This window comes from Pseudomonas sp. YQ_5 (assembly GCF_043103305.1).
Lineage (GTDB): Bacteria > Pseudomonadota > Gammaproteobacteria > Pseudomonadales > Pseudomonadaceae > Aquipseudomonas > Aquipseudomonas putida_Y.
In genome coordinates this window covers 1-45,105 of sequence record NZ_JBICJS010000031.1, presented here as the reverse complement: position 1 = coordinate 45,105, position 45,105 = coordinate 1, and the positions used below count along the sequence as shown (strand labels likewise).

At 62.9% G+C, this 45,105-nt stretch carries 38 protein-coding genes and 1 pseudogene; 23 read left to right on the top strand and 16 right to left on the bottom strand.

The window, feature by feature from the left end:
- Positions 1 to 174: 174 nt before the first annotated feature.
- Positions 175 to 1,668 carry a CoA-acylating methylmalonate-semialdehyde dehydrogenase gene (locus ACF8EA_RS05735; RefSeq protein ID WP_003255276.1) on the bottom strand — a complete coding sequence of 498 codons (1,494 nt, stop codon included), beginning with the start codon at positions 1,666 to 1,668 and terminating at the stop codon, positions 175 to 177.
- Between the two features lie 73 nt (positions 1,669 to 1,741).
- On the bottom strand, positions 1,742 to 3,088 hold the full coding sequence (locus ACF8EA_RS05730) for an aspartate aminotransferase family protein (protein WP_021783990.1): 1,347 nt from the start codon (positions 3,086 to 3,088) through the stop codon (positions 1,742 to 1,744).
- Positions 3,089 to 3,206: 118 nt separating this feature from the next.
- On the opposite strand from ACF8EA_RS05730, the gene ACF8EA_RS05725 reads away from it, so the two are divergent.
- The 5 genes from ACF8EA_RS05725 to ACF8EA_RS05705 all read left to right on the top strand — a co-directional run bounded on the left by ACF8EA_RS05725 (position 3,207) and on the right by ACF8EA_RS05705 (position 7,560).
- A complete protein-coding gene (locus ACF8EA_RS05725) occupies positions 3,207 to 4,124 on the top strand; it encodes a LysR family transcriptional regulator (protein ID WP_021783989.1) in 918 nt (305 codons plus the stop codon).
- A gap of 90 nt (positions 4,125 to 4,214) precedes the next feature.
- The gene (locus ACF8EA_RS05720; RefSeq protein ID WP_003255279.1) at positions 4,215 to 4,877 is read left to right on the top strand and encodes a TetR/AcrR family transcriptional regulator; all 663 of its coding nucleotides are present in this window, start codon (positions 4,215 to 4,217) and stop codon (positions 4,875 to 4,877) included.
- 9 nt (positions 4,878 to 4,886) lie between these two features.
- A complete protein-coding gene (locus ACF8EA_RS05715; RefSeq protein WP_103443431.1) occupies positions 4,887 to 5,471 on the top strand; it encodes a YigZ family protein in 585 nt (194 codons plus the stop codon).
- 368 nt (positions 5,472 to 5,839) lie between these two features.
- A complete protein-coding gene (locus ACF8EA_RS05710) occupies positions 5,840 to 6,526 on the top strand; it encodes an SDR family oxidoreductase (protein WP_392521262.1) in 687 nt (228 codons plus the stop codon).
- An 86-nt stretch (positions 6,527 to 6,612) separates the two neighbouring features.
- A complete protein-coding gene (locus ACF8EA_RS05705; protein ID WP_392521261.1) occupies positions 6,613 to 7,560 on the top strand; it encodes an adenosine deaminase in 948 nt (315 codons plus the stop codon).
- Positions 7,561 to 7,580: 20 nt separating this feature from the next.
- On the opposite strand, the gene ACF8EA_RS05700 is transcribed toward ACF8EA_RS05705, so the two are convergent.
- Positions 7,581 to 8,294, bottom strand: a complete 714-nt coding sequence (locus ACF8EA_RS05700; protein WP_021783985.1) for a helix-turn-helix transcriptional regulator — start codon at positions 8,292 to 8,294, stop codon at positions 7,581 to 7,583.
- Between the two features lie 490 nt (positions 8,295 to 8,784).
- On the opposite strand from ACF8EA_RS05700, the gene ACF8EA_RS05695 reads away from it, so the two are divergent.
- Positions 8,785 to 8,982 (top strand): hypothetical protein, encoded by a 198-nt coding sequence (locus tag ACF8EA_RS05695; RefSeq protein ID WP_103463468.1) that lies wholly within the window; start codon positions 8,785 to 8,787, stop codon positions 8,980 to 8,982.
- Here the strand turns inward: ACF8EA_RS05695 and ACF8EA_RS05690 are convergent.
- Together ACF8EA_RS05690 and ACF8EA_RS05685 are read right to left on the bottom strand one after the other, a co-directional pair.
- On the bottom strand, positions 8,933 to 10,114 hold the full coding sequence (locus ACF8EA_RS05690) for a multidrug effflux MFS transporter (RefSeq protein ID WP_392521260.1): 1,182 nt from the start codon (positions 10,112 to 10,114) through the stop codon (positions 8,933 to 8,935). The genes ACF8EA_RS05695 and ACF8EA_RS05690 overlap by 50 nt on opposite strands.
- Before the next feature lie 107 nt (positions 10,115 to 10,221).
- The gene (locus tag ACF8EA_RS05685) at positions 10,222 to 10,419 is read right to left on the bottom strand and encodes a heavy-metal-associated domain-containing protein (RefSeq protein WP_014589568.1); all 198 of its coding nucleotides are present in this window, start codon (positions 10,417 to 10,419) and stop codon (positions 10,222 to 10,224) included.
- 145 nt (positions 10,420 to 10,564) lie between these two features.
- Between ACF8EA_RS05685 and ACF8EA_RS05680 the strand changes: the two genes are divergently transcribed.
- The 5 genes and pseudogenes from ACF8EA_RS05680 (at position 10,565) to ACF8EA_RS05660 (ending at position 15,921) form a co-directional block, all read left to right on the top strand.
- Positions 10,565 to 10,951 carry a hypothetical protein gene (locus ACF8EA_RS05680; protein ID WP_021783984.1) on the top strand — a complete coding sequence of 129 codons (387 nt, stop codon included), beginning with the start codon at positions 10,565 to 10,567 and terminating at the stop codon, positions 10,949 to 10,951.
- A 52-nt stretch (positions 10,952 to 11,003) separates the two neighbouring features.
- On the top strand, positions 11,004 to 13,403 hold the full coding sequence (locus ACF8EA_RS05675) for a heavy metal translocating P-type ATPase (protein WP_392521259.1): 2,400 nt from the start codon (positions 11,004 to 11,006) through the stop codon (positions 13,401 to 13,403).
- Positions 13,400 to 13,810, top strand: coding sequence for a Cu(I)-responsive transcriptional regulator (gene cueR / locus ACF8EA_RS05670; RefSeq protein ID WP_021783982.1), 411 nt, complete (start codon positions 13,400 to 13,402; stop codon positions 13,808 to 13,810). The genes ACF8EA_RS05675 and cueR overlap by 4 nt, the downstream gene beginning before the upstream one ends.
- A 167-nt stretch (positions 13,811 to 13,977) precedes the next feature.
- Positions 13,978 to 15,063: pseudogene (locus ACF8EA_RS05665) on the top strand (cache domain-containing protein); the annotation flags it as partial.
- 90 nt (positions 15,064 to 15,153) lie between these two features.
- Positions 15,154 to 15,921 (top strand): methyl-accepting chemotaxis protein, encoded by a 768-nt coding sequence (locus tag ACF8EA_RS05660; RefSeq protein ID WP_370626959.1) that lies wholly within the window; start codon positions 15,154 to 15,156, stop codon positions 15,919 to 15,921.
- Positions 15,922 to 15,987: 66 nt separating this feature from the next.
- Here the strand turns inward: ACF8EA_RS05660 and ACF8EA_RS05655 are convergent, their stop codons facing one another.
- Positions 15,988 to 16,767 (bottom strand): helix-turn-helix transcriptional regulator, encoded by a 780-nt coding sequence (locus ACF8EA_RS05655; RefSeq protein ID WP_021783980.1) that lies wholly within the window; start codon positions 16,765 to 16,767, stop codon positions 15,988 to 15,990.
- A gap of 89 nt (positions 16,768 to 16,856) precedes the next feature.
- A complete protein-coding gene (locus tag ACF8EA_RS05650; RefSeq protein ID WP_103443429.1) occupies positions 16,857 to 18,134 on the bottom strand; it encodes an acetyl-CoA C-acetyltransferase in 1,278 nt (425 codons plus the stop codon).
- Positions 18,135 to 18,251: 117 nt separating this feature from the next.
- Here ACF8EA_RS05650 and ACF8EA_RS05645 point away from each other — a divergent pair, with 117 nt between their 5' ends.
- The 8 genes from ACF8EA_RS05645 to ACF8EA_RS05610 all read left to right on the top strand — a co-directional run bounded on the left by ACF8EA_RS05645 (position 18,252) and on the right by ACF8EA_RS05610 (position 24,448).
- The gene (locus ACF8EA_RS05645) at positions 18,252 to 19,604 is read left to right on the top strand and encodes a 3-oxoacyl-ACP reductase (RefSeq protein ID WP_103443428.1); all 1,353 of its coding nucleotides are present in this window, start codon (positions 18,252 to 18,254) and stop codon (positions 19,602 to 19,604) included.
- Between the two features lie 2 nt (positions 19,605 to 19,606).
- Positions 19,607 to 20,458, top strand: coding sequence for a MaoC/PaaZ C-terminal domain-containing protein (locus tag ACF8EA_RS05640; protein ID WP_274118820.1), 852 nt, complete (start codon positions 19,607 to 19,609; stop codon positions 20,456 to 20,458).
- Between the two features lie 77 nt (positions 20,459 to 20,535).
- Positions 20,536 to 20,841: a MazG-like family protein gene (locus ACF8EA_RS05635; RefSeq protein WP_176684399.1), complete on the top strand. Its 306-nt coding sequence runs from the start codon at positions 20,536 to 20,538 to the stop codon at positions 20,839 to 20,841.
- The gene (locus tag ACF8EA_RS05630) at positions 20,838 to 21,587 is read left to right on the top strand and encodes a methyltransferase domain-containing protein (protein WP_021783975.1); all 750 of its coding nucleotides are present in this window, start codon (positions 20,838 to 20,840) and stop codon (positions 21,585 to 21,587) included. The genes ACF8EA_RS05635 and ACF8EA_RS05630 overlap by 4 nt, the downstream gene beginning before the upstream one ends.
- A gap of 22 nt (positions 21,588 to 21,609) precedes the next feature.
- Complete coding sequence (locus ACF8EA_RS05625; protein ID WP_103443427.1) at positions 21,610 to 22,245, top strand: DUF4136 domain-containing protein; 636 nt, start codon at positions 21,610 to 21,612, stop codon at positions 22,243 to 22,245.
- Positions 22,246 to 22,264: 19 nt separating this feature from the next.
- Positions 22,265 to 22,834, top strand: a complete 570-nt coding sequence (locus ACF8EA_RS05620) for a DUF4136 domain-containing protein (RefSeq protein ID WP_021783973.1) — start codon at positions 22,265 to 22,267, stop codon at positions 22,832 to 22,834.
- Between the two features lie 247 nt (positions 22,835 to 23,081).
- Positions 23,082 to 23,552: a prepilin peptidase gene (locus ACF8EA_RS05615; RefSeq protein WP_021783972.1), complete on the top strand. Its 471-nt coding sequence runs from the start codon at positions 23,082 to 23,084 to the stop codon at positions 23,550 to 23,552.
- A gap of 119 nt (positions 23,553 to 23,671) precedes the next feature.
- Positions 23,672 to 24,448, top strand: coding sequence for a response regulator transcription factor (locus ACF8EA_RS05610; protein ID WP_021783971.1), 777 nt, complete (start codon positions 23,672 to 23,674; stop codon positions 24,446 to 24,448).
- Between the two features lie 74 nt (positions 24,449 to 24,522).
- Here the strand turns inward: ACF8EA_RS05610 and ACF8EA_RS05605 are convergent, their stop codons facing one another.
- Both ACF8EA_RS05605 and pbpC read right to left on the bottom strand, forming a co-directional pair.
- The gene (locus tag ACF8EA_RS05605) at positions 24,523 to 26,187 is read right to left on the bottom strand and encodes a ShlB/FhaC/HecB family hemolysin secretion/activation protein (RefSeq protein ID WP_392521258.1); all 1,665 of its coding nucleotides are present in this window, start codon (positions 26,185 to 26,187) and stop codon (positions 24,523 to 24,525) included.
- Between the two features lie 92 nt (positions 26,188 to 26,279).
- Complete coding sequence (pbpC, locus tag ACF8EA_RS05600) at positions 26,280 to 28,634, bottom strand: peptidoglycan glycosyltransferase PbpC (RefSeq protein WP_392521257.1); 2,355 nt, start codon at positions 28,632 to 28,634, stop codon at positions 26,280 to 26,282.
- A 77-nt stretch (positions 28,635 to 28,711) separates the two neighbouring features.
- On the opposite strand from pbpC, the gene ACF8EA_RS05595 reads away from it, so the two are divergent.
- Positions 28,712 to 29,005, top strand: coding sequence for a hypothetical protein (locus ACF8EA_RS05595; protein ID WP_004577004.1), 294 nt, complete (start codon positions 28,712 to 28,714; stop codon positions 29,003 to 29,005).
- 63 nt (positions 29,006 to 29,068) lie between these two features.
- On the opposite strand, the gene ACF8EA_RS05590 is transcribed toward ACF8EA_RS05595, so the two are convergent.
- On the bottom strand, positions 29,069 to 33,970 hold the full coding sequence (locus ACF8EA_RS05590; protein WP_392521256.1) for an alpha-2-macroglobulin: 4,902 nt from the start codon (positions 33,968 to 33,970) through the stop codon (positions 29,069 to 29,071).
- Positions 33,971 to 34,251: 281 nt separating this feature from the next.
- Between ACF8EA_RS05590 and ACF8EA_RS05585 the strand changes: the two genes are divergently transcribed.
- Complete coding sequence (locus ACF8EA_RS05585; protein WP_392521255.1) at positions 34,252 to 35,589, top strand: MATE family efflux transporter; 1,338 nt, start codon at positions 34,252 to 34,254, stop codon at positions 35,587 to 35,589.
- A gap of 24 nt (positions 35,590 to 35,613) precedes the next feature.
- Here ACF8EA_RS05585 and ACF8EA_RS05580 read toward each other — a convergent pair whose 3' ends face one another.
- The 6 genes from ACF8EA_RS05580 to ACF8EA_RS05555 form a co-directional block, all read right to left on the bottom strand.
- The gene (locus ACF8EA_RS05580) at positions 35,614 to 36,807 is read right to left on the bottom strand and encodes a hypothetical protein (protein ID WP_392521254.1); all 1,194 of its coding nucleotides are present in this window, start codon (positions 36,805 to 36,807) and stop codon (positions 35,614 to 35,616) included.
- The gene (locus ACF8EA_RS05575) at positions 36,804 to 36,926 is read right to left on the bottom strand and encodes a hypothetical protein (protein WP_392521253.1); all 123 of its coding nucleotides are present in this window, start codon (positions 36,924 to 36,926) and stop codon (positions 36,804 to 36,806) included. Before ACF8EA_RS05575 ends, ACF8EA_RS05580 begins: the two co-directional genes overlap by 4 nt.
- A 168-nt stretch (positions 36,927 to 37,094) precedes the next feature.
- Entirely contained in the window at positions 37,095 to 39,008 is a 1,914-nt protein-coding gene (speA, locus tag ACF8EA_RS05570; protein ID WP_392521252.1) for an arginine decarboxylase, read from the bottom strand.
- Between the two features lie 151 nt (positions 39,009 to 39,159).
- Positions 39,160 to 39,531: a translation initiation factor Sui1 gene (locus ACF8EA_RS05565; protein WP_003255318.1), complete on the bottom strand. Its 372-nt coding sequence runs from the start codon at positions 39,529 to 39,531 to the stop codon at positions 39,160 to 39,162.
- A 239-nt stretch (positions 39,532 to 39,770) separates the two neighbouring features.
- Positions 39,771 to 40,304 (bottom strand): NUDIX hydrolase, encoded by a 534-nt coding sequence (locus tag ACF8EA_RS05560; RefSeq protein WP_103470202.1) that lies wholly within the window; start codon positions 40,302 to 40,304, stop codon positions 39,771 to 39,773.
- Positions 40,305 to 40,306: 2 nt separating this feature from the next.
- Positions 40,307 to 41,374 (bottom strand): DUF2333 family protein, encoded by a 1,068-nt coding sequence (locus tag ACF8EA_RS05555; protein WP_021783964.1) that lies wholly within the window; start codon positions 41,372 to 41,374, stop codon positions 40,307 to 40,309.
- Positions 41,375 to 41,622: 248 nt separating this feature from the next.
- Here ACF8EA_RS05555 and ACF8EA_RS05550 point away from each other — a divergent pair, with 248 nt between their 5' ends.
- Both ACF8EA_RS05550 and ACF8EA_RS05545 read left to right on the top strand, forming a co-directional pair.
- Positions 41,623 to 42,978 (top strand): diguanylate cyclase, encoded by a 1,356-nt coding sequence (locus ACF8EA_RS05550; RefSeq protein WP_367251155.1) that lies wholly within the window; start codon positions 41,623 to 41,625, stop codon positions 42,976 to 42,978.
- A 143-nt stretch (positions 42,979 to 43,121) separates the two neighbouring features.
- Positions 43,122 to 45,083 carry a methyl-accepting chemotaxis protein gene (locus ACF8EA_RS05545; protein WP_392521263.1) on the top strand — a complete coding sequence of 654 codons (1,962 nt, stop codon included), beginning with the start codon at positions 43,122 to 43,124 and terminating at the stop codon, positions 45,081 to 45,083.
- The last annotated feature ends 22 nt before the right edge of the window (positions 45,084 to 45,105 follow it).

Sequence of the window (45,105 nt, the reverse complement as noted above, 5' to 3'; positions counted from 1 at the left end):
AGCTCGCGATGCGCCGCGCGGGCGGCGCTCGATCTCACAGGCACTGCAAAGGTGGTGGCGGACACATCTCATAGCCAACGCCCTCTCAAAACAGCCCCCCCCTACAACAGCAACAACCAAACCCCAAAAACAAAACGGGGAGGCCTGACGGCCTCCCCGCTTTGCTTACCCACCTTAAAGGCTAGGGAATGCAAACTGCGATGCTTCATGGCTGGCCCGCTGCGGCCAACGCTGGGTAATTGCCTTGCGACGGGTATAGAAGCGCACACCATCCGGACCATAGGCATGCAGGTCACCAAACAGAGAACGCTTCCAGCCACCAAAGCTGTGGTAAGCCACCGGCACCGGCAGCGGTACGTTGACACCCACCATACCCACTTCGATCTCGTCGCAGAACAGACGGGCCGCTTCACCGTCACGGGTAAAGATGCAAGTGCCGTTGCCATACTCGTGATCGTTGATCAGCTGCATGGCCTGCTCCAGGCTATTCACCCGGACCACGCACAGCACCGGGCCAAAGATCTCCTCTTTATAGATGCGCATCTCCGGGGTCACCTTGTCGAACAGGGTGCCACCCACGAAGTAGCCATCTTCATTACCTGCCACACGGAAGCCACGGCCATCCACCACCAGCTTGGCGCCAGCAGCAACACCGTCATCGATGTAACCCACGACCTTGTCACGCGCTGCCGCAGTCACCAGCGGGCCCATGTCCAGGCCACACGAGGTGCCGGCACCAATCTTCAACGCCTTGATCTGTGGCTCCAGCTTGGCAATCAGGGCATCGGCCACTTGGTCGCCTACGCACACGGCTACCGAAATGGCCATGCAACGCTCGCCACATGAACCGTAAGCCGCGCCCATCAGGGCACTGACTGCGTTGTCCAGGTCGGCATCCGGCATCAGCACCGCGTGGTTCTTCGCGCCCCCCAAGGCTTGTACACGCTTGCCACGCTTGGTGCCTTCGGCATAGATGTACTCGGCGATAGGGGTAGAACCCACGAAGCTCAGTGCTTTCACTTCCGGCGCTTCGATCAGCGCATCCACCGCTTCCTTGTCACCGTGCACCACGTTGAGGATGCCCTTCGGCAAACCGGCTTCCAGCAGCAACTGGGCAATGTACAGAGTCGAGCTCGGGTCACGCTCGGAAGGCTTGAGGATGAATGCGTTGCCGCAGGCGATGGCCAGTGGGTACATCCACAGCGGCACCATGGCCGGGAAGTTGAATGGGGTGATACCGGCAACCACGCCCAGCGGCTGGAAGTCGGACCAGGCGTCGATGTTCGGACCGACGTTGCGGCTGTACTCACCCTTCAGCACTTCTGGGGCTGCACACGCGAACTCGACGTTCTCGATACCACGCTTCAGTTCGCCGGCGGCGTCTTCCAGGGTCTTGCCATGCTCTTCGCTGATCATCTGCGAAATCTTGGCTTCGTTCTGCTCCAGCAGTTGCTTGAAGCGGAACATCACCTGGGCGCGCTTGGCCGGTGGGGTGTTGCGCCAGGCCGGGAAGGCAGCCTTGGCGGAATCGATCGCTTCCTGAACGGTTGCGCGGCTGGCCAGTTCGACCTTACGAACGGCCTGGCCAGTGGACGGGTTGAAGACATCGGCGGTGCGCTCACCTTTGGTAACCAGTTCGCCGTGAATCAGGTGCTGAACAATGCTCATGCAAAACTCCAGATAAACATAGGAGAGCCAGGCGCCCGCAGCGGGCATGCGCCTGGCATCAAAATCGGAAAGATCAGTCGATCAGGTTCAGGGTTTCGCCTACCGCATCGAACAGGCGATCCAGTTCCTGCGGCTTGGTATTGAAGGTTGGGCCGAACTGCAGGGTGTCGCCACCAAAGCGTACATAGAAGCCAGCTTTCCACAGCTTCATGGCCGCTTCGTATGGGCGAACGATGGCGTCACCGTCACGGGCGGCGATCTGGATGGCGCCGGCCAGGCCGTAGTTGCGGATATCGACGATATTCTTGGTGCCCTTCACGCCGTGCAGCAGCTTCTCGAAATGCGGCGCCAGTTCAGCAGCAGACTGCACCAGGTTTTCCTTCTGCAGCAGGTCCAGCGCGGCGATACCGGCGGCACAGGCTACCGGGTGCGCCGAGTAGGTGTAGCCGTGTGGGAATTCCACGGCGTATTCCGGGGTCGGCTGATTCATGAACGTCTGGTAGATCTCGCTGCTGGCAATCACTGCGCCCATCGGGATGGCGCCGTTGGTCACCTGCTTGGCGATGCACATCAGGTCCGGGGTAACGCCGAAGGCTTCCGAGCCGGTCATCGCGCCCATGCGGCCGAAGCCAGTGATCACTTCATCGAAGATCAGCAGAATGTTGTGCTGGGTGCAGATTTCACGCAGACGCTTCAGGTAACCCTTCGGCGGCGGCAGCACACCGGCCGAACCGGCCAGCGGCTCGACGATGACTGCTGCGATGTTGGAGGCATCGTGCAGCTCGATCAGCTTGAGCATTTCGTCAGCCAGAGCGATACCGCCCTCTTCCGGCAAGCCTTTGGAGAAGGCGTTCACCGGCAATACAGTGTGAGGCAGGTGGTCGACGTCCAGCAGCTGACCAAACATCTTGCGGTTACCGTTGACGCCACCCAGGCTGGTACCCGCGATGTTCACGCCATGGTAACCACGGGCACGGCCGATGATCTTGGTCTTGGTGGCCTGGCCTTTCAGGCGCCAGTAGGCACGCACCATCTTCAATGCGGTGTCGGCGCATTCGGAACCGGAGTTGGTATAAAAGACGTGATTCAGATTGCCCGGAACCAGCTCGGCGATCTTTTCCGCCAGCTGGAACGACAGCGGGTGGCCGAACTGGAATGCTGGGGAATAGTCCAGCGTACTCAATTGGCGGGTCACCGCGTCAGCGATTTCCTTGCGAGTGTGCCCTGCGCCGCAGGTCCACAGGCCGGACAGGGCGTCGAAGATCTTGCGCCCGTGGTCATCGACCAGGTAGTTGCCTTCGGCCGCCACGATCAGGCGAGGGTCGCGCTGGAAGTTGCGGTTGGCGGTGTAGGGCATCCAGTGGGCGTCCAGCTTGAGCTGGCTGGCGATACCGGCAGGGGCGGTTTCGGGCATGTTCATCGGCGGTTCCTCGGAAGACGATTAGGCAACGATGTATCTTGTTGCAGCTAAATTGACACGGCGATAGAGTCAGAAAAAGCCTACATTTCTAATCTTCAGACAGGCCGAGACTAAACTAATGAGCCGACGACCCGATCCACTCGCCCAAGTCAGCGACTTCGACATCCGCCTGCTGAAGATCTACCGCAGCGTCGTCGAGTGCGGTGGCTTCTCGGCTGCCGAGAACGTACTGGGCATTGGGCGCTCGGCCATCAGCCAGCAGATGAACGACCTTGAGCAACGCCTCGGCCTGCGCCTGTGTCAGCGCGGACGCGCCGGTTTCTCGCTGACTGAGGAAGGCCGCGAGGTCTACCATTCAGCCCTGCAACTGCTCAGCGCGCTGGAAAGCTTCCGCACCGAGGTCAACGGCCTGCACCAGCATTTGCGCGGCGAGCTGAACATTGGTCTGACCGACAACCTGGTGACCTTGCCGCACATGCGTATCACCCATGCCCTGGCGGAACTCAAGGACCGCGGCCCTGATGTGCGCATCCAGATCCGTATGATCGCCCCCAGCCAGGTCGAGCACGGCGTGCTCGATGGCAGCCTTCACGTTGGCGTCGTACCCCAGACCAGCCCGCTTTCGGGGCTTGAGTACCAACCGTTGTACAGCGAACGCTCGCTGCTGTACTGCGCCGTCGGCCACCCGCTGTTCTATGCCGATGACCAGCAGATAGACGACGACCGCCTCAATAGCCAGGAAGCCATCACCCCCACCTTCCGTCTACCCGCCGAAATCCAGGCGCATTACCAGGCGCTGAATTGCACCGCCAGTGCTTCTGACCGTGAGGGCATGGCGTTTCTGATCCTCACCGGGCGTTACATCGGCTATCTGCCCGACCACTACGCCATGTTCTGGGTACAACAAGGCCGTTTGCGTGCGCTCAAGCCCAAGGAGCGTTTTTATGACCTGAGCCTGAGCTGGGTTACCCGCAAAGGCCGGCGCCCCAACCTGGTGCTGGAAAGCTTCCTCGAAAGCCTGGCTGCGACACGTTGATACCAGTCTGTGCCGCAAACGCTTGTCACTTCGGCACAGGCAGGTAATCTTGTCCCACAGCCGCAGCCACTGCCTCGTACGGAATCGCCCATGACCCTAGAAGTCCCTGCGCATCGCCTCTCCGCCTCGGGCAAGCCCGCGGGCCGTATCCGCCAGAAGAACGAACAGGCCATTATCCAGGCCGCCGAAGATGAATTCGCCCGCCATGGTTTCAAGGGCACCAGCATGAACACCATCGCGCTCAAGGCGGGGTTGCCCAAGGCCAACCTGCATTACTACTTCACCAACAAGCTGGGCCTGTACATCGCCGTGCTCAGCAATATCATCGAGTTGTGGGACAGCACCTTCAACGCCTTGAGCGTCGATGACGACCCCGGTGAAGCCCTGAGCCAGTACATCCGCACCAAGATGGAGTTCTCCCGGCGCAACCCGCAAGCTTCGCGCATTTTCGCCATGGAAGTGATCAGCGGTGGCACCTGCCTGACCGAATACTTCAGCGCCGATTACCGCGAATGGTTCCGCGGCCGTGCTGCGGTATTCCAGGCCTGGATCGAAGCAGGCAAAATGGACCCGGTCGACCCGGTGCACCTGATCTTCCTGCTCTGGGGCAGCACCCAGCACTATGCAGACTTCGCCACCCAGATTTGCCAGGTGACTGGCCGCAGCCGCCTGACCAAGCAGGACATGGAAGACGCGAGCAACAACCTTATCCACATCATTCTGAAAGGCTGCGGCATCAAGCCGGCTGCCTGACCGTCCTTTATGCCTTCTACCCTGCTCGACCTCTGCGAATACCGCGAGGAAATCCGCAAAAGCCGCTTCATCACCCTCGCCGGGCCAATCAGCAGTGCCGCCGAAGCGATGAGTTTCATCGAACGTCATAGCGACCTGGCCGCAACCCACAACTGCTGGGCCTGGAAACTCGGCGCGCAGTACCGCAGCAGCGACGATGGCGAACCCGGCGGCACCGCTGGGCGGCCGATCCTGGCGGCCATCGAAGCGCAGGACTGCGACCAGGTGGTGGTGCTGGTGATCCGCTGGTACGGCGGCATCCAGCTGGGTACCGGCGGCCTGGCCAGGGCCTATGGCGGCGGCGCCAACAAGTGCCTGCAGCAGGCGCCCAAGCGCCTGCTGGTACAGCGCAGCAATTTCAGCTGCAGCTGCAGTTTCAGCGAGCTGGCGCTGGTGAAGCTGCGCCTGGCCGAGGTTGACGGCCTGGTCCTGGATGAACAGTTCACCGCCAATGGTGTTGACCTGCTGATTGCCCTCGGTGACGCCCACCTGGCGCCATTGCAACAGCAACTGGCGGATTTGAGCCGCGGGCGTATTTTGCTCGAAGCACGCTGAACATTGCCCACAACAACTGTGGGCCTGCCTGTGGATAAGCTTGGGGCATTCTCTTGCAGGCTAGTGATTTCAAGGCCTTCAGGGCTTTGATCATATTTTGATCACGATTTGATGACAGCCGTAAACTGCTGAATGCGCGCGACTTATCCCCAGCGGGCCTCCCATCCAAGCCGCACCCCGCTTGCTCACCTTGCACACAATAACTGTGGACCAGCTTGTGGATAACCCGTGCGCCAACAGGCGAAGCGCCCGGCCCCGCAAGGCCCGGACATAACTGATCATTTTTTGACCACAAGCAAACCAGGCACGCGTATCCGCCGTGACGTATGCTCAATTCCTTTCTCCTACACCGATAAAGGAATGTTCCTATGGCCAATTCAAGAACTGCCCTCATCATCGGCGCCTCGCGCGGGCTTGGCCTGGGCCTGGTACAACGCCTGCACGAAGACGGTTGGCACATCACTGCCACCGTCCGTAACCCGCAGCAGCCCGGCGCCCTGGCGAACGTGCCCGGCGTGCGTATCGAGCAGCTGGAAATGAACGACACCGTTCAGCTCGACAGCCTGAAGCAACGCCTGCAAGGCCAGCTGTTCGACCTGATATTCGTCAACGCCGGGGTCATGGGCCCCTTGCCGCAAGACCTGGAAGCCGTAAGCAACAGCGACATTGGCGATCTGTTCATGACCAACGCCGTGGCGCCGATACGCGTGGCTCGCCGCCTGGTGGGTCAAATACGTGAAGGCAGTGGTGTGCTGGCCTTCATGAGCTCGATCCTAGGAAGCGTCACCATCCCCGACGGTGGCGAAATCTGCCTGTACAAGGCCAGCAAGGCGGCACTGAACTCGATGATCAACAGCTTCTTCGTTGAGCAGCAGCGCCCGGACCTGTGCGTGCTGGCCATGCACCCAGGCTGGGTGAAAACCGACATGGGTGGCGAAAACGCCGATATTGATGTGCTCACCAGCACCCGCGGCATGATCGAACAGATCAAGGCCCAAAGCGGCAACGGCGGCCTGCGTTTCATCAACTACAAGGGCGAACCCTTGGTCTGGTGATTCACCAGGTCGCAGCCCGGCTGGGCGCATTGCCCGGCCGGCCCCTGTAGAATGGCCGCAACCGTACCTGATTGAGATGAACCACTATGTATGACTGGTTGAACGCCCTGCCCAAGGCCGAACTGCACCTGCACCTGGAAGGCTCACTGGAGCCCGAGTTGCTGTTCGCCCTGGCCGAGCGCAACAAGATCGCCTTGCCCTGGGCCGATGTGGAAACCTTGCGCGGTGCCTATGCCTTCAACAACCTGCAGGAGTTCCTCGACCTGTACTACCAGGGCGCCGACGTGCTGCGCACCGAGCAGGACTTCTATGACCTGACCTGGGCCTACCTGCAACGCTGCAAAACCCAGAACGTGATCCACACTGAACCCTTCTTCGACCCACAGACCCATACCGACCGCGGCATTGCTTTCGAAGTGGTGCTCAACGGCATCAGCCAGGCGCTCAAGGATGGTCGCGAACAACTGGGCATCAGCAGCGGCCTGATCCTCAGCTTCCTGCGCCACCTTAGCGAGGATGAAGCGCAAAAGACCCTCGATCAGGCCTTGCCGTTCCGCGATGCCTTCATTGCCGTTGGCCTGGACAGCTCGGAAATGGGCCACCCACCAAGCAAGTTCCAGCGTGTGTTCGACCGCGCCCGCAGCGAAGGTTTCGTCGCCGTTGCCCACGCTGGCGAAGAAGGCCCACCCGAGTACATCTGGGAAGCCCTCGACCTGCTGAAGATCAAGCGTATCGACCATGGCGTACGTGCCATTGAGGACGAGCGCCTGATGCAGCGCATCATCGACGAGCAGATCCCGCTCACGGTGTGCCCGCTGTCCAACACCAAGCTCTGCGTGTTCGACCACATGAGCCAGCACAACATCCTCGACATGCTCGAGCGTGGTGTGAAAGTCACGGTCAACTCGGACGACCCGGCCTACTTCGGTGGCTATGTCACGGAGAACTTCCACGCCCTGCATACCCACTTGGGCATGACCGAGGACCAGGCACGTCGCCTGGCGCAGAACAGCCTGGATGCACGGCTGGTCTGAGTAGCATGAAGACGTTGCGCTCAACCGACCTGCAACGTCGCCACGCGGGCGATGCGATTGATCTGCTGGATACCCAGCGCCGAAATATGCAATGCCCGCGTGTCCTCCAACTCGCGCATCCAGCCAGATTGCAGGAACAACCTGAACAAGGCCTGGCCAAGTACGCCCCCCAGGTGCGGGCCCTGGTCATTCCACTCGGTGCAGCGGCAGATCACGCAACCTCGTTGCTGGTGTGGCGCCAAGGCATCGATGTATACCCCGACCAAGGCCAACTGCGCCCGCCCCTCGTCACTGACCATCAACTGCCGACCGCTGCCTTCCAGCCAGCCGGCCACCACCATGCGATGATATAGCTCACTGGCCAACTCCCCACCCAGATGATCGCCACAACGGCGCGCCCGGCGCATCGACATGGGCAGTGACGATACTGGCGCTTCGGCACGCTCTCCCCTGGCGCTTTCCAGCTGCACGCTGGCCAAGGCTTCTACCGCCGCTCCGACCTGCGGGGTTGCCAGGCAGAAGTAGCGTTTGCGGCCCCTGGCTTCATGCTTGAGCAAGCCGGCCGACGACAGCAACGAAAGGTGTGCGCAGGCGGACGATGAAGTCAGGCCAGTCATTATCGCGAGTTCATTGGCCAATCTAGGTGTGCCATCGATCAATGCCCACAACATGGCACTGCGCTTGGGGTCGGCCATCAGGCTGGCGATCTGGCTGATACTGCTGGCTGCGTTCATGTCCTTGTAACTCCCTGCAATTTCACGGTGGGGATGCGATGGCCAACCCTGCCAGGGAAGCGCCTCTCGCTGGCACTGGCCTGGTTCGCCAGTATAAGCCGCAGAAAAACGCCGGTCAGACGACCACGTGCCGCCGTACCCAAGATGAAAAACCACTGGGTATATCTACCCATGGCAAGCAGCAAAGCGGCTTCGAAAAACTCCTCGGCACCAAGTCAGCCAAGGCACCGGTACGCCCACACAGCCACGCTGAAACATCTTGATGAAAACAAACTTGCAGCCATTTCAGATGTGGCCCACAGCAACCTTCCACAAATAGCGCAAAACAAAGCGAAGGTTCTGGGGGTTTACAGGCATTGCGCCCAAAGCAGGAAACACCGCCAGGAAAATGCACACACCTACCGTCAGTCAGGACGCTGAAGCGGTGTCATGGCAGGCTGGCGGGCCAGCGCTACACTTGAGCCGCTGCCCTTCCTGGAGGTATGCCGCGATGAAAATTATCGTAAGTGCGTCGAGCCGAAACCCCGCCTGCCCTTGGCAGGTCCAGCTTGATCAGCATGTGGTCAGTTTCCGCAGCGAAGCCGAGGCACGTGCCTTCGTCGCCACGCTGGAAACCCGTCTGCAGGCACCTCATCCGCTTATGCGGGAGCCTTGGCCTGCAAACGCCGGGTCAACAGCGCGACACTGACCACCAGCGCCCCGCACAGGCTGATCACGATTGCCATTGGCACCGCACTGCCATCATGCAGCAGCCCGACCAGCGCCGCAGCACCCGCAGCTACGCTGAACTGCACACAGCCCATCAGTGCCGAGGCGCTGCCGGCACGCGCGCCCTGCCCACTCATTGCGCAGGCCGAAGCATTGGGAATAATGCAACCAAGGCTGGCGATACAGATGAACAGCGGCACCAGTAGCGGCCACAGTTGCGCAGGGCGCAACGCCGCCACGCCCAGCAGCACCAGGCCCGCAACCAGGTACAGCCACACCGCGCGCCCCAGCAGGAAGGCCGGCCCGCGTTTGGCCAGCAGGCGGGCGTTCACCTGCGCCACCAGAATAAAACCTGCGGCGTTGGTGCCGAACAGCCAGCCGTAGTGCTCAGCGGACACGCCATACAGTTTGATGAACACGAAAGGCGAACCGGCGATATAGGCAAACATGCCGGCAATGGCGATACCACCGGTCAGGGCATGGCCGAGGAAAACCCGGTCAGCCAGCAGCCGCAGGTACTGGCGCAAGGCGCCAGACAGCGGCTGGCGCGGTATATGCTCAGGCAGGCTTTCCGGCAGGCCCAGGCTTACCGCCAGCAGGCAGCCGGCACTGAACAAACTCAGAGCGAGGAAGATCGACTGCCAGCCGGCCAGATTCACCAGCACCCCACCCAGCATCGGTGCCAGGATCGGCGCCAGGCCCATGACCAGCATCAGTTGCGAAAACACTTTGGCTGACGCTACCGGGTCGCACTTGTCGCTGACGATGGCCCGCGAAAGCACCATGCCGGCACAACCACCCAGTGCCTGGATAAAACGTGCCATCACCAAGGTATCGAGGTTGGGGGCGTAGGCACAGGCCAGTGATGCCAAGGTGAACAGCGTAACGCCGAACATCAGCGGTTTGCGTCGGCCAAAACGGTCGGCAACCGGCCCATAGGCCAACTGCCCGATAGACAGGCCCAGGAAGTAGGCGGCCAACGTGGCCTGGACGTGTTTTTCATCGGTGGCGAACGCTTGCGCCATGGCCGGAAAGGCTGGCAGGTAGAAGTCGATCGCCAAGGGCCCGAACGCACTGAGTGCGCCCAGGATGAGCACCATTCGCAGGTTCATCAGGAATCCATAGCAGGCTAAGCAAGTGACTGATTCTACCTGCTGTGGACCCTGTCAATGTGAAAAGATTTGCAACACTGTTAGCCCCGGAGGGAGCAATCAGGTCTTCAGGCGAGTTCGGCCTGATACCCCTCATCCCGAATCGCAGTGAGGATCTGCTCCTGCGCCAACTCGCTCTGCACACGCACCTGTTTGCCCGCCAGATCAACTTCCACCCTGGCTGCCGCATCCTGCTCCTGCACCGCGCGGGTCACGGCTTTCACGCAATGGCCGCAGGTCATGCCTTGTACATTGAACACTTGCATGGGGGTTACCTCCTTCAGGTTTTCCACAAGTCTCAAGCTTGCCATCAGGGCAAGGTCAAGCCCTCCCTGCAACACCCGGGGTGGAAATCCGCGTCCGCGTCGGCCAAGCTGCGCCTTTGACGATCAGGCAAGCAGGAGATTTTTCATGTTCAGGGCAGCATTGGGCGTCGTCGGGCTATTGGGCGCGCTGGCTGTGGTGCCACCGGCCTTCGCCGAGGGCAACTCAGCCTACAGCGTACTGATCATTTCCCGGGAGCGCCTGGAAGTGGCCACCAATTGCGAAATCGGCGTGTACCTCAACGACCAGCTTTCCGGGCGCGTTTTCCAGGAGCAGTCCACCTCGTTCAACCTGCCGCCTGGCCCGGTGGATGTGCGCCTGCGCCTGCTACCTGGGCAAATGCCGGGTTGCGCAGCAGGTATAGAGGACCAGCGCAGCACGCGGTTGAATCTGCAGGCGGGCCAGATCAACAAATACCGCATCGCCATGGGGCAATATGGGCTGGAGTTGAAACGAGCCGACCTGGGCTATTGACCTTGCCTGCGTGGCAAGGTTGATGCTGGAGGCCTGTCCAAGGAGGAGAGCCATGCCCGCATCCACCACATACGACCTGCCGATCTCCGGCATGACCTGCGCCAGCTGTGCTGGCCGGGTCGAGCGCGCCCTGCGCAAGGTCACCGGCGCTGAACAGGTCAGCGTAAACCTCACCACTGAAAAAGCCCGGGTTGTAGCCCCGCCTGCCAGCCTGCCAGCCTTGGTCGAAGCCGTGCGCGAGGCCGGCTACGGGGTACCAACCCGCACCCTCGAACTGCAGATAGGCGGTATGACCTGCGCCAGTTGTGTCGGCCGCGTAGAGCGCGCCCTGGGCAAATTGCCGGGGGTCGAGCAGGTCAGCGTCAACTTGGCCAGCGAACGCGCACACCTCGAAGTGCTTGCGGCCCTGGATGACAACCTGCTGATCGACGCTGTGCAAAAGGCAGGCTACAGCGCCAGCCTGCCACAGTCGACCAAGGACGACCAAAGCGCTGTCCAGCGACGCCTGCGCAACGAGCGCCTGGCAGTCGGCGCAGCCTTGCTGTTGGCCCTGCCGCTGGTATTACCCATGCTGGTGCAACCGTTCGGCTTGCACTGGATGCTACCCGCCTGGGCGCAGTTCCTGCTGGCCACACCCGTGCAGTTCATTCTCGGTGCCCGCTTCTACATTGCAGCCTGGAAGGCCGTGCGCGCCGGTGCCGGCAACATGGACCTGCTGGTGGCCCTGGGCACCAGCGCTGGCTATGGCCTGAGCCTGTACCAATGGGCACAGGCTCCCGCCGGCATGGCCCCGCACCTGTACTTCGAAGCCTCAGCCGTGGTGATTGCCCTGGTATTGCTGGGCAAGTACCTGGAAAGCCGCGCCAAACGCCAGACCGCCAGTGCCATCCGAGCCCTCGAAGCCCTGCGCCCGGAACGCGCCCTGCGCGTGGTCGACGGCGTGGAAGAGGACGTGGCCATCGCCCAGTTGCGCTTGGGCGACCTGGTACTGGTCAAGCCCGGCGAGCGCTTCCCGGTCGACGGCGTGGTCGAAGACGGCAGCAGCCACGCCGATGAGGCCCTGATCAGCGGCGAGAGCCTGCCAGTGCCCAAGCAACCCGGTGACAGCGTCACCGGTGGCGCCATCAATGGCGAAGGCCGGCTGCTGGTGCGTACCCAGGCGCTGGGCACCGAGACCGTGCTGGCGCGCATCATCCGCCTGGTGGAAGACGCACAGGCCGCCAAAGCGCCGATCCAGAAGCTGGTCGACCGTGTCAGCCAGGTGTTCGTCCCCGCTGTGCTGGTACTGGCCCTGATCACCCTGACTGGCTGGTGGCTGGCTGGGATACCGCTGGAAACCGCGCTGATCAACGCCGTCGCCGTGCTGGTCATTGCCTGCCCCTGCGCCCTCGGCCTGGCCACGCCCGCCGCGATCATGGCCGGCACCGGGGTCGCCGCCCGCCACGGCATCCTGATCAAGGATGCCGAAGCCCTGGAGCGTGCCCATGCGGTCAACCGCGTAGTCTTCGACAAAACCGGCACCCTCACCTCCGGCAGCCCGCGGGTGGTTCACAGCCAGGCGCTGGACGGCAACAGTGCCGACCTGCACCGCCTGGCCGGCGCCCTGCAACGCGGGAGTGAACACCCGCTGGCCAAGGCGGTACTGGTGGCCTGTGCAGAGCAAGGGTTGGACGTGCCAACCGTTGCCGACAGCCAGTCGCTGACCGGGCGCGGCATTGCCGGTCGCGTTGAAGGCCGTGAACTGGCGCTGGGCAACCGCCGACTGCTTGACGAAAGCGGCCTGCAGCCCGGCGAATTGGCCGCCCAGGCCCAGGCCTGGGAAGCCGAAGGGCGCACACTGTCGTGGTTGATCGAACGCGGCACGCAAGCAAGAGTGGTGGGCCTGTTCGCCTTTGGTGACAGCCTCAAGCCCGGCGCCGCGCAGGCCATCGCCACCCTGCACGCCCAACACATCAGCAGCCACCTGCTGACCGGTGACAACCGTGGCAGCGCCAGAGTGGTTGCCGAGGCCCTGGGCATCGACGATGTGCATGCCGAAGTGCTACCGGCCGACAAGGCCGCAACCGTGGCCGCGCTCAAGCAGGAGGGTGTGGTCGCCATGGTTGGCGATGGCATCAACGATGCACCGGCGCTGGCCGCCGCCGATATCGGCATTGCCATGGGTGGCGGTACCGACGTGGCCATGCAGGCCGCGGGCATCACCCTGATGCGTGGCGACCCGCGCCTGGTGCCCGCTGCGCTGGAAATCAGCCGCAAGACCTACGCGAAAATCCGCCAGAACCTGTTCTGGGCATTCATCTACAACCTGATCGGCATCCCGCTGGCCGCGCTGGGTTACCTCAACCCGGTACTGGCGGGTGCCGCCATGGCCCTGTCCAGCGTCAGCGTCGTCAGCAACGCACTGTGGCTCAAAACGTGGAAACCCACCAGCAGTACCCAGGAGGCGCCATGAATATCGGTCAGGCCGCCCGCCGCAGCGGGCTCAGCACCAAGATGATCCGTTACTACGAATCCATCGGCCTGCTCAAACCGGCCACACGCAGCGACAGCGGCTACCGCCTGTACCAGGCGGAGGACTTGCACAACCTGGCCTTCATCAAACGCTCCCGCGATCTGGGCTTTTCCCTTGAGGAGGTCGGCAAGTTACTGACCTTGTGGCAGGACCGCCAACGTGCGAGCGCCGATGTGAAGGCGCTGGCCATGCAGCACATCGATGAACTGAACCGGCGCATCGAGGAACTGGTGAGCCTGCGCGACACCCTCGGCGAACTGGTTTCGCATTGCCAGGGCGACGACCGCCCGGACTGCCCGATCCTCAAAGACCTGGCCAATGGCGCTCCTGGCAACTGCTGTCACTGAGCTGCCACGAGCTTTTGGTATGCCATAAATGTCCAAACACGACCGAATAGTCACCAACCACGACTTTATCCAATAAATACAGGCGTTTTGGCTTCATTAAACCCGGATGCTGCCGATGTAGTTGCTACCTGCCTCGTGTGTCAAAAATAAAAGTTCCGGGAGCGTCGATGAACATCAAACAGAAACTGACCTGGGCATTCGCGGTCATCGCCGGCTTGCCCATCGTTCTCGTGGCCACCTTGGTGGTCATCAACCTGCGCGGCGAAGCCCGCGATGGATTCCTCGACAGCAGCAGCCGGGAAATCCGCCAGGTCAGCAACGCGATGAACATCTTCTTCCAGGGGATCAACCAGAACGTCGAGTACATGGCTTCCCAGCCAATGGTCGCCGCCACGGGTAGCGAGCTGAACAAATACATGAGCGCAACCCCGTCCTACGAACTGGGCGAGCAGGCCAGCAAAATACTCGACTTCATGACCCGCCTGGCCAACTCACATCCCGCCTACGCCTACCTGTCCTACGGGGTGAGTGACGGCGGCTACACTGGCTGGCCGGCCGGCCAGAAGTTTGTCAATTATGACCCACGCACGCGCCCCTGGTACCAACTTGCCATGGCCAACCCTGGCAAGACGTTGCGCACCGGCGCCTACTACTGGGCCGCCGACGATGCGGTGCTGGTCAGCACCGTGCGCACCGTGGCCAACCAGCTGGGCAACCCCGGCGGCGTGGTCAACATCGACGTGTCGCTCAAAGGCCTGACCGAGATCGTCAAGCAGATCAAACTGGGCGAAAGCGGCTACCTGATGCTGGTGGAAAGCAACGGCAACGTGATGGTCGACCCACGCGACGCCGCCCACAACTTCAAGCAGCTGGGAAGCTTTGGCGACGGTTACGCCAAGCTGGCCAAAGCCGGCAAAGGCCTGGTCGAGGTCGAACTCAATGGCGTGCACTACATGGCCAACGTCTACCCCGACCAGCAACTGGGCTGGACCTTCATCGGCCTGATCGAACAAAGCGAAGTGATGCAGACCACCACCCGGCTCACTTGGCTGATCGGCGTCATCGCTGTCGTGTTGGCCGCACTGTTCGCGGTGGTCGGTGCGGCCTTTGCCAAGCTGATCGTGCGCCCGATCAACAGTGTCACCAATGGCCTGGAAGACATTGCCCAAGGTGAGGGTGACCTGACCCGCAACCTGGAAATCCGCGGCCGCGACGAAACCGCCCAACTGGCCAGCTGGTTCAACCAGTTCCTCGGTGCCATTCGCAGCCTGATCCAGCATATCGGCGCTGCTGCCAGCAAGATCCTCAGCACGTCCAGCAGCTCGACCCGCGTCTCCAGCGACATGGCCGAGGCGGCCGGCCGCCAGCGCGAAGCCGTGGACATGGTTTCCACTGCTTTCCACGAAATGGTCGCCACCGCCAATGAAGTGGCACGCTCCTGCAGCCAGGCGGCGCAGTCGGCCGACAGCGGCCAGCAGCAGGCCCGCGAAGGCCAGCAGCAGATCGATGCGGCGGTACACAGCGTTGATCGCCTGAGCCAGGAAATCGAGCAATCGGCGCAGTCGATCCAGCAGCTGGAGCGTGACAGCAACGCCATTCAGTCGATCCTCGGCACCATCCGTTCGATTGCCGAACAAACCAACCTGCTGGCCCTCAACGCCGCCATCGAGGCGGCCCGTGCCGGTGAGCAGGGCCGTGGCTTTGCCGTGGTGGCCGACGAAGTGCGGGCGCTGGCCAAGCGTACTGCCGACTCCACCGCCGAAATCGACGGTTTGCTGGGCAACCTGGCCAGCCGTACCGCCGAAGTGGCCGAGCAGATGCACGCCAGCCTGGAAGTTTCGCAGCAGTCGGTGAGCCGTATTGGCCTGGCCCGCGACAGCTTCGGGCAGATCCGTGAGTCGGTGGACGTCATCCGCGACATGAATACCCAAATTGCTACGGCGGCCGAAGAACAGCATCAGGTGGCCGAGGACATCAACCGGCACATCAGCCAGATTCACGGGGATGCGCAGTTGGTGGCCGAGCTGGCCCAGGCAGCGCGCCAGGACTCCGAGAGCCTGGCCGGGCTGTCCAATGAGCTGGATACGCTGGTGCGCAGGTTCCGCACCTGATGTATGTGCCTGTGCCGGCCCTTTCGCGGCTAACCCCGCGAAAGGGCCGGCACAGGCCACCGAAAATCAGAGCTTCAATTCCCCCGGTGTCGCGCCGAACAGCTGCTTGAACGCCGCAATGTAGGCCGACGTGGAGTCATACCCACACCCCAGCGCCGCCTCGGTCACATTCTCCCCCGCCTCCAGCAACGCCAGCGAAGACAACAGCCGCATGCGCTGGCGCCAATTACGAAAGCTCAACCCGGTTTCCCGTTGAAACAGCCGCATCAGCGTCTTCTCCGAACACCCCAGCTCCCGCGCCCATTGCTGCAAGGTCTGCGACTGATCTGGTGCAGCGATCAAGCCATTGCACAGCGCCAGCAAACCAGGGTGGCGGGGCAACGGCAGCGAAAAACCGACTTCCGGCAAGGTGCGCAACTGGTCGAGCAGCACCGCCACCAGACGCGCCTCGGCGCTGTCGTCTTCTGGGTAATCCGCCGGGAACAGGCAGAACTGCTTGATCAGCTCGCGCGCCAGCGGCGTCACTTCCAGAACCCGGCATTGTTCCGGCGCCCATGGGCAGGCATCGCGGCGCACATACAGGCTGCGCATCTCGGCTTGCATCGAGGTGACCACTTCATGCTCGGCATCGGCAGGGATCCATACCCCCCACTGCGGAGGGGCAAAGTAACTGCCGTCGCGTGTGTACACGCCGAGTACGCCGCTGATGGCATAGGAGAACTGTACCCAGTCGTGCTGGTGGCGAGTGGTCCAGGAGCCGGCGCCAAGGCTTTCGGCACGGGCGTAGAGCGGTCTGGGCAGGTGTTCCAGCGCGGGGATAGCGCGGGGGTGTCCGATGATCGGCATGGTTTCTTCTTTTAGTTCTGACCAGACAAGCCTAACAGCTGGATCATGATCAAGGCACTCGCCGCCTCTGCAGTTACCCTGGAGGGGCTTCAGCGCTCGACGATAACGGTCACCCCCTGCCCGCCTGCCGCACAGATCGAAATCAGCCCGCGCCCCTTACCCGCCGTCGCCAGCAGCTTGGCCAGGCAGGCCAATATCCGCCCACCGGTTGCCGCAAACGGGTGCCCGGCCGCCAGCGAACTGCCCTTGACATTGAGTTTGCTGCGGTCGATCGCGCCAAGCGGCGCCTCCAGGCCCAACCGTTCACGGCAGTAATCGGCATCCTCCCAGGCCTTGAGCGTGCACAGCACCTGGGCAGCAAAGGCTTCGTGGATTTCGTAGTAGTCAAAGTCCTGAAGCGTCAGGCCATTGCGTGCCAGCAAGCGCGGCACGGCATACACCGGCGCCATCAATAACCCTTCGCGCCCCGTGACAAAATCCACCGCAGCCGTTTCGCCATCGACCAGATAGGCAAGCACCTGCAACCCCTGCTGCTGCGCCCACGCCTCGCTGCCCAACAGCACCAGCGAAGCACCATCGGTCAACGGCGTGGAATTACCCGCCGTCAATGTGCCTTGCCCGCTGCGGTCAAAGGCTGGTTTGAGCCTGGCCAACTGCTCAAGGCTCAGGTCGGGGCGCAGGTTGTTGTCCTGTGTCAGCGAAAGAAACGGCGTCAACAGGTCGTCCTGCCACCCCTCGGCATAGGCCGCTGCCAGCTTCTGGTGGCTGAGCAGCGCCAGTTCGTCCTGCTCGGCGCGGCCAACGCGCCAGGTGTGGGCCATGCGCTCGCAATGCTCGCCCATCGACAACCCGGTGCGCGGCTCGCTATTGCGTGGTAGTTCGGGTTTCAGGTGATGAGGCCGCAGCTTGAGGAAGGGCTTTAACCGTTCGCCAAGGCTTTTGCCACGGTTGGCCTGCAGCAATATATGGCGCAAGCCTTCGTTGACGGCGATGGGCGCATCGGAGGTGCTATCGACACCGCCAGCAATACCGCAGTCGATCTGCCCCAGGGCAATCTTGTTGGCCACCAGCAGCGCAGCCTCCAGCCCGGTACCGCAGGCCTGCTGAATGTCATAGGCCGGGGTCTGCGGTGACAGGCGCGAACCCAACACGCACTCGCGGGTCAGGTTCATGTCGCGCGAGTGCTTGAGCACGGCACCGGCCACCACCTCGCCCAACCGCAGCCCGTGCAGGCAATAGCGTTCGATCAAGCCTTCAAGCGCGGCCGTGAGCATCGCCTGGTTGCTGGCCGTGGCGTAGGCGCCATTGGAGCGGGCGAAGGGGATCCGGTTGCCGCCCAGGATCGCGACCCGGCGAGTTGAACGCATGCGCTGGTTCCTCCTGAAACAATTTGATCGGTACAGCCTAGGTGTTTTTACCGCATTCGAACGACCCTGCCGCAAAGTTGGTCCACACTTTCAAGCTTGCCTTTCGGGAGACCCCTCATGAGCGATCGCTACCTCGGTTTTGCCAACTCCAATCTCGGCCGCCGCCTCGTGGATGCCCTTGGCCTGCCACGCCCGGCGCCACTGGAGCGCTGGCAGGCTGGCCGCCTGCGCCCGGTAGAAGGTGCCCTGGTACTGGGTGGCGGGCCACTGGCGAAGCAGGTCGAAGCCATCGCCCCGCGCCTCACTGACGAGGTATACAGCTTCAATGCCGACAACCTGCAGGCTGAAGCCTGGGTGGCCGGCCTGGGGCCGAAAATCAAGGCCGTGGTATTCGATGCCAGTCACTTGTCCGACAGCGATGCACTGAAGCAGTTGCGTGAATTTTTCCAGCCGCTGCTACGCAGTCTGGCCCCATGCGCCCATGTACTGGTGCTGGGCCGTGCACCGGAAGGCCTCGACAACCCACTGGCCAGCGTTGCACAGCGTGCCCTTGAGGGCTTCAGCCGCTCACTGGCCAAGGAACTGCGCAACGGCGCCACTGCCCAGCTGTTGTATGTCGCCCCCGGTGCCGAAGATCAGCTGGAAGGCGCCCTGCGCTTCTTCCTCTCGCCAAAGAGTGCCTTCATCTCTGGCCAGGTTCTGCGCCTGCAAGCCTGCACCAGCCAGGTGGAAGACTGGACCCGCCCACTGGGCGGTCGCCGTGCGCTGGTCACGGGGGCTGCGCGCGGTATCGGCGCCGCCATTGCGGAAACCTTGGCACGGGACGGCGCCGATGTACTGCTGCTGGATGTACCGCAGGCCAGCCAGGACCTAGACGCCCTCGCTGCACGCCTCGGCGGCAAGGCACTGCCACTGGATATATGCGCTGGCGATGCGGCAACGCAACTGCTCGCGGCCCTGCCCGACGGCATCGATATTGTGGTGCACAACGCCGGTATCACTCGCGACAAGACGCTGGCCAACATGACTCCGGAATACTGGGACGCCGTGCTGGCCGTGAACCTCAAGGCACCGCAGGTGCTCACCCAGGCGCTGTATGACAATGGCGCGCTGGGGGAAAACGCGCGCATCACCCTGCTGGCCTCGGTCAGCGGCATTGCCGGCAACCGCGGGCAGGCCAACTATGCCGCGAGCAAGGCCGGGCTGATTGGCCTGGCCCAGGCCTGGGCGCCACGGCTCGCCGAGCGCGGTGGCAGCATCAACGCCATCGCCCCCGGTTTCATCGAAACCCACATGACTGCAGCCATGCCCATGGGCCTGCGCGAGGCAGGGCGGCGCTTGAGTTCGTTGGGCCAGGGTGGGCGCCCGCAGGACGTCGCCGAAGCCATTGCGTGGCTCAGCCAGCCAGGCTCCGGGTCGGTCAACGGCCAGGTGCTGCGGGTGTGCGGTCAGGCACTGATGGGAGCTTGAGCATGAGCCGACAATGGCACGATCTGCACAACCCGGCCGCCCGCGCCAGCCTGTACCTGCGCGCAGCCAGCAAACGGACCATCAGCGGCGACCGGCTGCCGGACGATGGCCTGCGCTGTTTCATTCGGGTTCAGCCGGGCAACCTGGGGGCGTATCGAAGGCTTTGCCACTTTCCCGATGATGGTCGCCTGCCGGGGACTTATCCACATGTGATGGCGTTTGCCCTGCAATTGCAGTTGATGACTGCCGATGATTTCCCCTTCCCGCTGCTTGGCCTGGTACACCTGCACAACCGCATCGAAGTGCTGCGCCCCCTTGGTGCTGTCGAAGGGCTGCGTTTTGCGGTGCACGCGCATAACCTGCAGCGCCATGCCAAAGGTGGCACCTTCGACCTGGTCACCGAGGCTGAAGATGGCATCGGCCTGCTCTGGCGCGAGACCAGCCGCATGTTGGTGCGTGGCTTGGCGCTGGAAGGCGAGGCAAGTGAGCCCGCCGACACTGAGCCTGATCCACTGCCCGAGGCCACCCGCTGGTATGCCGACAGTGATATCGGCCGGCGTTATGCCAAGGTGTGCGGGGATTACAACCCTATCCACCTCAGCGCGGTCAGTGCGCGGTTGTTCGGCTTCCCAAGGGCCATTGCCCATGGCATGTGGACCAAGGCCATTGCCTTGGCCGCGCTGCGCGGGCACCTGCCGCACAGTGGCTATGCCTTTGAGGTGGACTTCCGCAAGCCGGTAAGGTTGCCTTCGGAGGTGGTGCTCAGTGCCAGTGAAGCGGGCCCTTCGGGCCAACTGCGCCTGGATGGGCACGGGGGCGTGCTGCATATGGTCGGCCGTTGGGAGTGCCTGTAGGCCGGGCCTGTCCTGGCGGTATACGCTTGCTTTGCATCGGGCCTGGGCAGAAGCTATGCAGCAATAGGAGACCCCCGATGAACCTGCAAGAAATCACCCAACGCCTGCATCAGATCCGCGATACCAACGACTGGCGCGGCTTCCACAGCCCGAAGAACCTGGCCATGGCCGCCAGCGTCGAAATGGCCGAGCTGGTAGAAATCTTCCAGTGGCTGAGCGAGGACGAATCGCGCCAGCTGCCTGCCGACAAACTGGCCCACGCCGGCCAGGAAGTCGGTGACGTGGTGCTCTACCTGTTGCTGCTGTGCAGCGAACTGGGTCTGGACATGGACCAGGTGGTGCGTGCCAAGCTGGCCGACAGCGAGAGGCGCTTCGCCCGATGAACGACCGTCATTTCGATGAGCTGGCCACCCGCTTTGCCGAAAAGATCTATGGCGGCGCCAAAGGTGCGATCCGCTTGGCCGTGCTGCAGGCCGACCTGGCCGAAGCGCTACCCGACCGCCCGCTACGCATCCTCGACATCGGCGCCGGGTTGGGCCACATGGCCTTGTGGCTGGCCGAGCGCGGCCACCAGCTGACCCTGGCCGAACCCGCGGCGCCCATGCTCGACGGCGCCAGAGCACGCTTTGCCGAAGCCGGCCAGACCGCGACTTTCATCCAGGCGCCCTGGCAAGACCTGCTCGGCCAACTGACCGAGCGCTACGACCTGGTGCTCTGCCACGCCGTGCTCGAATGGCTGGCCGAACCCGAGAGCATCCTGCCGGTGCTGCACCAGCTCACGGCCCCCGGCGGTTGGTTATCGCTGGCCTTCTACAACCGCGACGCCCTGGTCTATCGCAACCTGCTCAAGGGCCATTTCCGCAAGTTGCGCAGCAACCGGCTGGAAGGTGAAAAGCAGAGCCTGACCCCACAGAAACCGCTTGATCCACGCGAACTCAAAGCGCAACTTGAGCCTATGTGGCAGGTTGAAAGCGAAAGCGGCGTGCGGGTGTTTCACGACTATATGCCCAAGGAATTCCAGGGCAAGGCCGAGCTGCTCGACCTGCTGGAAATGGAACTGGCCCACCGTCGCCACCCCAGCTTCGCCGGGCTTGGCCGCTACCTGCACTGGGTTTGCCGCCCCCGCTAATCCGCCGCGCCGGGAGGAACACATGCCGTACCGTTTGTTGTGCCTGGCCCTGCTGCCCATTGCCCTGGCTGGCTGCCAGGGCAGCAACCCGTATGTGGCCAGCAGCCGCCCGTTACCACCGGCCCCTGCCCAGGCGGCCATCACCTTCGACGCCAGTGCCTACCCAGCGCCCGTTCGCGATTACGGGCACTACCGCAGCTGGAGCTGGCGCAACGGGCAGTTGCCCAGCGGCGCTGTGGGTGCCGACCCGGCGCAACTGGCCGATGCGGTGAGCGGCGCGCTCGACCAGCATGGCCTGCGCCCCTCTCGCGCAGGCCCTGGCGATTTGCTGGTAAGCGCCGGTATACGCCTGGAAAAACGCTTGCGCCAGGTGCGTGACTACGACAGCTACGACCCCTACTACGGGCCGTACCCTTATGGTGGTGTGGGCTATGGCGGCTATCACCATGGTTATGGGGGCTATGCCAGCGTGCCCATCGTGCGTACCTACGAGGTCGAAGTCCTGGTGGTGCGCATCGACCTGTACGACGCCCGCAGCGGCCAGCCGGTCTGGAGCGCCAGCGCCGAAAGCAGCAGCAACAAGGACTCGCCCCGCGAGCGCGAAAGTGCCTTGCGCGATTCTGTGCACAAGGCGCTCAGCGGCTATCCTCCCAGTTAATAGCTAACGGAGAACCATCATGTTGCGCCGTCTCGTTCTACTGTCATTCGCGTTGTTGCTCGCTGCCTGCTCGAGCAACAACGTCCAGCAGGATTTCGATGCCAGCCGCGATTTTGCCGCCTACCGTAGCTGGGCATGGCAGGAGCCGGGCCTGCAGTACCGCCCGGATGACCCACGGATCAAGAGCGACCTTACCGAGCAGCGCATTCGCCAGGCGGTGGCAGACCAACTCGACCAGCGCGGCCTGCGTCCTGTACAAGGCGGAGCGCGGCCGGACCTGACCGTACGCACGTACCTGATCGTGGAACAGCGCCAACAACAGATCACCACCAACTACGGCGGTGGCTGGGGTGGCTACTGGGGCGGCTACTGGGGTGGCCCGATGTACAACGAAACCCGCAGTGTCGACTACAAGGTCGCCACCATTCAGGTCGACCTGTTCGATGGGCGTGACGGCAAGCTGGTATGGCGCGGCAGTGCCGAGCAGATCATGAACAACTACCCGCCAAGCCCGGAAGAACGTAACAGCGCTATCCAGAATACCGTGGCCAAGGTGCTGGGCAACTACCCACCGGGGAGCAAAAAATAGCGCTAGAACGCGGCTTTTGCATACGCCGTGGCACTGTGGGAGCGGCTGAACCCGCGCCCACAGAGATCGCGATTCCAAGTACGACTGCAACCCCTGCCAGGCCTGTGTCAGCTGCGACAAAATCCGTTTCGACAGCGCCTTTTTCTATTGCCAACTGCACTCCCCCGCATGTTCCCGTCTATCTTCATTTAAGGAAACCTGACTGACCGGGTAGATGTGTTCAACATTTGGGAAAGGCGACCTGCCAATGCAAAGCATTGTTCTCCTGCTGTGGCTTGCCTTGTGCTCCGAACAGGATGTGCGTCAACGCCAGATCTCCAACGTGCTGACCCTGGGGGTGGCGAGCTGCGCCTTGGCCTGGCTGTTCAGCACTGGTCACAGCTGGATAGGCGCCGATGCCAGCGATGCCGGCTGGGCGCTGGCCATCGTCATGCTGCTGACCTTGCCAGGCTACATGCTCGGCCGCTTCGGTGCCGACGACGTCAAGCTGATGGGCGCCCTGGCCCTGGCCACCAGCCCGCAGTATGTGCTCGGCACCTTCATTGGCGCGGGTGTCAGTGTGCTGGTCTGGCTACTGACACGCCGGCGTCTGTGGACGCTGCTCAACCCCAAAGTGAAAAAACGTTTGCAGGAACTGACCGAGGAAATGGGTGATAAGCAGGCATTTGTCCCCTATGTGTTATCAGGTTTTCTTCTGACGGCCGTATGGATCCAATAAGCCTTCCAGTGGTCCGATGACTTGTACACACCTTGTACATTTTCGCCTGGTGCGACTACTTTTAAGCTGTCAGAGCGTCTGGCACGGGAGCAGGGCCGTATAAGAACAGGGAGTTGATCGTGTCCAGATCAGTGAGTGAAGTGAAGGTGTTGGTGGTTGATGACCAACCGGTCATTGTCGAGCAACTGAGTGAATTCCTCGAAACCAAGGGCTATGCCTGCGTTACAGCCCTCTCAACCGACGAAGCCATTGAGCACTATGTGGCAGACCCGACTATTGGCTTGCTCATCTGTGACCTGCACATGCCAGATCGGGATGGCATCGAGCTGGTACGCGCATTGAAGGAGATCAACGGTAGCCAGCGCATGTTCGAAGCCATCATGTTGACTGGGCGTGCCGAGAAGCAGGACTTGATCCGGGCGCTACGCGAAGGTTTCGCCGATTACTACCAGAAGCCGATGGACCTCGATGAACTGCTGGAAGGCGTCCGCCGGCAGGAAGAGGCCTTGCTGGAGCGCCAGCGCAACATTCGCGATCTGGGTGGCTTGAACCAGCGCTTGCAGGAACTGGCCGAGTCGGTGGACGAACTGTATCAGGACCTGGAAAAAGCCCGTGGCCAAGGTGCCCACCGGCGTGCCAGTGATGCAGAAGAAAGCGAAAGCGAGCTACCGGCAGCGTTCGAGAAACTGTCACCACGCCAGCTGGAAGTGGCGCGCCTGGTAGGCAAGGGCAAGACCAATTACCAGATCGCCTGCGAACTGGGCATTACCGAAAACACCGTGAAGCTCTATGTGTCTCAGGTATTGCGTTTGACGCATATGCACAACCGCACCCAACTGGCTCTTGCGCTGACCCCCAGCTCGTCGCCCGTGCACCAGCGGTTCACGACCCATTGAGTGAAGGCGCGGCACACCATTTTGGAGCAGCCCCGCGCTGCGAAACGCTGCTCCGGCAAGCCCATATTTGCCTGCTACAACTGAATTGCCAGGTTCAATGTCAGCCGAGGCCCACGGTCCAGGCTATCCAGCGCCACATCCGCCAACGGCTTGGCCACTTCCAGCGCCACATTGAACATATGCCCAACCCCTAACCGCACACCCAGCGCCACCGAAGCCAGATGGGCGTCCTCCACCGGTCCCCGGTTATGCCAGGCCTGTGCGGTATCCACCACCGCATAGGGCTGAACCCGCGCAAGCCAGCTACTGCGCACGCTGTAGTTGAGCTCGTAAGCCACTCCCCAGCCCTTGTCACCGTCCGCCTGATCGCGCGGGTAACCGCGCCCGAAATTCTGCCCGCCAAACCCCGCACGCTCGCTGTCAGGCAATCGATCATCACTCCAGTACAACGCCCCGGACACCACCCCCTGCCAGTTATCCAACAGCCTGTCGCTCTGCAAACCGGAAAGCCGCAAGCGCAGGAAATCGAGATCGTAGTCAGCATCGCTGCGTGCTCCCAGGTAGTCCAGGCCCTGATAGACCCCGGCACTGACGATACGCAAACGCCCCTGCTCCACCTTGCGCCAGTCACCTTCGAATGCCAGCGCCCGCACATAGGTGTCGTACTTGCGAGACGGTGGCTGTTCGGCCATCCGGTTTTCACCATGCTCACTGACTGAATACACGTGGCCCTGCACCGCTAGCCACTCATTGGGCCTTACAACCACCGGCTGACGCAGGCCGATCGCATAGCGCTCACTGTCGTGCTTGCGGGTGATATCGCGGCCATCGTCCAAACGTATGCGCGTGCCGGGCTCGCTGCGGTAGCGCGACGCCGACAGCAGCAGTTGGCTTCCGGCGGCGTCCAGGTACTGGCTGTAATCGAGACGCTGGTAGTAGACCCGGTCATTGCCAGGGGGCAGCAGCCAGCTGGCCGTTACGCGTTCGCCATGGCGGGTCTGGGCATTGCTGGCTACGGTGATCAGGGCCTGTGCAGCATCACGGCTGGAGTCGGCCACGGTCACAGCGGCGCTGAGTGGCTTGCGCCGTGCATGCACGGTCAGCTGGGCGACACCATCGGCAGCACGCGCCATTGCCAATTCGGCCTCTACCACGACCCCTGGCATGCGCGTAGCCAGGCCCAGATAGCGCTCCAGCGTTTCGCGGGTCAGTGGGCGCTCGGTCTCAATGCGCGCCAGCAACTGCTGCAAATACTCATTGGCCGATCCGATATCGCCGTCCACGTGGTAATCACGTACGTAACCTTCGACCAGCACCACATTGACCCTGCCATCGGCCACATCCTGAGGCGGCAGGTAGGCATACGACAACAAGTAGCCCTCCTGCCGGTAGCGTTGGGTCAGGCGCTGGGTGTATTGCTGCAATTCACCCAACGTGGTTTCGCGCCCGATCAGCGGCTGATAGTGTTCGCGCAGGTCGCCCAAGGGGAACACCGTGCCGCCCTCGAAGCGCACTTTATGCAGCACCAGCCGGGTGTTGGCCGGGGCCCAGCTGGGATTGTCGATAGCCGCCCCTGCCAGCCGTATGCTGGGGCGCACAGAGGAGTAGTCCGTCATCGGCAGGTTGGCGCTGGGCAGACGCCGCTCGTATTCATGGCTGTCGAGAAACCCCGGCAACGGCTCGGCGTGGGCAGCAAGTGCCCAAAGCAGCAACATCAGGGGCACGAGCAGAGGACACATAGGGCACTCCATGTTCCCATGGGTTGCGGGGCACAAGCCGGCCACACCCGTCACTTGCAAGCGTAGGTGCTGGCCCGGCTGCCGTCGAACACCTACTCGCTGACCTGAAACGCCACCCGCGCCGTCTGACCGCTTTCGTCCAGCGCGCTGAGTTCGGCCTGCCCGACCTGTGGCAAACGCAGCAACAGGCTGTCCTGCCCTTGGGTTTCACCCAGCGGCTGGCCGTTGAGGAACCACCAGCGCCGTCCACCACCACCCAAGGCAGAGACCTGCAATTGCAGCGGCTCAGTGCTGGTGGCCGGGCGACGCAGATTGTCGCCTGGGCGCACACCGACGATCGACAGCGGTGGTGCACTGGCCGGCGCCTGCGGCGGGCAGGCCGGGTCGATGGCCGGCAATCGCGCCAGGCGCCGCTCGACACGGGGTAGCCACGGCTCCAGTGGCGCCGGCCACAGGGCGATGTCACGAGCCCTGGCGCCCGGGCAGCTACCATCGACCCGCAAGCCCTGCTCGTTGACCCACACTTTTTCACGCAAGCCCAGGCCCAGCGGCTGGTCGGCTGCCTGCAAGGTTGGCGGCGTGGTGCCGTCCAGGGTCCATGCAAAGCGCTGACGCCGACAGTTGGTGTCCTGCTTGCTCATCGGCTGGCCCAGCGGCCAACAGATCGCCGCAACACCGATATTCGCAGGTACCCGCTCTACAGGGACGCTGATGCCGCGTTGGCTGTCGCGATTGCTCAACAGATCGTGCACCTGCAACATCAGCGGCGCCGCCGACGCCAGGCCGAACTGCCCGGGTACCGGTGTACCGTCGGGGCGGCCAATCCATACGCCGATCAGGTAGCGCGGCCCCACGCCAATCGACCAGGCATCGCGAAAGCCGTAGCTGGTGCCGGTTTTCCAGGCCAGTTGCGGGCGCTGCACCAGTTCGGCGTGCGGGTCGCGGTCCGGGCGCGCCTGGCCACTGAGGATACGCCGGATGATCCACGCCGCCCCTGGCGACAGCAACCGGTGCTCCACCAAGGGGGCCTGTGGCTGCAAGCGCACCTGCGCACTGTTGCCCCCCCGCGCCAGCGCCGCGTAGCCGCCGACCAGGTCTTCCAGCCGGCTGCCGGCACCGCCCAGGATCAACGACAGGTTGGGCTCGGCAAGGGGCGGTAGTATCAGCGGCATGCCCGCCATGCGCAGTTGCGCGGCAAAGCGTTTCGGGCCGTAGGCTTCCAGCAATTGCACGGCGGGCAGGTTGAGCGACAGGGCCAGCGCCGAGCTGGCCGACACAGGCCCGCTGAAACCCATGGAGAAGTTGCCGGGGCGGTAGTCGCCGTAGCGTCGCGGAACATCCTGCAACAGCGATTCGGAATGGATCAGGCCATCGTCCAGCGCCATGCCGTAGAGAAAAGGCTTGAGGGTGGAACCGGGCGAACGTAGCGAGCGCACCATGTCGACATGGCCAAAGCGGCGCTCATCAGACAAATCTACCGAGCCCAGGTACGCGCGCACCGCCATGCTCTGCGCTTCAACCACCAGAATGGCGGCCGAGGTACGCTCGGGCAGCCGGGCGCGCCAGCCCAGCAGCAAGTCTTCGAGGCGCCGCTGAAGCGCAGCGTCAAGCGTGGTGCGGATCAGCGGCGGGCTGTCCGCGCGGTTCAGGCGCCGGGCCAGCAATGGCGCCAGGGCCGGTTCCTGCCGCGGCGCCAGCACCAGCGGCTCCTCGGCCGCCTCGCGGATTTGCTGGGCCGGCCATACCTGGTATTCAGCCAGGCGCTGCAGCACCTTGTCCCGGGCACGCTGGGCACGCTCGGGGTGGCGGTCCGGGCGCAGCCGGCTGGGTGCCTGGGGCAGCACGGCCAGCAATGCCGCTTCGGCAGGTGTCAGGTGCCGGGGGGACTTGCCCAGGTACGCCCAGCTGGCTGCCGCCACGCCCTGAAGCGTGCCGCCGAAAGGTGCGCGGTTCAGGTAGATCTGCAGGATGTCGCGCTTGGACAAGTGCCATTCCAGCTGCAACGTGCGCCAGAGCTGCCGCAGTTTACCGCCCAGGGTACGGTCGTGCGGGTCGAGCAGGCGTGCCACCTGCATCGACAGTGTGCTGCCGCCCGACACGACACGCCCGCTGCGCAGGTTCAGCCAGGCCGCACGGGCCAAGGCCAGCGGGTTGACCCCTGGGTGGTCGTAGAACCAACGGTCCTCGTAAGTCAGCAAGGCCTGCAGGTAAAGCGGCGAAACCTCTTCAGGGCTAACTGGGTAGCGCCACACGCCCTCAGCATCGGCAAATCGCCACAACGGCGTGCCGTCTTCGGCCAGCACTACCCGGGCCAGGTCATCACCCGGCAGCGGCAGCGGCCAGATACGATCAGCCAGCCACGACAGGCCGCCCAGCACCAGCAAACTGATCAATGCAGCACGCAACAACCTGCCCGCACGGCTGCGTGGTCGCGCTAAGCTTGGCATCGGGAACCGACCTGGCCAGGTAATGGCCAAAGGCTTTGGGACGACAACCTCGCCGAATTTTTCATCAGGAAGCAACTATGCATGTAGAAGGTTTTTTTGAGTGGCTGGGCCAGGCACTGGGGTCGTTGATCCGCTTCATCGTCGACGCATTGAGCGGGCTGTTCAACCTGCTGGCCAATGCCGGTGGCAACTTCATCGATGGTCTGTCGCGCACCTTGGGCATGGACACCTCGCTGCTGAGCATCCTGGCCCTGATCATCGGCCTGATGCTGCTGTACTCGGCAATCCGCGCATTCATGCGCGCCTCGATCATCCTCGGGATCATCTGGCTGGTGCTGGGGCTGTGGGTGATGAGCTGGGTGATTCACTGAACGCACAATGGCATACCCTTGCAGGAGCAGCACACGGCTGCTCCTGCAGATGAGCGTGCTGCGTCAGCGGGCTTTCACGGTCATCTCCCCTTGCCCATCCCCCACGGCCTGCAAGTTCGGCCGATACATCGACTCGACCTGCGGCGGCGGCACGCGGTAAGTGCCCGGTGTCACCGCTCGCGCCAGGTACAGCAGGTGGGTGGTGCCATAGCCGTCAAGCTTGAGCGCGGCAACATAACGGTCATCACGGTACTCCTGATGCACCACGCTGGCGTTCTGCATCGACTCGCGCCACGCCTTCACTGCACTGCTCGCGTTGTCCAGGCTGGCCGCGCTTTGAGCCAGGTTCTGGTTTTCCAGCTCCAGGCCTGCCGGCAGCAGGTCCACCACCAGCGCGTCCGGCACGCGGTCCTCAGCTTTCAGCGCCAGGTGCACGAGCACAAGGTCGCCACTGCGCAGGTTGTGCACGTCCAGCGGCTGGCCATTCATGCCCAGGTACTCTCTGCGAATCTGCAGGCCGTTGCCGCCAGCAGCAGGCGCCTGTCGTGGGTAGCCCGACAGAGTCAGCTGCTGGTACAACGTCTCGCTGCCCTCGTTCTGCACGCTCAGTGGCGAGGCCAGTAACAGGCCTTCCAGCTTCATACCGGCCTCGGCATTGTTCAACTCGCGCACTTCACCCGCGCTGTCCAGGCGTGCCTGCCACTGGCCTTCCGGCTTGCCCAGCAGGCCACGGCCAGCGAGGAACAGTGCATTGCGCTCTTGGGTCGACAGCCAACGGTTGGCCGCCAGTTCATCCGACAAGGCGAACAGGCGCTGATCGACCTGGCTGCTGGCCAGGTTGCTTTCCTGCAGCAGCGCCAGGATCAGCGCCTGGTCACGCAGGGCGCTGCCATAATCGGCCAGCCAGCCTTTGCCACGGCTGATGCCCAGGCCCGCCTGCAAGGCTTGCTCGGCACGCGGTTTGTCGCCCATTTTGTCCAGCGCCACTGCCAGTTGTACCAGCGGCAGACCGGAGCGGGCATCGGCGCGACGTTCGAACAGCCCGCGCAGGGCACCCAACGGCGCCTGCTGGCTGCGCGACAGCACCAGCGCCGCATAGGCCTGCACGGCAAAGCGCGTGTGGTCGGCATTTTCGCTGTAGTCGACTTCGATCAGGTTGCGTTCCTGCAGGTAACGCAGCAGGCGCTCACTGGCCTTCTTCAGTGCCTCGGCAGGCACGCCGTAACCTTGGTCACGGGCACGCAGCAGGAAGTCGGTAACATAGGCGGTGAGCCAGTACTCTTCTTCGCTGTCCGAACTCCACAGGCCAAAGCTGCCGTTGTAGCGCTGCATCCCCAGCAAGTGCTCGATGCCCATTTCGATCTTGCGCTTGCGCACATCCGCCGGCTCGCCCTTGATGCCCAGGCGCTTGAGGCTGTCGGCATCGGCGTACAGCGAGGGGTACAGGCCACTGGTGGTCTGTTCGAGGCAGCCGTAGGGGTAGGCTTGCAGCGCGCGAATCTGCTCGGCAATGTTTAGCGGCGGTCGGCTCGACAAGGCCAGGCTGGCTTCCAGGCCAGCGGGTTCGAAGGCGGCCAGGTCTGCTTCGGGCAGGGTCCACGGCTGGTCCTTCAGAGCCACACGGTAGTGCTTGAGCATTGCCGGGTAGGCCGGGCGCACACCCAGCGTCCACTCACGTTCGAACGCAGTGATCGGCTCGTTCGGCATTTTCAGGCCAGTCACCCGGACATGTACCTTGCCCTGCCCCAGACCACCCTGGGCCTGCACCGGAATCATCAGCGTCGAGCGCTGCCCTTCGGCCAGGTTAACGCTCTGCACGGCGTTGGCCGCCAGGCTCAGTTGCCCTTCTGTGGTGATTTCGACGTTCAGTTGCTGGGCGCGGCCAGACAGGTTGGCCAGGTCCAGTGCCAGGCTGGTACGGTCGCCACCGGCCAGGAAGCGCGGGGCCGAAAGCTCGGCAATCAACGGTGCGGCGACCACGGTCTTGCCTTCGGCCATGCCGAAGTGCTCTTCGGTCCAGGCCTGGGCCATCAACCGCAGTTCGCCGTTGAAGTCGGGGATATCGACTGTGGCTTGGCCCTCACCCTTGTCGTCCAGCGTCACCGGCAGGCTCTGCTGGGCAACGATGGTTACCGTAGTGTTGGGTCGCTTGCCCCCCTTGGCCATCGCTGCGTCACCACCGAATGCCAGGCTGGCCAGGCGGCCCTGCCCGGCCTCGATCAGTTGGCCGTAGATGTCCAGTTGATCGGCACCATAGGCCTTGCGCCCGAACAGGCTGGCGAACGGGTCGGGGGTTTTGAAATCGGTGATGTTGAGGATGCCCACGTCCACCGCCGACAACAGCACATGCACCTGCCTGGGCACGCTGCCATCGGCGTTGGCGGCCTTGATCTTCACCGTCAACGGCTGTTTCGGGCGCATTTTCTCCGGTGCCTGCAGGCTCAGCGCAAGCTTGCGCTCGGCGCGGTCCAGCGGCAGGTGCAGCACGCCCACGGCGCGCTTGGGCGTGGCATTGGCCTTGCGCTCACCAGGGCGGATAACCAACGCGCTGATGTACAGATCGTGACGGGCCCAGGCCTTGTCCAGTTGCACGTCAAAGGTCTTGCCCTCGGCGGGCACATCAATTTCCTGCCACCACAGCGGGCCATCGCTGGACTCGATCATCAGGTAGCCGCTGCCCGCAGCGGGCGGGGTGACGGTGACCTTGGCGGTAGCGCCATCGGTGTAGGAGGGTTTGTCCAGCGCCAGCTTGACCTGGTCCGGCCGCACCGCGCCGCCCTCAGCGTTGTCCTGGGCGCGATAGCCGGCCCAGAAGCGCTCGCTGGATACCAGACCGGTCTGCGGGTCTTCGACCTCGACGCGGTAAGGGCCCCATTCAACCTGGAAGCTGAGCTTGGCAGTGGAACCTGCCTTGACGCTGATCGTCTCTTCGTTCTGGGTCAGGAATTTCTCATTGTAGGCGTAACTCCAGCCGTCACTTTGCGAGTAATTCCAGTAGTAATCGCGGCGTTCGCGAACAAGGCGCACCTTGAGCGCATCGGCCGCCAGTTTGTGACCGTCGCGGTCGGCCAGCAGGAATTCAAATTCCACCGGCCCGTTGCTATCAGTTTCATCACCTTCGAACAGGCCTCGCAGGCCCGGCAGGCGCTCAGCCGGCCAGATAGGCTGCTCCAGGCGCCGGGTGATCGGCCGGCCACCCGACTCCTGCAGGCTGGCCTGCACGGTCAGTTGCAGCGGAGAGCGGGCTTCGGCCCAACGGCTTTCGATATCGACCACCGCCTTGCCGGCCTGGTCAAGGGTGACCTCGTCCAGTTCCAGGTCCTGGTTCAGATCGGTTTCGGTGACCGAACCGAACTGGTAGCCAGGCAACGCCGGTACCGCCTCGCGCAGCGGGCGTACATAGGCCTGACCGCTCAGGCGATTGCCGGCGGCCGGGGCGCCATAGAGGTAACGGCCATTGACCTGGATGCGCGCATCTTCATCCGGCGAAAGCGGTTTGCTGCTGCCCTTGAGTTCCAGTGCGAGGCGCTCGGGCAGGAAGTCTTCGACGAGAAATTCATAGACCTGCTTGCGCCCGCCCCCCAGGTCGAGCAGCAGTTGCCAACGGCCCGTCGGGGCCTCGGTGGCCAATTGCAACTGGTACTGGTACAAGCCATTGCTGTCGGCTTCCCAGACGAACTTGCGGCTCACCTGTTCATCCGGGCGACGCACTTCCACGCTCACCGGTTGGGCTTTGACCGGCTTGCCGTCCTGGTCGCGCAGCAGACCGTTGAGCAGCACCGTCTCACCCGGGCGGTACAGGTCACGCGGGCCGAAGATGAAGAACTGCAGCGGGTTGGCCTGAGGCCCGGTGATGTCGAATTCGGCCAGGTCCAGGGCTGCGGTGTTCAGGCGCAACAACGTGGTATGCACGCCCTGGGTGGCGATCAGGGTATCGGCCTTGGGCGTGATTGGCAGCTGGGCATGCCCCTTGCCATCGGTAGTGGCCTGGGCCAGCAGCTTGCCCTTTTCATCATGGATTTCCAGGTTGACGCCGTTCAGCGCCTTGCCGCCTTCCAGGGCTTGAGCAAACACGTCGATGCGGTCGCGGTAGCGGTGGGCCGACACGCCGATGTCGCTAAGGGTGAACAGGGTTGCCGGCTGAGAATAATCGTAGGTACCCGAGGCGCGCATCACGGCCAGGTACACACCTGGCGCCTGCAACGGCTTGATGCCGGCAATTGGCAACAACACGGTCTCACGCGTGTTGCGTGCCGGGTTGAGATCGAAGCGGCCGCTGTAGACCAGCTCGGCCATGTCCAGGGTTTCCTTGGACTGGTAGTAGTACAGGCTGCTGTTGCGCCCCCAGTTGGCCAGGAAGGTCGAGAGCATGTCTGGCTTGACGCGGAAGAACTCGACATCCACCTTGTCGACGTTCAGGGCAATCACCGGCAGGCCTTCGGCCAGGCGCGTAGGCAGCAGCGAGCCGCGGCTGGCAAAGCCGATGGTCGGCTGCATGTCGCGGGTTTCCAGGCGGGTGATCGACTCGCTGTCCAGCTGCTTGCCATTGACTGCCAGCAGCCCCTTGTCGACGGTCAGCACCAGCTTGCGCTGCGGCTCCAGGTGGCGCAAGCGCAGCTCCATCTGGTTGTCGGAGAGTTCCCAGGCTCCGTCGAGCTTGCCTTTGACGGTATCTACCAGGTGAACTTTGTTGGTGAAGTCCTGCTTGGCATCCAGCGGTACGGAAAAGCTGATTGACAGCGTTGCCGCGCCATCGAGCTGTACTTCCGATACGTCCAGCACCGTGAGTTCGCGGCCCTCATAGCGCTTGGCGAGCAAGGCCGGGTCCTCACGCTTGGGGGCGGAAGCTTCGGCGGGCGCGGGCGCCACGGTTTTTTCGACCGGCGCCGGTTTGCCTGGCGTGGAAGAGTCACAGGCACTGAGCAACGCCAGCGCGCAGGCCAGCAACAATCCTTTGTTGAACATGAGATAGGAACTCTTGGGCAGCGTGTACGTGAGGGCAGCAACTATAGCGCAACGTCAGGTACAGCACCCGGCGTTGCGCGCCAGGTCAGACCATGGTCGCGCTAAATGGTTGCCTGGTCGGTACACTGTGGCCATTCGTTAAAAGGGGGCCGCGTTGCGCTCCTTCGCGGGCTTGCCCGCTCCCACAGGTTTGGCGCCGGCAGCAAGAGCAACACTTTCCTGTGGGAGCGAGCACGCGCGCGAAGGGGTGCACAGCGGCCCCAAAATCTCATGGAATGCACATGCCCCAACTCGCTGCCGACTGGCGCCACCGCCCCACCCACCGCAAGGTCTGGGCGCTGGCCGCGCCGATGATCCTGTCCAACATCTCGGTACCGCTGGTGGCGCTGGTCGACAGCACGGTCATCGGCCATCTTCCGCACGCCCACCAGTTGGGCGCCGTGGCTGTGGGCGCCACCTTGTTCACCTTCATGGTCGGCCTGATGGGCTTCCTGCGCATGGGCTCCACCGGTTTCGCTGCTCAGGCTGCCGGCCGTGGCGACGGTGCAGCGTTACGCCAGGTACTGGTGCAAGGGCTGCTGCTGGCGGTCGGCTTCGCCCTGTTGATCGGCCTGCTGGCCCTGCCCTTCAGCCAGCTGGCACTCCATGCGATGCAACCCAGCGCAGCCCTGCAGCAATCCACCGAAGACTTCTTCCATACCCGCCTGCTTGGCCTGCCTGCGGCGCTGGCCAGTTACGCGCTGGTCGGCTGGTTCCTCGGCACGCAGAACGCCAGGGCTCCACTGGCAATCCTGCTGACCACCAACCTGCTGAACATCGCCTTGAACCTGTGGTTCGTGCTGGGCCTGGACTGGGGTGTACTGGGCTCGGCGCGGGCATCGGTGATTGCCGAATGGACTGCCGCCCTGCTCGGCCTGGCCCTGACCCGCCCGGCCCTGCGGGCCTACCCGGGGCAGATCGTGTGGGCAGCGCTCAAGCGCTGGCAGGCCTGGAGGCCACTGCTGGCGGTGAACCGCGACATCTTCCTACGCAGCCTGGCGCTGCAACTGGTGTTCCTGCTGATCACCGTGCAGGGCGCGCGCTTGGGTGAGGCCACGGTGGCAGCCAACGCCCTGCTGCTCAACGGCCTGCTGCTGACGGCCTATGCGCTCGACGGCCTGGCCCACGCAGTGGAGGCCTTGTGCGGCCATGCCATTGGCGCCCGTGACCGCGACACCCTACGTCGCTCGCTGGTGGTGGCCTGCGGCTGGTCGCTGATCACCAGCCTGGGCTTTGCCGGGCTGTTCCTGCTGGGTGGGCACCTGTTCATCGACTTGCAGACCGACATCGAAAGTGTGCGGGCGGCGGCTTATCCGTATTTGCCCTACCTGGCGTTACTGCCGTTGATCGCGGTGTGGAGTTACTTGCTGGATGGGTTGTTCATCGGCGCGACCCGGGCGCGGGAAATGCGTAATGCGATGCTGGCGTCGGTGCTGGTGGCATTGCCCGTGGCGGTGGCCATGAGCGGGTTTGGCAACCATGGATTATGGTTGGCGTTTCTCGGGTTCATGGGATTGCGGGCGTTGACGTTGGGGTGGGTGGGGTGGCGGTTGCAGGAAAAAGGGCTCTGGGTTCAGTGACGCCGGGGGTAGTACTTTGCCCTCCTAGCTTGCGACCGGTTTTCCGAGCAGCATGACGCAGACGGCAATCAAAAGCCCAGCAGCAAACATCGCGGCTTTGGCGAATTGATTGCGGCGCAGCGATGACAGGATCGCTTGTAGCGACTGCAAAGCGTAATAGGCGACGAACGCCTTTGATGCGTAGGTGATGATCTCGTAAATGCTAGCGCCCCAGGTTATGCCGATCGCAACGAGCGCCGTCACCAGGCTTCCCGCATTTACGGATATGCGGCTATGCGTTGCCTCAGCAAGCAAGCCGCTTGCGCCATTCATGTCGGCGATCGCCGCCGACGACTGGGAAGCAAGGGCTGCCGCAATCAGCAGTGGTGCGACTGCGGCGCCAACCGGGCGAAGCATGTCTATAATCGCCGTCTCGCCCCCTATGGCCTGCGGGCGGTCACAAAACAAATGCGTCACAAGAAAAACGAACCCGACATAGACAAACGTTGATATCAACTGCGCATAGCGCATCGTTCGGATACGTGTCTCCAGATTGTATTCGGCGCCTAAATACCGGGATGTCTCGAAGCCCTGCACCAGTACGATGAGACCTAATAAAATCTGGAACTTGCCAAACCCGGCCTGCGACTCAACCTGAGCCGAAACAGGATGATAGGTTGATGCAAACAAAATAAGCGCCACGATAATTCCGAAAATGACGGAAAGTTTGAGACCGACCGCATTGACCTCGATACGCTCAAGTGCACGCAGGCCACCCGATAGTCCAATCAGGCCAACGGTGGCAATCGCGACGGAGGCGACAATGCGCACGGAAAACCGGTCTTCTACACCCACAATCCGCAGGCCGAAAGCTGCGAACAGGTTGAGGTAGTAGGCAACAGACACGAAATAGGCGAGCGACAGCACTAAGTCGCAGGCACGTTCAATAAGCGCGGCCGTAGGTGGCAGCGCCCCCAAATTGGGCTCCACATAACGAATGTTGTGACGCATCACTGCGCCGTATAGGTAACCGACGAGGCAAAGAGCCAACATGGCAAGCCACGCTGCACCACTGAACGTTCCCGCCAAGATCGGTCCGGCGACCAGGAAGCCAGATCCAATAATAGAGGCCAGTGGCGTCACCGTGGCGCGCCAAAGCCGAGAACCGAGCACTCTCGGATGGAAGAAAATACAGGCGGCCAGGATTGAGGCGAGCAGAAGGCCGGCGTTACTGATCACACGCGGTGCTCCAGAATACCCATCATGAACAATTGATGGTGCCAGAACTGATCGCGATGAAAGGCCAACAGATAATCATATGCAGGGCTGACGGCATACTCCGGTTCGATTGCAAGCATTGTCGATTTCCTCCGCGCGGCTTCACGGACACCTTCAAGTCCCATCGGCCAGCCTCTGCCAAGTGAGTTTGAATCGATCTGAATACTTGCTTACCTGCCCCCAGGAAATTGGATTGGTGTCCAACCTCCTGGGGCAGTCCATTTTTGCGGGAGCGGGCCCGACAACAACTACGATGACAGGTACGAAGAACGGGTCAAGCCCAGGCGCAAGGCATCCAGATACTGGGTCCGCTCACGCGCAGTGATCTTGGCGCTGGCAACCTTGTCGCGGTAATGCGTCATCAACTCCTCCGGCGACAGGTGCACGTAGCGCAGCATGTCTTCGATGGTGTCGTGGGTTTCGATACCGGCGTGGTACACGCTGCCGTCGGCATTCTGGTAGATGTTCACCGAGTCGGTGTCACCGAACAGGTTGTGCATGTCACCCAGGATTTCCTGATAGGCACCCACCAGGAACACGCCCAGCAGGTAATCCTCGCCCTCCTTCACCGCATGCACCGGCATGCTGGTTTCGATACTTTGCTCGTCAACGTACTGGTTGATCTTGCCGTCGGAGTCGCAAGTCAGGTCCTGCAATACCGCACGCCGCATCGGCTCTTCGTCCAGGCGGTGCAGCGGGATGATCGGCAGTACCTGGCCGATGGCCCAGGTGTCCGGCAGGCTCTGGAACACCGAGAAGTTGCAGATGTATTTGTCGGCCAGCTTGTCGTTCAGCTCGTCCAGCACCTGGCGGTGCGAGCGCTGGCGGGCTTTCAGCGAGTTGTGCAGGCGACGGCACACGGCAAAATAGCACTGCTCGGCCAAGGCTTTCTCGCCCAGGCTGATCTTGCCGTCAGCGTACTGCGCGGCCACATCACCCATGTAGTGGGTGGCGCGCCAGTAGGTCTCGGTGACCATCTCGATGTCGGTCGGGCCAAGCAGGTCGGCCAGCCACTGCACAGTCTCGGGCAGGGCTTCCTTGTTCTCGATGGTGGGTACGTCGTCGTTATGCTTCTCGACGTCAGTGACCTGGATCACCAGCATGGCGTGGTGCGCGGTCAGCGAACGGCCACTCTCGGAGAAGATGTGCGGGTGCGGCAGGCCCTGCGCGTCGCAGAACTCCTTGAGCATGCCCACCACCACGCCGGCGTAGTCGTCCATGTCGTAGTTGATCGAGCTGGCATTGCGCGAGTGGGTGCCGTCGTAGTCCACACCCAAGCCGCCACCCACGTCGATGTGATCGACCGGCAGGCCCAGCGCACGCAGTTCGCCGTAGTAGCGGATGGCTTCCTTGAAGCCGTGCTGGTAGTCGGCCAGGTTGGCGATCTGCGAACCCATGTGGAAGTGCAGCAGGCGGATGCCCTGATCCAGGCCCGCATCGCGGAAGCGCTGCACCACCGAGAGCAGCTGGGCGGCGGACAAACCGAACTTGGACTTCTCGCCACCGGTGTCGGCCCACTTGCTCGAGGCCAGCGACGACAGGCGAACACGCAGGCCTACCTGCGGTTTCACCTTGAGCTCGGCGGCCTCTTCAATCACCAGGGCCACTTCCGACTCTTTCTCGATGACGATGAACACGTTGTGGCCGAGCTTCTGGCCCATCAGCGCCAGGCGAATGAACTCACGGTCCTTGTAGCCGTTGCAGACGATGGTGCCACCCTTCGGCGCCAGCGCCAGCACTGCCAGCAACTCGGGTTTGGAGCCGGCTTCCAGGCCGATGGAAACGTTTTGCGTAGCGATGATGTTTTCCACCACCGCTTCCTGTTGGTTGACCTTGATCGGATACAGCGCGGTGTACTGGCTCTGGTACTCCAGGCGCGCGATGTTGGCGTCGAACGCACCAGTCAGCTGGCGTACGCGGTCCTGCAGAATGTCGGGGAAGCGCACCAGCAAGGGCAGCGACAGGCCGCTCTGGCGCAGTTCGTCCACCTGCTCGTACAGGTCGATCGGTGCGCTGCCGGGGCCGTTGGGGCGCACTTCGACGCGCCCGGCTTCATTGATGGCGAAATAACCAGCGCCCCAATGGCGGATGCCATAAACACTGCGGCTGTCGGCCACGGTCCATTGGCTACCATCGTCTTTGCGTGTGCGTCGTACGGACATTCAAGTCCCCTATAGATAAGTCGAAGACACTGCCCCGCAGGCAGCGGAGCGAGTGTAAAAGCTGAAAATGACGATTCATCCGTGCTCAGGCATAGACCCTGACCACGAGAACGAGTTTAGAAAGCGCTGGGCAAAAAATCGCGCGATGGCCTCAGCCGCCGGACTTTTTCGCCTTGAAACCCTGTTTGGTCAGCTCGCCGATCAACAGCTCGACATGGTCGCCCTGGATCTCGATAACCCCGTCCTTCAGGGCGCCGCCGGTGCCGCAGCGGCGCTTGAGCGTGGTCGCCAGTTCTTTGAGCTGGTCGGGCGGCAGCGGCACGCCGGTGACGGTGGTCACGGTCTTGCCGCCACGGCCTTTGCTTTCGCGGCGCACGCGGGCAATGCCGTCGCCTTCGGGGATGATTTGCTGCTTGCAGGTGCAGGCGTCCACCGGCTGGCCACAGTCGGGGCAGTGCCGACCGGCATCGGTGGAGTACACGAGACCGCCAAGGGCGGAAAAGGAAGAAGCTTTCTTGGCCACTTTTGTTCCTCGGTGCTGAGGACAAAAACTGGTCGTGCCTTGGGGTTGAGGCCGACCGCGAAGCCCCACTCTGGCAGGGGCGGCGCTACTGCTGCAAGAATTGCGGCAGCCCGAAAAGGGCGCGCAGTGTAACGATAAATACGGCGATTGTGTAGGAGCGGGTTTACCCGCGAATAAGGGCAAAGCCCTTGCCCTGCGAAACGGGTGTCTGGGCCGGTATTTCGCGGGCAAACCCGAGCCTACAAAGTGGCCTTATAGCGCTGCAACGCCGCCAACGAGTCCGGGCAATAAGGCTTGCTCAGGCTTTCCTGCTCAGCCTGCTCCAGACCGATGAAGCGCGCCTCGATCACCTCTTCCGGCTGCAACCGCAACGGTGCATCCGACACCGCCGAATACACCGCACACCACAAGCGGTTATCCGGCTGGTCAAAGTAGAAACGCTCGTGGAAGCGCAAATCAGCGCCTTCGATGCCCAGCTCTTCGGCCAACTCGCGCGCAGCCGACTCGGCATACGCTTCGCCAGCCGCGACCATGCCGCCCGCCGCCACATCCCAATACCCCGGGTACAGCGCCTTGCTCAGCGTACGCCGGTGTACACACAGTTCACCGGCACTGTTGAACAGCAGAATGAATGTGCAGCGCCCGATCAGGCCACGCTCGCGCAGCTCGGCACGAGGCAAGGCGCCCAGTACCTGGTCGGTTTCGTCCACCCAGGTCACCAGCTCGCGGTCGGAAGCCGCCCGATGGGCGGCCTCGGCTGGGCTGATAGCCATCATCAACCCTGCGACAGCAGCTGACGCAGGTCGATAACCGCGGCGTTGGCCCGGGAAATGTAGTTGGCCATGACCAACGAGTGGTTGGCCCACATGCCGAAGCCACTGCCGTTGAGCACCATCGGACTCCACAGCGGCTCTTGCGAGGCTTCCAGCTCACGGATGATCTGACGCACGCTGACCGTGGCATTCTTCTTCGCCAGCACGTCAGCGAAGTCCACCTCGATGGCACGCAGCAGGTGCGACAGCGCCCAGGCTTGGCCGCGGGCTTCGTAGAACACGTTGTCGATCTGCAGCCATGGCGTTTCCACCAGCTCCTCATCCACCTGCGGCGCCTGGCCGGCAACGACCGACTCGGTCTTCAGCGTGGAGTTGAGCTTGACCCGGCCAACGCTGGCCGAGAGGCGCTGCGACAGCGAGCCCAGACGGGTTGCCACGTCACCCAGCCAGTTGTTCAGGTTGTCGGCGCGGGTATAGAAGATCGCGCCCTTGTCGCCAGCAGCCAGGCGGGTCTGGTAGCGGGTCAGCGACTTGATGCCTTCTTCGAACTCCGACTCGCTCGAAGGCAGAATCCAGCTCTTGTTGTCGAAGTTGAAGCGGGGCTCGGCCTTGGCCAGGTCGGCGTCTTCGGTAGACTGCGACTGCGAACGGGCGAAGTCTTTACGCAGAGCACGGGACAGGTCGCGAACCTGGACCAGCACGCCATATTCCCAGCTTGGCATGTTGTCCATCCACAGCCCCGGCGGGAAGCGGTCGTTGGAAATGTAGCCGCCCGGCTTGTTCAGCAAAGTGTTGGCCACGGTCTTGAGGGTTTCGACGGTGGTATAGCCCACCACCATCTGCTGGCCAGCACGTTCGGCTGCAGCCTGGGCGTTTTGCTGCACCGGGAACAGAGCCGGCTCCTGGCTCCAGTACCAGCCCAGGCCGATACACACCAGCAGGTACAACCCGATCAGGGTCCCCAAGGCACGGCTCCAAAGGCCGCCAAGGTAGCTACGGGCGGCAGCGCCGCGCCCGTCGACACGCTCACGGGGCTCGGCTTTGGCCTCTCGGTTTTTCCAGTCCAGCATGGCTTTGTCCTTAATCAGTCACGACGGTTCAGGGGCTTTGACCACAGGCCTGCGCTAGGGTGCCACGGTAAGCCCGCATGCCAGCACTATAAAGCAGACACCACCGTACGCATAAGCGACCATTCAGTCAGCAACTGAATATTCGTTCTGCCCGCTTTGTTGACGCAGGGCACTCACGCACTTGAAAAGAGCTGCTAGCATAGAGCCATCATTGCCCCTGCACATCCCAACCTATAAGTAGCCAGGACATGAGCCAAGCAGTCGAGCCAAGCCCGCAGTGCCCCGTCCAGCCGCTGACGCGTAACGGCCTGCGCAAGGACGATCCGCTCGACCAGCTGCTGCTGCCCGTGCGCAAACCGGTGTACATCCTGCTGCAGGACCACGAGCGTGCCCAGCGCCTGGCCCAGCAACTGGAATTCTTTGGCCTGGTGGTGCAGGCGTTGCCCAGCACAGCGGCGTTTCTCGCCTCGATCAGCGAGTACCCGCCGTCGGCCATCATCATGGACGTCGACTTCACCGGCGCCGGCCTGGGCTTGCTGCTGGCCGCCCAGGTGCAGCAGGGCCTGGCACGCTCCATTCCGTTGCTGTTCTTCAGCCATCACGAAGCCGACACCCCAACCCGCCTTGCCGCAGTACGCGCCGGTGGTCAGGACTTTCTCACCGGCAGCCTGGAAGCTTCCAGCTTGCTGGAAAAGGTAGAACTGCTGACCAACACCGCCCCGCACGACCCGTTGCGCGTGCTGATCATCGACGACTCGCGCACCCAGGCCCTGTACACCGAGCGTGTACTGGCCGGCGCCGGCATGCTCACCCGCAGCCTGACCGACCCGATCCGCACGATGGCAGAGCTTGCCGACTTCCAGCCCGACCTGATCATCCTTGACCTGTACATGCCGGCTTGCACCGGCCCGGAGCTGGCCAAGGTAATCCGCCACAGTGACCGTTATGTGAGTGTGCCGATCATCTATCTGTCTGCCGAGGACGACCTGGACAAGCAACTGGATGCCATGAGCGAAGGCGGTGATGACTTTTTGACCAAGCCGTTTCGCTCACGCCACCTGATCACTACCGTGCGCAACCGCGCCGCCCGCGCCCGTCATTTGAAGGCGCGCATGGTCCGCGACAGCCTGACCGGGCTGTACAACCACACTCATATCCTGCAGCTGCTGGAAGACTGCAGCTTCCGCGCCCGCCGTGAACAGCAGCCGTTGAGCTTTGCCATGCTCGACATCGACCACTTCAAGAAGATCAACGACCGCCATGGCCACCCCATGGGCGACCGAGTGATCAAGAGCCTTGCTCTATTCCTCAAGCAGCGCTTGCGCAAGACCGATTTCATTGGCCGCTACGGTGGCGAGGAATTCGCCATCGTCATGCCCAATACCGCGCTGGACGCCGCACACAAAGTGCTGGACGAAATTCGCCGGCGCTTTGCCGAAATTCTCTACCCGGCGCAGCCACGAGACTTGCAGTGCACCTTCAGCGCCGGCGTGGTGCAACTGGATGAGGGGCTGGATGCATTGACCATGGCCAGTGCAGCGGACGAGGCGCTGTACCGGGCCAAGCATGCGGGGCGTAATTGCGTCGTTCGTGTAGAGCCCTGAGATTCGCACTCACTGTGCCGGCCATACCAATAGAGGCACTGTGCCACTTTTTTCTGACTCCAAGCCCCTGGCGTCATCACCCCGTCACAAAATCGCAATAACTTCAGGCGCCTACCTCTCCCCTGCGCAGGAAGTTCGTGGCTATGCGCCTGAAGTGGCTGACCAATTTCAACACCCTGTTGCTGGTGACCGTGTGTATCGCCTTGGGCGCCACCCTGTGGTGGTCGCAGCGCGCCCTCGAGCGCCCCTACCAGATGATGGAGCGCTATCTGGGCCTGTCCCAGCAGTTTCAGAACCAGGCGGCGCGCAATATCCAGGCCTATCTGGGCAACGGCGATGCCCTGCGCCAGGCCGCCGCCATGGAGGCGAACCAGCAGTTGCAGGCCGCACTGGCGGACTGGCCCGTTGAGCTGGCCGAGAAGTTGCGCCCCAGCCTGGATAGCCTGCAGGCCTTCACCGCCAACGAACTGCTGGCCGCCGGCAAGCTGGCCGGCGACCCGCAAGCCCTGTTGCTGCAAGCCGAACGGGAGCTGGGGGCGAACTTCGAGCAAATGGCCAGCTACGCCCGCGACAGTGGCAACGCCGAGGCCAATCGCTACTTGCTGCCCTTGCTCGACGCCACCGTGCACCTGAGCCGGCTGTCGTTGGCTCGCGACAAGCTGGTCAGCAGCGGCCGCCCGGAACTGGCCGACGAGGTGGAGCGCGAGCTACAACTGATCCGCGCCCAGGCCCAGACAATCGACGGCCTGCCACTGCTCGGCGTAACCCGCACGGCCGAATCCGGTGCAGACGACTTCGCTGCGATGATGGGCCTTGAATCCCAGGCCAGCGCCCAACAGGAAGACATTGCCGTGGGCCTTAAGCGTGAATTGCAAAGCCTGCTCAATCGCTACCCGGCCGAACTGCAACGCACCCGCGAACAGATCGAGCGCCGCGCCGAGCTGGCCACCAGCACCGGCCAGCGCCTGGAAGCAGTACAACAGGCCATCGCCGCGCTGGAGCCCGAAGTACGCGGCCAGCATGCAAAAATTGCTGCCGAGGTGCGCATCATCCAAGGCCTGATGATCGGCCTGATCCTGCTGATCGCCCTTCTGATCGACACGCTGCAACGGCGCCTGGCACGCACCCTGACCGGCCTGGCCCCGGCCCTGTCACGCTGGGCCGAGGGCGACTTCGCCCAGGCCATCGCCCTGGGCAAGACCAACCGCGAACTGCATGACATTCAGGAGTCGCTCAACCGCCTGCGTCAGTACCTGGTGGAGCTGGTAGGCACCATTCGCCATAACGCCGAGCAGGTGGCCGGCAGCAGCCACGCCCTGGCCGGCATGAGCGCCGCGCTGCACGGCGGCGCCGAGCGTCAGGCCGGCGATACCGGGCAGATCCGCGATGCCTTGGGCGAACTGGAAGCGACCATTCAACAAGTGGCCGGAGACGCCAGCGCAGCCGCCGAGGCCAGTCGCGATGCCGGGCGTGCCGTGGAACAAGGCCAGGCGGTAATTGGCCAGAGCCTGTCGGGCTTGCGTGAACTGGTCGATGAAGTGCAAGGCAACGCCCGCATGATCGAGCAACTGGCGGAAGAGTCGGCAACCATTGGCGGGGTGCTGACGGTGATCCGCTCGATTGCCGAGCAGACCAACCTGCTGGCACTGAACGCCGCGATAGAAGCGGCCCGTGCCGGCGAGATGGGCCGTGGCTTTGCCGTGGTTGCCGATGAGGTGCGCTCACTGGCCCAGCGCACCACGGGCGCTACCGGCGAGATTCAGGCATTGATCGACCGCTTGCAGCAGGCCGCCAGAAGTTCGGTGGCGGGGATGCGCGCGCAACTGGAACACGCCGAGGCCACGGCCAGTCAAGCCCAAGCGGCGGATGGGGCACTGGATGAGATTGTCTGTGCCATTCGAACCATTTCCGATACGGCGGTGCGGATTGCCGATGTCACGGCGCAGCAGAGTGGCGCGGTGAGCGAGATTCGTGATCACAGCGAGCGGATTCACGAATTGGGTGAAGACAACCTGCAACGCATTGGCGAGGGGCGTGAACAGGGCGAACAATTGCTGAGCCTGGGCGGTGAGCTGAACCGGGCGGTGCGAGCGTTCAGGGTTTGAGTTGAGCTTTTCAGCGCCTGGG

What these genes read in the sequence shown, in the direction of transcription:
- ACF8EA_RS05555 (WP_021783964.1), bottom strand. Translation starts at nt 41,374, where the DNA reads ATGCTGGACTGGAAAAACCGAGAGGCCAAAGCCGAGCCCCGTGAGCGT.
- ACF8EA_RS05615 (WP_021783972.1), top strand. Translation starts at nt 23,082, where the DNA reads ATGCAAAGCATTGTTCTCCTGCTGTGGCTTGCCTTGTGCTCCGAACAG.
- ACF8EA_RS05705 (WP_392521261.1), top strand. Translation starts at nt 6,613, where the DNA reads ATGTATGACTGGTTGAACGCCCTGCCCAAGGCCGAACTGCACCTGCAC.
- ACF8EA_RS05625 (WP_103443427.1), top strand. Translation starts at nt 21,610, where the DNA reads ATGCCGTACCGTTTGTTGTGCCTGGCCCTGCTGCCCATTGCCCTGGCT.
- ACF8EA_RS05735 (WP_003255276.1), bottom strand. Translation starts at nt 1,668, where the DNA reads ATGAGCATTGTTCAGCACCTGATTCACGGCGAACTGGTTACCAAAGGT.
- ACF8EA_RS05690 (WP_392521260.1), bottom strand. Translation starts at nt 10,114, where the DNA reads ATGAACCTGCGAATGGTGCTCATCCTGGGCGCACTCAGTGCGTTCGGG.
- pbpC (WP_392521257.1), bottom strand. Translation starts at nt 28,634, where the DNA reads ATGCCAAGCTTAGCGCGACCACGCAGCCGTGCGGGCAGGTTGTTGCGT.
- speA (WP_392521252.1), bottom strand. Translation starts at nt 39,008, where the DNA reads ATGTCCGTACGACGCACACGCAAAGACGATGGTAGCCAATGGACCGTG.
- ACF8EA_RS05630 (WP_021783975.1), top strand. Translation starts at nt 20,838, where the DNA reads ATGAACGACCGTCATTTCGATGAGCTGGCCACCCGCTTTGCCGAAAAG.
- cueR (WP_021783982.1), top strand. Translation starts at nt 13,400, where the DNA reads ATGAATATCGGTCAGGCCGCCCGCCGCAGCGGGCTCAGCACCAAGATG.
- ACF8EA_RS05545 (WP_392521263.1), top strand. Translation starts at nt 43,122, where the DNA reads ATGCGCCTGAAGTGGCTGACCAATTTCAACACCCTGTTGCTGGTGACC.
- ACF8EA_RS05640 (WP_274118820.1), top strand. Translation starts at nt 19,607, where the DNA reads ATGAGCCGACAATGGCACGATCTGCACAACCCGGCCGCCCGCGCCAGC.
- ACF8EA_RS05730 (WP_021783990.1), bottom strand. Translation starts at nt 3,088, where the DNA reads ATGAACATGCCCGAAACCGCCCCTGCCGGTATCGCCAGCCAGCTCAAG.
- ACF8EA_RS05660 (WP_370626959.1), top strand. Translation starts at nt 15,154, where the DNA reads ATGGCCGAGGCGGCCGGCCGCCAGCGCGAAGCCGTGGACATGGTTTCC.
- ACF8EA_RS05575 (WP_392521253.1), bottom strand. Translation starts at nt 36,926, where the DNA reads ATGCTTGCAATCGAACCGGAGTATGCCGTCAGCCCTGCATATGATTAT.
- ACF8EA_RS05685 (WP_014589568.1), bottom strand. Translation starts at nt 10,419, where the DNA reads ATGCAAGTGTTCAATGTACAAGGCATGACCTGCGGCCATTGCGTGAAA.
- ACF8EA_RS05680 (WP_021783984.1), top strand. Translation starts at nt 10,565, where the DNA reads ATGTTCAGGGCAGCATTGGGCGTCGTCGGGCTATTGGGCGCGCTGGCT.
- ACF8EA_RS05650 (WP_103443429.1), bottom strand. Translation starts at nt 18,134, where the DNA reads ATGCGTTCAACTCGCCGGGTCGCGATCCTGGGCGGCAACCGGATCCCC.
- ACF8EA_RS05695 (WP_103463468.1), top strand. Translation starts at nt 8,785, where the DNA reads ATGAAAATTATCGTAAGTGCGTCGAGCCGAAACCCCGCCTGCCCTTGG.
- ACF8EA_RS05560 (WP_103470202.1), bottom strand. Translation starts at nt 40,304, where the DNA reads ATGGCTATCAGCCCAGCCGAGGCCGCCCATCGGGCGGCTTCCGACCGC.
- ACF8EA_RS05645 (WP_103443428.1), top strand. Translation starts at nt 18,252, where the DNA reads ATGAGCGATCGCTACCTCGGTTTTGCCAACTCCAATCTCGGCCGCCGC.
- ACF8EA_RS05635 (WP_176684399.1), top strand. Translation starts at nt 20,536, where the DNA reads ATGAACCTGCAAGAAATCACCCAACGCCTGCATCAGATCCGCGATACC.
- ACF8EA_RS05675 (WP_392521259.1), top strand. Translation starts at nt 11,004, where the DNA reads ATGCCCGCATCCACCACATACGACCTGCCGATCTCCGGCATGACCTGC.
- ACF8EA_RS05590 (WP_392521256.1), bottom strand. Translation starts at nt 33,970, where the DNA reads ATGTTCAACAAAGGATTGTTGCTGGCCTGCGCGCTGGCGTTGCTCAGT.
- ACF8EA_RS05550 (WP_367251155.1), top strand. Translation starts at nt 41,623, where the DNA reads ATGAGCCAAGCAGTCGAGCCAAGCCCGCAGTGCCCCGTCCAGCCGCTG.
- ACF8EA_RS05605 (WP_392521258.1), bottom strand. Translation starts at nt 26,187, where the DNA reads ATGTGTCCTCTGCTCGTGCCCCTGATGTTGCTGCTTTGGGCACTTGCT.
- ACF8EA_RS05720 (WP_003255279.1), top strand. Translation starts at nt 4,215, where the DNA reads ATGACCCTAGAAGTCCCTGCGCATCGCCTCTCCGCCTCGGGCAAGCCC.
- ACF8EA_RS05710 (WP_392521262.1), top strand. Translation starts at nt 5,840, where the DNA reads ATGGCCAATTCAAGAACTGCCCTCATCATCGGCGCCTCGCGCGGGCTT.
- ACF8EA_RS05620 (WP_021783973.1), top strand. Translation starts at nt 22,265, where the DNA reads ATGTTGCGCCGTCTCGTTCTACTGTCATTCGCGTTGTTGCTCGCTGCC.
- ACF8EA_RS05700 (WP_021783985.1), bottom strand. Translation starts at nt 8,294, where the DNA reads ATGAACGCAGCCAGCAGTATCAGCCAGATCGCCAGCCTGATGGCCGAC.
- ACF8EA_RS05595 (WP_004577004.1), top strand. Translation starts at nt 28,712, where the DNA reads ATGCATGTAGAAGGTTTTTTTGAGTGGCTGGGCCAGGCACTGGGGTCG.
- ACF8EA_RS05725 (WP_021783989.1), top strand. Translation starts at nt 3,207, where the DNA reads ATGAGCCGACGACCCGATCCACTCGCCCAAGTCAGCGACTTCGACATC.
- ACF8EA_RS05655 (WP_021783980.1), bottom strand. Translation starts at nt 16,767, where the DNA reads ATGCCGATCATCGGACACCCCCGCGCTATCCCCGCGCTGGAACACCTG.
- ACF8EA_RS05585 (WP_392521255.1), top strand. Translation starts at nt 34,252, where the DNA reads ATGCCCCAACTCGCTGCCGACTGGCGCCACCGCCCCACCCACCGCAAG.
- ACF8EA_RS05715 (WP_103443431.1), top strand. Translation starts at nt 4,887, where the DNA reads ATGCCTTCTACCCTGCTCGACCTCTGCGAATACCGCGAGGAAATCCGC.